Annotated in this window: 41 protein-coding genes and 3 pseudogenes (1 of these 44 running past the window's edge); 24 read left to right on the top strand and 20 right to left on the bottom strand. The window is 71.5% G+C overall.

Going from position 1 to position 47,378, the window contains the following annotated elements:
* Window positions 1–116: pseudogene (locus ACFC96_RS29600) on the top strand (electron transfer flavoprotein subunit alpha/FixB family protein); the annotation flags it as partial.
* A gap of 68 nt (window positions 117–184) precedes the next feature.
* Here the strand turns inward: ACFC96_RS29600 and ACFC96_RS29595 are convergent.
* From ACFC96_RS29595 to ACFC96_RS29580, 4 genes are all read right to left on the bottom strand, one after another.
* Window positions 185–1,720 carry a DEAD/DEAH box helicase gene (locus ACFC96_RS29595; RefSeq protein ID WP_376614994.1) on the bottom strand — a complete coding sequence of 512 codons (1,536 nt, stop codon included), beginning with the start codon at window positions 1,718–1,720 and terminating at the stop codon, window positions 185–187.
* 332 nt (window positions 1,721–2,052) lie between these two features.
* Window positions 2,053–2,256 (bottom strand): cold-shock protein, encoded by a 204-nt coding sequence (locus tag ACFC96_RS29590; RefSeq protein ID WP_100598391.1) that lies wholly within the window; start codon window positions 2,254–2,256, stop codon window positions 2,053–2,055.
* A gap of 288 nt (window positions 2,257–2,544) precedes the next feature.
* Window positions 2,545–3,642 carry an alkene reductase gene (locus ACFC96_RS29585; protein WP_376614992.1) on the bottom strand — a complete coding sequence of 366 codons (1,098 nt, stop codon included), beginning with the start codon at window positions 3,640–3,642 and terminating at the stop codon, window positions 2,545–2,547.
* Window positions 3,643–3,695: 53 nt separating this feature from the next.
* Complete coding sequence (locus tag ACFC96_RS29580; protein ID WP_376614991.1) at window positions 3,696–4,940, bottom strand: MFS transporter; 1,245 nt, start codon at window positions 4,938–4,940, stop codon at window positions 3,696–3,698.
* An 82-nt stretch (window positions 4,941–5,022) separates the two neighbouring features.
* Between ACFC96_RS29580 and ACFC96_RS29575 the strand changes: the two genes are divergently transcribed.
* Window positions 5,023–8,268, top strand: coding sequence for a BTAD domain-containing putative transcriptional regulator (locus ACFC96_RS29575; RefSeq protein ID WP_376614989.1), 3,246 nt, complete (start codon window positions 5,023–5,025; stop codon window positions 8,266–8,268).
* Between the two features lie 53 nt (window positions 8,269–8,321).
* Here ACFC96_RS29575 and ACFC96_RS29570 read toward each other — a convergent pair whose 3' ends face one another.
* Genes ACFC96_RS29570 through ACFC96_RS29555 form a run of 4 tightly spaced genes read right to left on the bottom strand, consistent with a single transcriptional unit; the run spans window position 8,322 to window position 13,132 of the window.
* Window positions 8,322–9,476, bottom strand: a complete 1,155-nt coding sequence (locus tag ACFC96_RS29570; protein WP_376614987.1) for an XdhC family protein — start codon at window positions 9,474–9,476, stop codon at window positions 8,322–8,324.
* Window positions 9,469–11,607, bottom strand: a complete 2,139-nt coding sequence (locus ACFC96_RS29565; protein WP_376614985.1) for a xanthine dehydrogenase family protein molybdopterin-binding subunit — start codon at window positions 11,605–11,607, stop codon at window positions 9,469–9,471. The genes ACFC96_RS29570 and ACFC96_RS29565 overlap by 8 nt, the downstream gene beginning before the upstream one ends.
* Complete coding sequence (locus ACFC96_RS29560; protein ID WP_376614983.1) at window positions 11,604–12,596, bottom strand: FAD binding domain-containing protein; 993 nt, start codon at window positions 12,594–12,596, stop codon at window positions 11,604–11,606. The genes ACFC96_RS29565 and ACFC96_RS29560 overlap by 4 nt, the downstream gene beginning before the upstream one ends.
* Window positions 12,593–13,132 carry a (2Fe-2S)-binding protein gene (locus ACFC96_RS29555; RefSeq protein ID WP_376263147.1) on the bottom strand — a complete coding sequence of 180 codons (540 nt, stop codon included), beginning with the start codon at window positions 13,130–13,132 and terminating at the stop codon, window positions 12,593–12,595. Before ACFC96_RS29555 ends, ACFC96_RS29560 begins: the two co-directional genes overlap by 4 nt.
* A gap of 280 nt (window positions 13,133–13,412) precedes the next feature.
* Here ACFC96_RS29555 and ACFC96_RS29550 point away from each other — a divergent pair, with 280 nt between their 5' ends.
* Complete coding sequence (locus tag ACFC96_RS29550; protein WP_376614981.1) at window positions 13,413–14,000, top strand: TetR/AcrR family transcriptional regulator; 588 nt, start codon at window positions 13,413–13,415, stop codon at window positions 13,998–14,000.
* Between the two features lie 28 nt (window positions 14,001–14,028).
* On the opposite strand, the gene ACFC96_RS29545 is transcribed toward ACFC96_RS29550, so the two are convergent.
* The 4 genes from ACFC96_RS29545 to ACFC96_RS29530 form a co-directional block, all read right to left on the bottom strand.
* Complete coding sequence (locus tag ACFC96_RS29545; protein WP_376263153.1) at window positions 14,029–14,481, bottom strand: STAS domain-containing protein; 453 nt, start codon at window positions 14,479–14,481, stop codon at window positions 14,029–14,031.
* Window positions 14,482–14,945: 464 nt separating this feature from the next.
* A complete protein-coding gene (locus ACFC96_RS29540) occupies window positions 14,946–15,629 on the bottom strand; it encodes a DUF305 domain-containing protein (protein ID WP_376614979.1) in 684 nt (227 codons plus the stop codon).
* An 86-nt stretch (window positions 15,630–15,715) separates the two neighbouring features.
* Entirely contained in the window at window positions 15,716–16,177 is a 462-nt protein-coding gene (locus ACFC96_RS29535) for a DUF6153 family protein (RefSeq protein WP_376614977.1), read from the bottom strand.
* Window positions 16,178–16,352: 175 nt separating this feature from the next.
* Window positions 16,353–16,913, bottom strand: a complete 561-nt coding sequence (locus tag ACFC96_RS29530) for an NAD(P)H-dependent oxidoreductase (protein ID WP_227293382.1) — start codon at window positions 16,911–16,913, stop codon at window positions 16,353–16,355.
* A 125-nt stretch (window positions 16,914–17,038) separates the two neighbouring features.
* Here ACFC96_RS29530 and ACFC96_RS29525 point away from each other — a divergent pair, with 125 nt between their 5' ends.
* The gene (locus tag ACFC96_RS29525; protein ID WP_376263161.1) at window positions 17,039–17,692 is read left to right on the top strand and encodes a TetR/AcrR family transcriptional regulator; all 654 of its coding nucleotides are present in this window, start codon (window positions 17,039–17,041) and stop codon (window positions 17,690–17,692) included.
* An 87-nt stretch (window positions 17,693–17,779) separates the two neighbouring features.
* Here the strand turns inward: ACFC96_RS29525 and ACFC96_RS29520 are convergent, their stop codons facing one another.
* From ACFC96_RS29520 to ACFC96_RS29510, 3 genes are all read right to left on the bottom strand, one after another.
* Entirely contained in the window at window positions 17,780–17,995 is a 216-nt protein-coding gene (locus ACFC96_RS29520) for a hypothetical protein (RefSeq protein ID WP_376614976.1), read from the bottom strand.
* A gap of 103 nt (window positions 17,996–18,098) precedes the next feature.
* Complete coding sequence (locus ACFC96_RS29515) at window positions 18,099–19,037, bottom strand: AraC family transcriptional regulator (RefSeq protein ID WP_376263167.1); 939 nt, start codon at window positions 19,035–19,037, stop codon at window positions 18,099–18,101.
* A gap of 34 nt (window positions 19,038–19,071) precedes the next feature.
* Window positions 19,072–19,995, bottom strand: a complete 924-nt coding sequence (locus ACFC96_RS29510; RefSeq protein WP_376614974.1) for an NADP-dependent oxidoreductase — start codon at window positions 19,993–19,995, stop codon at window positions 19,072–19,074.
* A gap of 367 nt (window positions 19,996–20,362) precedes the next feature.
* Here ACFC96_RS29510 and ACFC96_RS29505 point away from each other — a divergent pair, with 367 nt between their 5' ends.
* Complete coding sequence (locus ACFC96_RS29505; RefSeq protein WP_376614973.1) at window positions 20,363–21,493, top strand: NADH:flavin oxidoreductase; 1,131 nt, start codon at window positions 20,363–20,365, stop codon at window positions 21,491–21,493.
* 213 nt (window positions 21,494–21,706) lie between these two features.
* The gene (locus ACFC96_RS29500) at window positions 21,707–22,324 is read left to right on the top strand and encodes a hypothetical protein (RefSeq protein ID WP_376228055.1); all 618 of its coding nucleotides are present in this window, start codon (window positions 21,707–21,709) and stop codon (window positions 22,322–22,324) included.
* 89 nt (window positions 22,325–22,413) lie between these two features.
* On the opposite strand, the gene ACFC96_RS29495 is transcribed toward ACFC96_RS29500, so the two are convergent.
* Window positions 22,414–23,163 (bottom strand): GntR family transcriptional regulator, encoded by a 750-nt coding sequence (locus tag ACFC96_RS29495; RefSeq protein WP_376614971.1) that lies wholly within the window; start codon window positions 23,161–23,163, stop codon window positions 22,414–22,416.
* 240 nt (window positions 23,164–23,403) lie between these two features.
* Here ACFC96_RS29495 and ACFC96_RS29490 point away from each other — a divergent pair, with 240 nt between their 5' ends.
* From ACFC96_RS29490 to ACFC96_RS29465, 6 genes are all read left to right on the top strand, one after another.
* On the top strand, window positions 23,404–24,759 hold the full coding sequence (locus ACFC96_RS29490; RefSeq protein WP_376263182.1) for an MFS transporter: 1,356 nt from the start codon (window positions 23,404–23,406) through the stop codon (window positions 24,757–24,759).
* Between the two features lie 46 nt (window positions 24,760–24,805).
* Window positions 24,806–25,894, top strand: a complete 1,089-nt coding sequence (locus ACFC96_RS29485) for an alcohol dehydrogenase catalytic domain-containing protein (protein WP_376263185.1) — start codon at window positions 24,806–24,808, stop codon at window positions 25,892–25,894.
* A gap of 2 nt (window positions 25,895–25,896) precedes the next feature.
* Window positions 25,897–27,420 carry a mannitol dehydrogenase family protein gene (locus ACFC96_RS29480; protein WP_376614969.1) on the top strand — a complete coding sequence of 508 codons (1,524 nt, stop codon included), beginning with the start codon at window positions 25,897–25,899 and terminating at the stop codon, window positions 27,418–27,420.
* Between the two features lie 81 nt (window positions 27,421–27,501).
* Window positions 27,502–28,716 (top strand): D-mannonate dehydratase ManD, encoded by a 1,215-nt coding sequence (manD, locus tag ACFC96_RS29475; RefSeq protein ID WP_376263191.1) that lies wholly within the window; start codon window positions 27,502–27,504, stop codon window positions 28,714–28,716.
* Window positions 28,717–29,056: 340 nt separating this feature from the next.
* Window positions 29,057–30,418: a M20 family metallopeptidase gene (locus ACFC96_RS29470; RefSeq protein WP_376614967.1), complete on the top strand. Its 1,362-nt coding sequence runs from the start codon at window positions 29,057–29,059 to the stop codon at window positions 30,416–30,418.
* 379 nt (window positions 30,419–30,797) lie between these two features.
* On the top strand, window positions 30,798–31,391 hold the full coding sequence (locus ACFC96_RS29465) for a TetR/AcrR family transcriptional regulator (RefSeq protein ID WP_376263199.1): 594 nt from the start codon (window positions 30,798–30,800) through the stop codon (window positions 31,389–31,391).
* Between the two features lies 1 nt (window position 31,392).
* On the opposite strand, the gene ACFC96_RS29460 is transcribed toward ACFC96_RS29465, so the two are convergent.
* Window positions 31,393–33,438: a discoidin domain-containing protein gene (locus tag ACFC96_RS29460; RefSeq protein ID WP_376614965.1), complete on the bottom strand. Its 2,046-nt coding sequence runs from the start codon at window positions 33,436–33,438 to the stop codon at window positions 31,393–31,395.
* 201 nt (window positions 33,439–33,639) lie between these two features.
* On the opposite strand from ACFC96_RS29460, the pseudogene ACFC96_RS29455 reads away from it, so the two are divergent.
* Window positions 33,640–33,819, top strand: a pseudogene (locus tag ACFC96_RS29455) (RHS repeat-associated core domain-containing protein); the annotation flags it as partial.
* 185 nt (window positions 33,820–34,004) lie between these two features.
* On the opposite strand, the gene ACFC96_RS29450 reads toward ACFC96_RS29455, so the two are convergent.
* Window positions 34,005–34,985 (bottom strand): AraC family transcriptional regulator, encoded by a 981-nt coding sequence (locus tag ACFC96_RS29450; RefSeq protein ID WP_376614964.1) that lies wholly within the window; start codon window positions 34,983–34,985, stop codon window positions 34,005–34,007.
* Between the two features lie 390 nt (window positions 34,986–35,375).
* Here ACFC96_RS29450 and ACFC96_RS29445 point away from each other — a divergent pair, with 390 nt between their 5' ends.
* The 3 genes and pseudogenes from ACFC96_RS29445 (at window position 35,376) to ACFC96_RS29435 (ending at window position 38,401) form a co-directional block, all read left to right on the top strand.
* Window positions 35,376–36,596, top strand: a complete 1,221-nt coding sequence (locus tag ACFC96_RS29445) for a styrene monooxygenase/indole monooxygenase family protein (protein ID WP_376263208.1) — start codon at window positions 35,376–35,378, stop codon at window positions 36,594–36,596.
* A gap of 80 nt (window positions 36,597–36,676) precedes the next feature.
* Window positions 36,677–37,891, top strand: a pseudogene (locus ACFC96_RS29440) (styrene monooxygenase/indole monooxygenase family protein); the annotation flags it as partial.
* A gap of 42 nt (window positions 37,892–37,933) precedes the next feature.
* Window positions 37,934–38,401, top strand: a complete 468-nt coding sequence (locus tag ACFC96_RS29435) for a flavin reductase family protein (protein ID WP_376226149.1) — start codon at window positions 37,934–37,936, stop codon at window positions 38,399–38,401.
* Window positions 38,402–38,546: 145 nt separating this feature from the next.
* Here ACFC96_RS29435 and ACFC96_RS29430 read toward each other — a convergent pair whose 3' ends face one another.
* A complete protein-coding gene (locus tag ACFC96_RS29430; RefSeq protein WP_376263211.1) occupies window positions 38,547–38,969 on the bottom strand; it encodes a YjbQ family protein in 423 nt (140 codons plus the stop codon).
* A gap of 121 nt (window positions 38,970–39,090) precedes the next feature.
* Here ACFC96_RS29430 and ACFC96_RS29425 point away from each other — a divergent pair, with 121 nt between their 5' ends.
* The 6 genes from ACFC96_RS29425 (at window position 39,091) to ACFC96_RS29400 (ending at window position 44,487) form a co-directional block, all read left to right on the top strand.
* Entirely contained in the window at window positions 39,091–39,174 is an 84-nt protein-coding gene (locus tag ACFC96_RS29425) for a putative leader peptide (protein WP_350495123.1), read from the top strand.
* A gap of 147 nt (window positions 39,175–39,321) precedes the next feature.
* On the top strand, window positions 39,322–40,224 hold the full coding sequence (locus ACFC96_RS29420; protein WP_376263214.1) for an ABC transporter permease: 903 nt from the start codon (window positions 39,322–39,324) through the stop codon (window positions 40,222–40,224).
* Window positions 40,197–40,973 (top strand): ABC transporter ATP-binding protein, encoded by a 777-nt coding sequence (locus ACFC96_RS29415; protein ID WP_376614962.1) that lies wholly within the window; start codon window positions 40,197–40,199, stop codon window positions 40,971–40,973. Before ACFC96_RS29420 ends, ACFC96_RS29415 begins: the two co-directional genes overlap by 28 nt.
* 130 nt (window positions 40,974–41,103) lie before the next feature.
* Window positions 41,104–42,147 carry an ABC transporter substrate-binding protein gene (locus ACFC96_RS29410; protein WP_376614960.1) on the top strand — a complete coding sequence of 348 codons (1,044 nt, stop codon included), beginning with the start codon at window positions 41,104–41,106 and terminating at the stop codon, window positions 42,145–42,147.
* 2 nt (window positions 42,148–42,149) lie between these two features.
* Entirely contained in the window at window positions 42,150–43,331 is a 1,182-nt protein-coding gene (locus ACFC96_RS29405) for an LLM class flavin-dependent oxidoreductase (RefSeq protein WP_376614958.1), read from the top strand.
* A gap of 70 nt (window positions 43,332–43,401) precedes the next feature.
* The gene (locus ACFC96_RS29400; RefSeq protein WP_376263226.1) at window positions 43,402–44,487 is read left to right on the top strand and encodes an NAD(P)-binding domain-containing protein; all 1,086 of its coding nucleotides are present in this window, start codon (window positions 43,402–43,404) and stop codon (window positions 44,485–44,487) included.
* Between the two features lie 153 nt (window positions 44,488–44,640).
* On the opposite strand, the gene ACFC96_RS29395 is transcribed toward ACFC96_RS29400, so the two are convergent.
* Window positions 44,641–46,455, bottom strand: a complete 1,815-nt coding sequence (locus tag ACFC96_RS29395; protein WP_376263229.1) for an ABC transporter ATP-binding protein — start codon at window positions 46,453–46,455, stop codon at window positions 44,641–44,643.
* Window positions 46,456–46,548: 93 nt separating this feature from the next.
* Here ACFC96_RS29395 and ACFC96_RS29390 point away from each other — a divergent pair, with 93 nt between their 5' ends.
* Window positions 46,549–46,992, top strand: a complete 444-nt coding sequence (locus ACFC96_RS29390) for a MarR family winged helix-turn-helix transcriptional regulator (protein ID WP_376263232.1) — start codon at window positions 46,549–46,551, stop codon at window positions 46,990–46,992.
* A gap of 38 nt (window positions 46,993–47,030) precedes the next feature.
* A protein-coding gene (locus tag ACFC96_RS29385; protein ID WP_376614956.1) for an FAD-binding and (Fe-S)-binding domain-containing protein crosses the window boundary here: on the top strand, window positions 47,031–47,378 show its 5' portion. Its footprint extends 2,571 nt past the window's final position; the window shows 348 of its 2,919 coding nt (coding positions 1–348); the start codon lies at window positions 47,031–47,033; its stop codon lies beyond the right edge, outside the window.

Raw genomic sequence — 47,378 nt, 5'->3', positions numbered from 1 at the left:
CGGTCAACAAGGACGCCGAGGCCCCGATCTTCGACCTCGTCGACTACGGCGTCGTCGGCGACCTCTTCGACGTCGTCCCCCAGCTCACCGAGGAAATCAACACCCGCAAGGGCTGACAGCAGCAGAACGGCCGAAGGCCCTGGACCGATGTCGGTCCAGGGCCTGTGGCCTGCGTGCGTATGCCTCAGCCGGCGCGACGGACTCGCGCGGCCTTGCGGGCGTCGGCGAGCTGGCGGGCCTCGGAGGCGCGGCGCGAGTCACCACCGGCGCGGCCGGGGCGCGATCCCATGCCGCGGAACGGGGCACCGCCGCGCTTGGGGCGCTCCGAGGCCGGCGCGGTGCCGGTGATCGGGACGCCTGAGGGCGCCTGAGCACCGGTGATACGGCTCAACTCGGCCTCGCCCGAACGGACTTGGGTGATCTGCGGCCGGATGCCGGCGTCGCGCATCAGCCGGCTCATGTCGCGGCGCTGGTTGGGCAGGACCAGGGTGACGACGCTCCCGGACTCACCGGCACGGGCCGTACGGCCGCCGCGGTGCAGGTAGTCCTTGTGGTCGCTCGGCGGGTCGACGTTGACCACGAGGTCGAGGTTGTCGACGTGGATGCCGCGCGCCGCGACGTTGGTGGCGACGAGCGCCGTGACCGTACCGGCCTTGAACTGGGCCAGGGTGCGGGTGCGCTGCGGCTGGGACTTGCCGCCGTGCAGGGCCGCGGCCCGCACACCGCTGCCGAGCAGGTGCTTGGTGAACTGGTCGACGGCGTGCTTGGTGTCCAGGAACATGATGACCCGCCCGTCGCGGGCGGCGATCTCGGTGGCGGCGGCGAACTTGTCGGCGCCGTGCACATGCAGTTCGTGGTGCTCCATCGTGGTGACGGCGCCCGCCGACGGGTCGACGGAGTGGACGACCGGGTCGTTCAGGTAGCGGCGCACCAGCAGGTCGACGTTGCGGTCCAGGGTCGCCGAGAACAGCATGCGCTGGCCCTCGGGCTGCACGAGGTCGAGCAGCTCGGTGACCTGCGGCATGAAGCCCATGTCGGCCATCTGGTCGGCCTCGTCCAGGACGGTGATCTTCACCCGGTCCAGGCGGCAGTCCTTGCGCTCGATGAGGTCCTTGAGGCGTCCGGGCGTCGCGACGACGACCTCGGCGCCACCGCGCAGGGCACTGGCCTGACGGCCGATGGACATACCGCCGACGACGGTGGCCATCCGCAGCTTCAGCGACCGGGCGTACGGGGTGAGCGCCTCGGTGACCTGCTGGGCGAGCTCACGCGTGGGGACGAGGATCAGGCCGAAGGGCTGCTTGGCGTCGGCGCGCTGTCCCGCGAGGCGTGCGAGGAGCGCGAGCCCGAAGGCGAGGGTCTTGCCGGAGCCGGTGCGGCCGCGGCCGAGGACGTCCCGGCCCGCGAGCGAGTTCGGCAGGGTGGCCGCCTGGATCGGGAACGGCACGGTCACGCCGAGGCCGGTGAGCGTCTTGAGGATCTCGGCCGGCAGGTCGAGCTCACCGAAGGTCTCCACCGCGGGGAGAGCGGGCGTGACGGTGACGGGCAGCGCGAACTCTCCCTGGGGTGCGGAGGGCCTGCGCCCGTAGCCGCCGGAGCTCTTGCCGCCGGGGCGCCCCTGGCCCTGACCCTGGGGTCGAAAACGGGCGCCCCGGTCACCGCCGGCGGAACCCCTGCGGGGGTTGGAGTAACGGTCGTTCGTGCGAGCTGAACGGTTCATGGAGAACCTTCCTCGATATGGCACGTATCGAGGAATTCCCGGCGCATGAGTGCCGGACGAATTGCAAGAACGAGCCGAATAACAGACTGAAAATCAGCCGGCGCGCCGGTACGGAGAATGGCGACGCCTGACATCGGAATACCGGGATTCCGCTGCGACAGGCGCGGCTCTCGGACGGGCCGGTTCAATGGGGTGCGGGGGTCTTGGCGCCCCGCCGGGGTGGTGTACCACCCGGTGGTCGCGCCTACCCGGGCGGGATACCCCGCAAACAGCAACGAGCTGGTGCCCGTACCACCAGGGTACGGGCACCAGCTGCGCTCGACGCTTCAGCGTCAGGCGGGAACGATGTTCTCCGCCTGCGGGCCCTTCTGGCCCTGCGTGACATCGAAGTTCACCTTCTGGCCTTCCTGAAGCTCACGGAAGCCCTGGGTGGCGATGTTCGAGTAGTGGGCGAAGACGTCGGGGCCGCCACCCTCCTGCTCGATGAAGCCGAAGCCCTTTTCCGAGTTGAACCACTTCACGGTGCCAGTAGCCATATGCAAATTCTCCTTCGGGGCAGTGCCCGTGGCCCACACTGTGTGGACCTCGGCGTCGCCGCAATGATTGCCCCGTCCGGAAAAATGCATCCGGAAATAGAAAAGCGCCCGGCAACGTGAAGTCACCTAGGCACTTGAAGTATCTATGGGAACCACAACTGCAACTGAGATCAAGACTAGCACGGACCGGGCTTCGGAGCACGGTGAGCCAGAAATATTTCGCGCGTCGTCGTGAACCTTCACCCCGGATTGAGCAAATCCAGGGGCCCTCGGCGCCTGATATTCACTTCATCGGCGGCTGTCGGACAGGAACGGATAGTCCGTGTACCCCGTCTCGCCTCCCACGTACATCAGGTACCTGTCCCTGACCTGGTTGAGCGGCGCGCCCACGCGCAGCCGCTCGACCAGGTCAGGGTTGGCCAGGAACGGACGGCCGAGCGCCACCAGGTCGGCGCCGGCTTCCAGGAGGCGCTCGCCCGCGCTTCTGCCGCCGTCCGCGGGAATACGCTCCCGCGGCAGCACCGGGTTGGCGATCAGCGTGCCGGTCCAGCGCTTGCGGAGATCCTGGAAGAGCGGATTGTCGGGGTCGGCGAAGACGATGTGCAGATAGGCGAGGTCCAGGTCCGCGAGGGCGTCGACGAGTGCGGGGTAGATGTCGCCGGTGTCTTTCTCGTCCATGCCGTTGACGGTGAGTCCCGGAGAGATCCTCAGGCCCACCCGCTCGGGGCCGATCGCGTCCGCGACGGCGCGTACGACCTCGACCACGAACCGGACGCGGCCCTCCACCGCCCCTCCGTAGGCATCGGTGCGGTGGTTGGTGCCCTGGCCGAGGAACTGGTGGAGGAGGTAGCCGTTGGCCCCGTGCACCTCGACGCCTTCGAAGCCCGCCGCCACGGCCTTGCGGGCGGCCTCGGCGAAGTCGGCCACGGTGGCGCGGATGTCGTCGGGCGTCATCTCCCTCGGTACGACCGCGGGCTGGTGGCCGGTCGGGGTGTGGATGGTGTCGGGGAGCGGCACCGGTGAGGGGGCGATCGGGGTCAGTCCGCCGCTGTTGTCGGGGTGGCCGATCCGGCCGCCGTGCTGGAGCTGGAGGAACATCCGGCCGCCGGCGGCGCGGACCTCGTCGGTCACGTGTCGCCAGCCCTCGACATGGGCCGCGTTGTGGATGGCCGTGATGTTGGCGTACGTCTGCCCGACGGCGTTGGGCGTGGACGCCTCGGCGATGATCAGGCCCGCGGTGGCGCGCTGAGCGTAGTAGGTGGCCATGACGGGCTGCGGGACGCCGTCCGCGGAGGCGCGGTTGCGGGTCATGGGCGCCATGACCAGGCGGTTGGGCAGGGTCAGCGCGCCGAGGCGGGCGGTGTCGAACAGGCGGGACGTCGTCATGGCGGTGCTCCTCGCATCGGGGTGAGTGGTGTGACGGGGTGCGGTGTGGGCGTTCATGAGGTCCGCGCCGTTCGGCGGGCGGGGAATCCGTGGGCGCGGGCGGCGACGACCACGGCGAGTACCGGAACCAGGAGCAGGAGGACGGTCCAGGGCAAGGAGCGGGAGCCGACCAGGTCGAGGAGGATCCCGCCGGCGATTCCGCCGCCGGCCATCGCCACGTTCCAGAGGGTGACGAGCATGGCCTGCGCGGCGTCCGCCGACTCGCCCCCCGCGTCGCCCGCGGCGGTCTGCAGGAGCGTGGGGGCGCCGCCCCAGCCGAGGCCCCACAGCGTCACCGCCGCGTAGACCAGGGCGGAACGGTCGGACAGCAGGGCCAGGACGGCCGCCGCCACGGCGACCAGCAGGGCGGCCGCGACGGTCAGGGCGCGCAGGTGGCGGTTGATCAGTGCGCCCACGATCCAGATGCTCGCCAGTGACGCGGCGCCGAAGACGAGGAGCACGAGATCGGTGGAGTCGCCCATGCCCACTGCGTCGAGGAACGTCGCGACGTACGTATAGAGGACGGTGTGGGCGAGGACGAAGACGAGGGTGACGAAGAGGACCGGCAACACGCCGGGGACACGGAGTGCCCGCAACATCGGCGGCCGGGCTCCCGGCCGCCGTCCTGGCTGGTCGGGGACGGTCGCGGCGATCCAGCCGAGGAGGGCGACGGTGAGGACGGTCATGCTCAGGAACGCGATCTGCCAGTTCACGGCCTCGCCCAGGAACGTGCCCGCCGGGACGCCGAGGGACAGGGCGACCGGGATGCCCGCCATCGCGATCGCGAGGGCCCTGCCCTCAAGGTGGGCGGGTGCCAGGCGCCGGGCGTAACCGGCGAGCAGCGCCCAGGCCAGGCCGGCCGCGACCCCCGCCACGAACCGGGCCGCCATCGTCAGAGGGAAGTTCGTCGAGAGGGCGGTGATCGTGTTGGCGACGCCGAACCCCGCCATCGCCGTCATCAGGAGCCGCTTGCGGCGCCATCCGGCGGTGGCCGCGGTGAGGGGGATGGCGGTGAGGGCGGTGCCGATCGCGTAGACCGTCACGGTCTGCCCGGTGGCCGATTCGCCGACGCCCAGGTCATGGCTCATCGCGGGCAGCAGACCCGCGGGCAGGGTCTCCGTCAGGCTCGTGACGAAGACGGCGGTGGCGAGGGCCAGCAGGGCGGGGAGGGGCAGCGTGCGGTTCTCACGGGCGAAGCCGGTGGCGGAAGCGGGTGGTGTGCGGGTCCGCCCTGTTCTGGTGACGTCTGTTCCGGTCATGCGACGACAGTGCAGGTCCGCGCTTCGGAAACGCTGACGGTCCGCTGACGGCCGGCGGCCACGGCGTGTGTACGGTGCTCGCATGCGGTTCGGGGTGCTTGGTCCACTGACGGTGCGGGACGGCGACGGGGATCCGGTCGCGGTTCCCGAGATGAAGGTCAGGGCACTCCTCGCCGCCCTCCTGGTCCACGAGGGGCGGCCCGTCTCCGCCGACCGTCTCATCGACGGCCTCTGGGGCGACGACCTTCCCGGGAATCCCGCCAACGCCCTCCAGGCGAAGGTCTCTCAGCTGCGCAAGGCGCTCGGACGCGACCGCGTGGTGCGCCAGGCCCCCGGCTACCGGCTCCGTCTCGACGGGGCCGGGGACGAGGTGGACGCCGACCGCTTCCTGTCCCTGGTGGACCGGGCGGGGTCCGCGGCGAGCCCGCGCGATCGGGCCGAAATCCTCACCGAGGCACTGGAGTTGTGGCGGGGCCCGGCCTACGCGGATTTCGCGGACGAGGAGTTCGCGCGTACCGCCGCGCAGCGCCTGACGGAGCAGCGGCTGGCCGTCCGGGAGGAGCGGGCCGAGGCGCTCCTGGAGTCGGGCGATCTCACGCTCCTCACCGGAGAGCTGGCGGACCTCGTCGCGCGCCACCCGCTCCGGGAACGGCTGCGCGCCGTCCAGCTGAGGGCGCTGTATCTGACAGGCCGGCAGAGCGAGGCGCTCGCCTCGTACGCGGAGCTGCGGGGCCGGCTCGCGGACGAGCTCGGCGTCGACCCGAGCCCCGAACTGGCCGCACTCCACGAGGCGATCCTGCGCCAGGACCCGGCGCTCACCCCTCCCCCGGCCTCTCCTGCGGGTGCCGCGCCGCCGCAGTCCGAACGCCCTCGGTCGAACCTTCCCGCCCCGCTCACGGCGCTCGTGGGCCGTGACCGCTCCCTCACCGAGATCGGTCGACTCCTCACCACGGAACGCCTCGTCACGCTCACCGGCCCCGGCGGGGTCGGCAAGACGCGCCTCGCGGTCGAGGCGGCCCGGCGGATCCAGGACGCCCCCGACGGGGTGTGGCTGGTCGAACTCTCCGGTGAGCGCGGGAGCGTGGCCGATCTCGCGCAGGTCGTCTCCGCGGCGCTGGGCTTGCGTGACGACGCGCTTTCGGGTGCGCCGGGACACGGCGCGGCGGCCGCGCCCGAGCAACGGCTCGCCACGGCCCTGCGGGACCGCAGGGCCGTCCTCGTCCTGGACAACTGCGAGCAGGTCGTCGATGCCGTGGCGCGACTCGTCGAGACGCTGCTGGGCCGCGCACCGCAGCTGCGGATCCTGACCACCACCCAGGAGCCGCTGTGCCTCGCCGGGGAGACGGTGCGTGTGGTCGAGCCGCTGGAACCCGCGGACGCGGTACGCCTGTTCACGGCGCGCGCGGCGGCGGCCTCCCCCGGCTTCTCGCCCGACGACGCCACTCCTGAGACCCGTGCGGCGGTTCTGGAGATCTGTCGGCGGCTCGACGGCATCCCGCTCGCCCTCGAACTGGCGGCGACGCGCGTACGGGCCCTGGGCGTAGGGGAGTTGGCTTCCCGGCTCGAGGACCGTTTCCGGGTGCTGACGTCGGGGCGGCGGGGTGCGCCACCACGTCAGCAGACTCTGCGGGCCGTGATCGACTGGAGCTGGGAGCTGCTCGGCGCCCCTGAGCGGACCGTGCTGCGCCGCCTGGCGGTGCAGCGCGACGGCTGCACTCTGGATGCGGCGGAGGAGGTGTGCGCGGGCGACGGGGTGCGCCGCGACGAGGTACTCGACCTCGTGACGCGACTGGTCGACCGGTCGCTGGTCGTCGCGGTGACCGGCCCCGACGGCCCCCGCTACCGGCTCCTCGAGTCCGTCGCCGCGTATGCGAAGGAGCGGCTGCACGAGACGGCGGAACTCGCCGCGGTGCGCCACCGCCATCTGCGGCACTACGCCGAACTGGCCGAGCGCGCCGAACCCGCCCTGCGTGGCGGCGGGCAGCGCGAGTGGCTCGGCCGGCTCGACGCCGAGACCGCCAATCTGCGGGCGGCGCTCGACGAGGCGACGCGGCGGGCGTCGACGAGTGGCGCTGCCGACGACGCCGTGCGCCTGGCCACCGCCCTGTCCTGGTGGTGGCTGCTGCGCGGGCGCCTGAGCGAGGCCCGTCGGGCCCTGTCCGCCGTGCTCGCCGTGGTGCCGTCCGCGGGCGAACTCCGTTTGTTGAGCGATGCGTTCGGGCTGATGATCGGAGAGCGTCCGCCGGCGACGGCTCGCCCCGACGTGGCCATCGCCGATCCTGTCCGGCGGGGGCGCGCCGTGTGGTTCTGCGCGTACGGCCTGTTCAGGTCGGGCGACCTCGCCGCCAGCGAAGAGGCCGTCTCACGGGCGCTGGCTCTCTTCGCCGCCGCGGACGACCGGTGGGGTACGGCCGCGGCTCTCGGACTGCGGTCGATGCACGCGCTGATCCGTGGCGACCTGGACGCCCTGGGGCGCGACGGCCTGCACAGCGCGACGCTCTTTCGCGAACTCGGCGACCGGTGGGGCGAGTTGCAGACGGTGGAGCCACTGGCGGCGCTCGCCGAGATCAAGGGTGAGTACGCGGAGTCCGCCCGGCGCCACGAGGAGGGACTGCGTATGGCGCGCGAACTCGGCCTGGACGCGGAGGTCTCCGCGCGGCTCTCCGGCCTGGGCCGGCTCGCGCTGCTCGACCGCGACTGGGACCGGGCCGCCGAACTGCACGAGCAGGCGCGGCGATCAGCGTCCGAACAGGGCTACAAGTACGGCGAGCTCCACGCGGAGATGGGCCTCGCCCTCGGCGCACGCCGCTGCGGCGACCTCGATGCGGCCCAGGCGTACCTGCTGCGTATCCGCGACCGGTTCGGCGACGTGTCGTCGCAGGCGGGTGACCATCTGCTCCAGGCCGAACTGGGCTTCGTCGCCGAACTGCGCGGGGACGCGGCCGGGGCGGCCGCACACCATCTCCTCGGTCTGGACGTCGCCTGTGCCATCGGCGAGCCGCGCGCCGTGGCCCTCTCCCTGGAGGGTCTGGCAGGCGCGGCCGCACTGGCTGAGGACGGGGGCCGGGCAGCGGCACTCCTCGGCGCCGCGGACGCGGCCCGCCGCGGCGCGGGCGCACCGCTCCCGCCCGCGGAACGCGGCGACGTGGACCGCATCACGGCGAGGGCGACGGCCGTGCTGGGTGAACCGGCCTTCGCGGAGGCGTTCGCGGACGGTACGAACCTGTCGCCGGAGAAGGCGGCCCGTACGGCGCGGCTCCCCTTCCGAGCCGCCGTGTCGGACCAGGACCCCGGGGGCCTCCACGCGCCTCCCCGAACGGGTCGTTGAGGCCGGACGCACCGAATGCGGCCCGCCCTGTCCGGCCACGGTCGTGTCGTGTCTCAGATCCGCCCCGACATCATCCGGCGCGGCTCCCCCGCTTCGCCGTCGTGATGGATCGGTGTGCGCGAGGTGGTCAGGGGCGCGCCCGTGCCGCCCTGTCTCGACGCGATGATCTCCGCCGCGATGGACAGGGCCGTCTCCTCAGGTGTGCGGGCGCCGAGGTCCAGGCCGATCGGTGAGTGCAGGCGGGACAACTCCTCGCTGGTCAGGCCGACTTCACGGAGGCGGCGGTCGCGGTCCTCGTGGGTTCGGCGTGAGCCCATCGCCCCGACGAACGCGACGGGCAGACGGAGCGCGATCTCCAGGAGCGGGATGTCGAACTTCGCGTCATGGGTGAGCACGCACAGGACCGTGCGCTCGTCGGTCGTGGTGCGCCGCAGGTAGCGGTCCGGCCAGTCGACGACGATGTCGTCGGCGTCGGGGAAGCGGGCCCGCGTGGCGAAGACGGGGCGTGCGTCGCACAGTGTCACGTGGTAGCCGAGGAACTTGCCCGTACGGACCAGGGCCGCGGCGAAGTCGACGGCGCCGAAGACGATCATCCGGGGCGGGGGCACGCTCGACTCGACGAACAGGGTCAGGTCGGCGCCGCAGTGGGAGCCGTCGGCCGAGAGGTCGAACGTGCCGGTGCGGCCCGCGGCGAGGAGGGACCGCGCCTCGCCCGCCACGGTGCGCTCGAGACCGGAGCCCCCGGCGAGCCCTCCCTCGTACGATCCGTCGGCCCTCACCAGCAGTGCCCCGCCCCGCAGTTCGGCCGGCCCGCGGGCCGGCCTGGCGAGCGCGGCCGTCTCGCCGCGGGCGGCGGCCGCGAACGCCGCCGCGAAGACGGGCCTGTCCGGAGCGTCGGCGCGCACCGGCGTGACCAGGACGTCGATGACACCGCCGCAGGTGAGCCCCACGGCGAAGGCGTCCTCGTCGCTGTAGCCGAACCGCTCCAGGACGGACACACCGTCCTGGAGCACCTGCACGCACAGCTCGTAGACGGCCGCCTCGACGCAGCCCCCGGAGACCGAGCCGATGACCGTTCCCTCGCTGTCGACGGCGAGGGTGGCGCCGGGCGGGCGGGGTGCGCTGCCGCCCACCGAGACGACGGTGGCGACGGCGAAGTCCCGGCCCTGCCCGGCCCACCGGTTCAGCTCGTCGGCGATGTCAAGCATCGACGTCACCCTCGGCTGCCGCCCCGGCCGACAGGACACGGTCGGGCCGGATCGGCAGGTGGCGGTGGCGGACGCCCGTCGCGTGCCACACCGCGTTGGCGACGGCGGCGGCCGCCCCCACGATGCCGATCTCCCCGATGCCCTTGATCCCGACAGGGTCGTCGGCGTCCGGGTCGTCGACCCAGTCCGCCTCGATCAGCGGTACGTCGGCGTTCGCGGCGAAGTGGTAGCCCGCGAGGTCGGCGCCGACGTGGCCGCCCGTGACCCGGTCCCGGATCGCCTCCTCGTGCAGCGCCATGGACAGTCCCCAGATCATCCCGCCGACGAACTGGCTGCGCGCGGTCAGCGGGTTGACGATCCTGCCTGCCGCGAAGACGCCGAGCATGCGCCGTACGCGCACCTCGCCGGTGGTGACGTCGACGGCGACCTCGGCGAACTGGGCGCCGAAGGAGTGCCGTTCCTTCTGGGGGAGGGAGCCGACGGCGGCGCTGGTGTCGGATCGTACGGTGATGCCCTGCGGCGGAATGTCGCCGCCCAGGGCCAACTGCTCCCGAAGCTCTCGCCCGGCGGCCGTGACGGCCCAGCCCCAGGAGCGGGTGCCCATCGAGCCGCCCGAGATCGCCGCCGGGCCGAAGTCACTGTCGCCGATGCGCACATGGACGCGCTCCCCGGCCACGCCGAGGGCCTCCGCGGCGAGCAGGGTCAACGCGGTCCGCGCCCCCGTCCCGACGTCCGACGCGCCGATCCGTACCGTGAACGTGCCGTCGGCCTCGGCGGTCACGGCCGCCGTGGACGGTGCCACGATCACCGGGAAGGTGGCCGCCGCCGTGCCGGTGCCCAGCAGCCAGCGCCCTTCGCGCCGCACCCCGGGACGTGAGTCCCGGTCCGCCCAGCCGAATCTGCGGGCGCCCTCCTCGAAGCAGGCCAGCAGGTTGCGGGAGCCGAACGGCAGTCCGGAGACCGGGCCCACGTCCGGCTCGTTGCGGGCGCGCAGCGCGATCGGGTCCATGCCGCACCGTTCGGCGAGCTCGTCGAGCGCGGACTCCAGGGCGAACGAGCCCGGAGCCTCACCGGGCGCGCGCATGAAGGTCGGCGTCGGCACGTCCAGGCGCACGACCCGGTTGACGCTGCGGTGAGCGTCGGCGGCGTACATCGGACGCCCGAACCCGGCGCTGTTCTCGACGAATTCGTGGACCGTCGACGTGAGGCTGTGCGCCTGGTGGTCGAGAGCACGCAGCCGCCCGTCGGCGTCGGCGCCGAGCCTGACGCGCTGGGCCGTGGGGCTGCGGTAGCCGACGAGCGAGAACATCTGACGCCGGGTCATGACGACCCTGACCGGCCGGTCGAGCACCGTCGCCGCCATCACGGCGAGGATCTGGTGCACGCGCACACCCTTGGACCCGAAGGCACCGCCGATGTGCTCGGACCGCACCCGCACCGAGGCCGGGTCGAGCGAGAACAGCTTCGCCAGCTCCTGCGCCACCCACATGCTGCCCTGGTTGGAGTCGACGACCTCGAGGCGTCCGCCGTCCCAGCGCGCCATCGCCGCGTGGGGTTCCATCGAGCTGTGGTGCTCTTCCGGGGTGGTGTACTCCGCGTCCACGACGTGGACGGACGCGGCGAGTTCGGCCTCGAGGTCGCCCTTCTCCGCCAGCATGCCGTCGCCGTCCGGTGTGTAGACGCCGGCGTGTCCGGCGGAGAACGCGACGTCGTGCGGCTCCTCGTCGTACCGCACCACCAGCGCCTCGGCGGCCTCCCTGGCCTGCTCGGTGGTCTCGGCGACGACCAGCGCCACCGGCCAGCCCACGAACGGCACCCGGTCGTGCTGGAAGACCTCGACGATCGGGTCGGGCCGCCCCAGCATGCCGACGTAGTTCCCGTCGACGCGCGGCGCGTTGCCGTGGTGCAGCACGTCCAGCACCCCGGGCATCGCGCGGACGGGGTCCGATTCGATCGAGCGGATGCGGCCGCGCGCGACGGTGGACAACACCAGCCAGCCGTGGGCGAGTTCGGCGGCGGGGACGTCGCCCGCGTACCGGGCCGCCCCGGTGACCTTCGCCAGCCCCTCCACCCGGGTGTACGAGGCGCCGACGGTGCCCGTCACCGGGACTGCCGTGGTCGTCGTGGTCATCGGACGGCCTCCTCGGCGAGCTCGGTGAGCACGGCCACGACGAGATTGCGCATCAGTGTCACCTTGTATCCATTGTGGGGCAGCGTCTCGGCGGCCGCGAGTTCGGCGTCCGCGGCGGCGGCGAAGGCCTCAGCGGTCGCGGGGCCGCCGGTCAGGGCGCGTTCGGCCGCGCGTGCGCGCCAGGGTCGTGACGCCACCGCCCCGAAGGCGAGGCGCACTTCGTGGACGGCTGCGTCCCGGACGTCGAGCGCGGCGGCGACGGAGCCGATCGCGAACGCGTAGGACGCGCGTTCGCGGACCTTGCGGTAGCGGGAGAGGGCGGCGACGGGCGCCGGGGGCAGCGTGACGGCGGTGATGAGCGCGCCGGGCGGCAGCGCGGTCTCCACGTGCGGGGTCTCCCCCACGGGCGCATAGAACTCCGCAAGCGCCAACTCACCGGCCCCGTCCACCGTTTCGTACGCGACGACGGCGTCGAGTGCGGCGAGCGCCACTCCCATGTCGGAGGGGTGCACGGCCACGCAGTGTGCGGAGGCACCGAGGATCGCGGCGTTGTGGTGCTCCCCCTCGATGGCGGGGCAGCCGCTGCCCGGCGTGCGCTTGTTGCAGGGTTTGGCCAGGTCGGTGAAGTAGCCGCAGCGGGTGCGCTGGAGCAGATTGCCACCGACGGTGGCCATGTTGCGCAGCTGGCCCGAGGCGCCGGCGAGGACGGCCTGCGCGAGCATCGGGTAGCGGCGCCGCACGTCGGGATGGGCGGCGAGGTCGCTGTTGGTGACCGTCGCGCCGATGCGCAGGCCCCCGTCCGGCGTCGACTCGATCTCTCCGAGCGGCAGTTCTCGTACGTCGACGAGTCGGGCCGGCCTCTCGACGCCCGTCTTCATCAGGTCGACGAGGTTGGTGCCGCCGCCCAGACAGCGCGCGTCGGGGTCGGCGTCGAGCAGGGCGACCGCGGCGGGCACGTCGAACACGCGCTCGTAGCCGAACTCTCTCATGCGACTGCCTCCGTTCCGGCGGCGCGTGCGACGGCCTTGACGATCGACACGTAGGCGCCGCAGCGGCACAGGTTGCCGCTCATCCGCTCCCTGATCTCGTCGGCGGTCAGCGGTGGGACACCCGCCTGGGGCCGCACGTCGGCGGTGACGGCGCTGGGCCAGCCCGCCGCGTGCTCCTCGATGACGGCGAGCGCCGAACAGATCTGGCCGGGGGTGCAGTAACCGCACTGGTACCCGTCGAGGTCGAGGAACGCCTGCTGCACCGGATGCAGTCCGTCGGCGTCGGCCACGCCCTCGATGGTGGTGATCTCCCGCCCCTCGGCGGCGACCGCGAGCTGTAGGCAGGAGACGGCGCGGCGGCCGTCGAGGAGCACGGTGCAGGCGCCGCACTGGCCCTGGTCACAGCCCTTCTTGGTGCCCGGCAGATCGAGTCGCTCGCGCAGGGCGTCGAGCAGGGTGGTGCGGTGGTCGACGGGCAGCGTGTACTTCTCACCATTGATGTTCAGCGTGATGACGCTGGACGTCGATGGGGCCATGATCAGCCTTCTTTCGCTCATGGGGTGCGAGGGCTGTACGTGTACGAGGGATGTGCTTGGTGGGAGAACTTCAGGGTGGCGTGCCTGCCCGCGCGCTCGTCGGCCGAAAGGCCGCTTGCGGTGGGCGGCCGCCGTTAACTCGAACCGGATCTGCCGCTATGGTGGACCTAAGCGGACAAGTGTCCACTACGTCGAACCTAGCGGACAGCTGTCCGCTTATCAAGGGCGTACCGGTTCTTGGCACCGGCCTACGGATTCGTGATTCCCGGAAGGGGGACGGGTGCAGCCGAAGAAGGACGCGCCGCTGCGCTCGGACGCGCAACGCAATCGCGACCGCATCCTGGAGGTGGCGCTGGTCGAGCTGACGCGGTCGGCGGACGCCCCGCTGAGCGCGATCGCGAAGAAGGCGGGCGTCGGCCAGGGCACGTTCTACCGCAACTTCCCCAACCGCGAGTCCCTCGTCCTCGAGGTCTACCGCTACGAGATGCAGCAGGTCGCCGCCACCGCGTCCCAGCTGCTCGCGGACCGCGCTCCCGACGAGGCCCTGCGCGCATGGATGGACCGCCTCGCCCAGTACGCCATGGCGAAGGCCGGCCTGGCGGACGCGCTGCGGCAGGCCACCGCGCGCGGCAGCCTGGCCGCCCTCGGCCACGGCCCGGTGACGTCGGCCATGTCGCTCCTGCTCACGGCGAACGAGGAAGCGGGCACGATCCGCCCCGGGGTGACACCGGAGGACTTCGCACTCGCCATCGCCGGGCTCTGGCAGATGGACCCGCACGGCGACTGGCAGTCGCGCGCCGAGTGGCTGTTCGACCTCGTGATGGACGGGCTGCGCGCGGGTGCGCCGGGTGCCGCACGAGGCGCATGAGTCGCGCGTGTCTCCGGACGGGCGCCCCTCAGGGTGAAGGGGGCCGGGGACGCGGGGGTCTGGGCGGCCTGTCGTCCAGTGTGTCGGGGCTCGTCACCGGCGGCCAGACCGGCCGGTGTGAGGGAGGCAGCGACAACAGGGCCTGGCCGACGGACCGTTGGGCGGGAAGCAGATCGACACTGCCTGTCTGGGTGAGGAGTTCGGTCAGCCGTCGCCCCGCCCCGGCCAGGAGGAGCCGGCCGCCCCGGCGGTCGAGCAGCCACCGCATGGCCAGCAGACAGTACAGACCGCGTGAGTCGCAGAAGGCGAGCGCGGTGACGTCGAGGACGAGGTACGGGTGGCCTGCGTCGACGCAGGCACCGAGCGTGCTCAGGAAGAGTTCCTCACCGCTCTGGTCGAGTTCGCCGCTGACCCGCAGCACCGCGCAGCCTTCACAGCTCGCCAGCTCGGTGATCATCAAACGGTGGCTCTGCGTGGACATCGCACCTCCATCCGGCCGACGTACGAAGGCCTTGGCGTCGAGCCTCGCACACACCGGCGCCGGTTCCCGAACCGGACGCGTGCCCCGGGCCGGCCCGATCAGGCCGTGGCGGGTCACGGTTCACGGTCGGCTCGGGTGCCGGGCGGCCGTTGCGGTGAGGGTCTCCCACCATGCCCCCGATCGCGCGTGTCGTCACGGGTCCGGCGGCAAGCAGCCGTGTGCGCATCCCGCCGGGGTGTGGCCGACAGGGTGCCTGTCGGCCACACCCCTGGGGTGTACGGCACGTCCGTCCAGGGCTTTTCGCCAGAGCTTTCGGATCCGCCAGCCCTTTCGGACCGTTGAACTCTTTCGGACCGTTGAACCCTTTCGGACCGTTGAACCCTTTCGGACCGTTGAACTCTTTCGGATCCGTCAGCCCCTTCGGATCCTCCGGATCCCTCAGCTCCTGCCGAGCGCCTTGCGCATCAGCTCTTGCCGAGCATCTTGTTCATCTGCTCGATCTCGGCCGTCTGCGAGGTCACCACGTCGGCGGCGAGCCGCGTCGCGGGGCCGTACTCGCCGTCGGACTTCTCGGCCCTGCCCATCGTGACGGCGCCCTCGTGGTGCCGGACCATCATCGCGAGGAACTTCTTGTCGAAGTCGCCGCCGGAGGCCTTCTTGAGCTCGGCCATGTCCCCGGCGCTCATCATGCCGGGCATCGACGAGGACATGTCGTGGCCCATGCCGGACATGTCGGCGGGGACTTCCTCACCCCATGCGGTGAGCCAGCCGGACATGTTCTCGATCTCGGGGTCCTGGGCTCCCTCGATCCTGGCGGCGAGGCTCTTGACGTCCTTGGACGCTGCGCGGCCCTCGGCCAGTTCGGCCATCTCGACGGCCTGACGGTGGTGCTGAATCATCTCCTTGGCGAAGGAGACGTCGGCGCTGTTGTGACCGTCGGCGCTGCTGCGGCCTGCTGTCTTGTCGTGGCCGTCGGCCTGGGGCGAGGCGGCCGCGGACGAGCCGGATTCCTTCGCCCCCTTGTCGTGTCCCCCGGCCGGCTTGTCGCTGCCACAGGCGGCGAGCGCCAGGGCGGCCACCCCCGCGGTGGCGGCGAAGGCGGCGCGGCGGACGAACGTGCGGTGTGCGGTCGTGCGGTGTGCGGTCATGCGGAACTCCTGGTGCTGATCCTGGGTGAAGGGCTCGCGCGAGCGCGGCGCCGCCCCTTGGGGCGTGCGGTGCCGCGCGGGCCGTTCTAGATCCGCAGGAGCTGGAGTTCCGACAGTGACGGTGGGGCGCGGCCGCCGTCGGGGCCGCTGCCGGCCGCCGAGGTGCGGGCGTCCGGGCGGGCGGGGCAGGCGATCACGTCGGGCAGCATCGCGGGCGCGAGCGCCGGGGGCACGGCGACAGAGGCGGCGGCGCAGACCGAGTCCGCGTGCGCCATGTGCCCGCCGCAGCCGCCGCCATCGTGGTCGCACAGGCCGGAAGCGGAAGCCTTGACGCCCTGTTGTCCGGGCCCGGCACGGCCACCCGCGTCCGCGGCGCCACCCGCGCCCATGGCGGACCCGGCTGCGGGATGCATCTCGCTGTGCGCGACTGCCGGTACGGGTCCCAGGCCGTGCATACCGAGCAGCCCCAGGAGCACGACGCCGACGAGCAGCCCGAGGAGCCGCAGCGTCAACTGCGGTCGCGCGGGCGGTCCGAGGCGGGTGGTCACCGCTGCATCGTAGGCAGAGAGGACGGGTGTGCGCGCTCGGGGGCCGCCACGGATCAGCCGTTCGTGGCCCGGCCGGGGTTCCTCCGGAACACGTGAGGGCTCGCCTCGAACGGGTGCGGCCACAGGCCCGGGACATCGTCGTCCCGGGCCTGTGGCCGCACGCGCGTCAGGAGCCTCAGGCAGCGGCGGGGGTGGCCTGCTCGCTGAGGCGGCCGACGACCTCGGTCAGCGCGGTCGCGACCTCGGAGTCGTCGGCGGGGTGCGTCTCGGCGAAGCGCGTCACGGAGCCGGGGATGGACAGCTTCACGTCCTCGAGCACCGCGGCACCGGCGATGCCCGCGGCCTTGCGCGCGTCGTCCTGCGCCCACACGCCGCCGTACTGGCCGAACGCGGTGCCGACGACGGCGACCGGCTTGCCGGAGATCGCGCCGGCGCCGTACGGGCGGGACAGCCAGTCGATGGCGTTCTTCAGGACGGCCGGCATGGTGCCGTTGTACTCGGGCGAGAAGAGGAGGAAGGCGTCGGCCTGACCGGCGGCCTCGCGCAGGCGCGCGGCGGCGGCGGGGACACTGCCCTCGACGTCGATGTCCTCGTTGTAGAAGGGCACGTCGGCGAGGCCCTCGAAGAGCTGGATGTCGGCGCCGGCGGGCGCGTGCTTGGCGGCGGCCTCGGCGAGCTGACGGTTGTGCGAACCGGCGCGGAGGCTGCCGACGAGGGCGAGGATGCGAACAGACATGGCATAACTCCAGATAAGGGCGAACGGATCTCATGCACGGTCCAACCGGACCGAAGTCCGTTTAAAGTTGTACCACCTATCCGGACCGCGGTCCACTTGTCCTTTCCCGGCGCTACTCTGAAGCCATGACCGGCCCCATCCCTCCCCTCGTCACGACGTCCGGCACCCAGGGCGGACCGACCGACCTCGCCCTCACACCGACGGGCGAGCGGCCCGCGCTGCGGGCGGACGCGGCACGCAACCGCACGCGCCTGCTGGAGGCCGCATCACGCCTGATGTCCGAGTGCGGGGCGGCGAACCTGACCATGGAAGCGGTGGCGACGGCGGCCGGGGTCGGCAAGGGGACGGTCTTCCGGCGCTTCGGCGACCGGACCGGGCTGCTCATCGCCCTCCTGGACCACCGGGAGCAGCAGCTTCAGGCCGCGTTCCTCTCGGGCCCACCGCCCCTGGGTCCGGACGCGCCCGCCCTGGAGCGCCTGCACGCCTTCGGACCCGCCCTCATGCGCCACGAGCGGGACCACCACGAGCTGATCCTCGCCGCCCGCACCGACGCCCTGCGCAACTACACGGTCCCGGCGAACCGCCTGCGCCACACGCACGTCATGCTGCTGCTGCGCCAGGCGGGCACGCAGGGCGACACCGATCTCCTCGCCCACACGCTGCTGGCCGCCGCGGACCCCGCGCTCGTCCACCATCTGACCGTCGAGCGGGGTATGCCGCCGGACCGCGTGGAGGCAGGCTGGCACGACCTCCTCGACCGGCTCGCGCGAACGCCCTAGCCGAACCGGCTCACGTACCCGAGCATGCCGGTCGGCCGGTTTGCGCGAGGTTCCGACCAGCGCGAGCGACTCCCTGCGCCCGACCGCTCACGACGCCTTGTCCGGTACGTCCGGGCCCCAGGAGTCGGGCCCCGCGTCGTGCCAGTCGATCAGCTCGGGGTCGTCGACGGCCGTGTCCGCCTCGGGAAGGCCCGCGGCGCGCAGGAACTCCAGGACGTCGAGCAGGTTGTAGGCGGTCCCCACGTCCTTGCCGCGAATCGTCACCCGCCGACCGCCGTCGGGCAGAGGCGGGTGCACGGTCACGGGCGCACCTTCGGGCATACCTCAAGAATGGTCCCGCCAACCCGAAAATGCACCCCCGCTCGAACTTGGATTCGAAGACCCGGCAGCGCCCACGCCGCCCCGTCTACGCCGCCCCGGCCTGCCGCCGGTAGCCGCCCGGGGCGAGCCCGTACTCCCGCTTGAACGCCTTGGCGAAGGCGAACTCCGAGCCGTAGCCGGTGCGGGCGGCGACCGTCGTCAGGGGCGCGTCGGACTCCCGTAGCAGCCGGGCCGCCGTCGTCATGCGCCAGCGGGTCAGGTACGCCATGGGCGGCTCCCCCACCAGCGCGGTGAACCGCCTGGCGAACGCGGCGCGGGACAGCCCGGCCCGCTCGGCCAGCGCCTCGACGGTCCACTGGGCCGACGGGTCGCCGTGCATGGCCGCCAGCGCGGGTGCGACGGCCGAGTCGCCGAGCGCCGCGGCCCAGCCCGGCGCGGCGGAGGCGGGCTGCTCGTCCAGCCAGGCGCGCAGGATGTAGAGGAGCAGCGAGTCGATCAGCGTGGGCACGATGCCGTCCGAACCGATCCGCGGATTCTCCAGTTCGGAGCCGAGGAGCTGGACCGCGGCGCTCAGCTCCGGGTGGCGCCCGTGCCGCGTCGGCAGGTGGACCACCTCGGGCAGCTGGCGCACCAAGGGATGCGGGCGCCCCTGATCCAGGTGGTAATTGCCGCACAGCAGGCGGGTCTCGGGGCCGTCCCCGCCGAGCGTCACCGAGCCGATCGGCGACCCCTCCCGGAAGTGCTCGGCCCTGGGCTCCTCGGCCGCGCTGGACGGGTGGTCGGCGAGGATGTGGCCCCGCCCGTCGCGCAGGAAGACGACATCGCCGGGGCTCAGCGGGATCGGCTCCAGATGCGGGGCCGAGTCCTCCAGCGGGACCAGCCAGCAGGTCCCGTACAGCACCACGTGGAATCCCGCGCCGGCGACCGGGGGCAGGCGCAGGCCCCAGGGGGCGCGGCCGTTGGTGCGGACGGACGCCGGGCGTCCCGTGCGCATCGAGGCCAGCGCCTCGGTGAGGATGTCCATCCGGCCTCGCCCTCCCTGGTGCGGCCCGTCCCGGTCAGACCGTCAGGACAATCTTGCCCTGCACATGTCCCGAGGCGACCAGCTCGTGCGCCTTGCCCGCCTCCGCCAGAGCGAACGTCTCCTCGACGTGGGGACGGATCGCTCCCGCGTCGACGAGTTCGGCGATCGCCTCGAGCGCGGCGTGGTCCGGCTCGACCGAGATGCCGGCGAAGCGCCGCCCGGCCGCCTCCACGCGCGCGGCGAGCTCCGGGTCACGGTGCTCCAGGATGCTGATGAGCACACCGCCGGGACGCAGCGCCCCGAGCGAGCGGTCCCCCTGGGCGAGCGAGTCGAGGACGATGTCGGCGTCCTTGACCACGTCGGTGAAATCGGTGGTCCGGTAGTCGATGACCTCGTCCGCGCCGAGGCCGCGGAGGAAGTCGTGCCGGGCCGCACTGCCCATGGCGGTCACATGGGCACCCCGCGCCTTGGCGATCTGAACGGCGAAGTGGCCGACACCGCCCGCCGCCCGCTGGACGAGGACCCGGTCGCCCGCCTTCACGCCCGCGGCCCGCACGAGTCCCTGCCAGGCGGTGAGTGCGGCGAGGGGAACGGCGGCGGCGTGCACGTGATCGACGGACGCGGGCTTACGGGCCAGGTGGCGGGACGGGGCCGCGACATACTCGGCGTAACCGGTGGCGGCGCGGGGGAAGAACGGCATCCCGTAGACCTCGTCGCCCACGGCGAACCGGCTGCCGGGGGCGGCCTCCTCGACAACCCCCGAGATGTCCCAGCCGACGCCGAACGGGGGCTGGCCTAGTAGCGGGAAGGCGCCGGACCTGACCGCCACGTCCACCGGGTTGACCGCGCTCGCGTGCACCTTGACGAGCACCTCACCGGCGAGCGGCTTCGGCCGCTCCCTCTCGACGACCTCGAGAACCTCGGGACCGCCGAAGGACTTCTGAATCACTGCGCGCACGGTAACTCTCCCTTTTCCAGGCGGGGTTGGGGGCGCCGGCCCGGGATCCGGCCCGGCGCCCCGCTCGATGCCCCCAACCATAGGGAGATCGAACGAGCCGCTGAATAGCCTTCCGTCTCGGCCACATGTCCCAGCGTCTCGATGACCGGGACCCCTGGGCATGCTCCCCGGAGGGACGCTCGCGCCGCCGACCGACGTGCCGCGGTGTCGTCCAGGGCTCCGCCGGCCACCGCCAGACCTCCCAGGCCGTGGCCCGGATCACATGAGGGCGATGCTGACCTGCGGAATGCCATGGGGGCCGGAACGGTTGGCACACGCAGATTGCATGCTTGTGCACATACCGACTGGTACCCAAGAGGAGCACTCTGTGACTGACGCCGCGTCGCCCGTTTCCCGCGCTGCCGAGATCCTGTCCCGCCCTGTCGCCCTGAACGGTCTGAAGGTCCCGAACCGCATCGCGATGGCGCCCATGACGCGCATGTTCTCGCCGAACGGCGTCCCGGGTGAGGACGTTCGGTCCTACTACTCCCGCCGCGCCGCCGCGGGCGTGGGCCTGATCGTCACCGAGGGGACCTACGTCGGCCACGAGTCGGCCGGAGAGAGCGACCGGGTGCCGCGCTTCCACGGCGAGGAGCAGCTGGCCGGCTGGGCGAAGGTCGCCGAGGACGTGCACGCGGCGGGCGGCACGATCGTGCCGCAGCTGTGGCACATCGGCATGGTGCGCCGGCAGGGCAAGCCGCCCTTCGCCGAGGCCCCGGCCGTCGGCCCGTCGGGCCTTCGCGTCGACGGCACCGAGGGCACGGGCAAGGCGATGACCCAGAGCGATCTGGACGACGTCATCGGCGCGTTCGCGCAGGCCGCCAAGGACGCCGAGCGCATCGGCTTCGACGGCGTCGAGGTGCACGGCGCCCACGGCTACCTGCTCGACCAGTTCCTCTGGGCCGGGACCAACCGCCGTACCGACGGCTACGGCGGCGACCCCGTGGCCCGCACGCGGTTCGCCGCCGAGATCGTCGCCGCGATCCGCGAGAACGTCTCCCCCGCGTTCCCGGTCGTCTTCCGCTACTCGCAGTGGAAGCAGGAGGCCTACGACGCGCGGCTCGCCGAGACCCCGGACGAGCTCGAGGCGATCCTCAACCCGCTCGCCGCGGCCGGCGTCGACGCCTTCCACGCCTCCACCCGCCGCTACTGGAGCCCGGAGTTCGACGGCTCGGAGCTGAACCTGGCGGGCTGGACCAAGAAGCTCACCGGCAAGCCCACCATCACGGTCGGCTCCGTCGGCCTCGACGGCGACTTCATCCGCGCCTTCATGGGCGAGGGTTCCGCGGTCAAGGGCATCGACGACCTCCTCGACCGCCTGGAGCGCGACGAGTTCGACATGGTCGCCATCGGCCGCGCCCTGCTCCAGGACCCGGAGTGGGCGGCGAAGGTCCTGGAGGGCCGCTTCGACGAGCTGAAGCCGTACGACGCGGCAGCAGCGCTCAAGACCCTCAGCTAGGTCCCGCTTCCAGTCCTGGGTTCGCCCTCCATGGCGCCCTCCACGACGCCTCACACGAGCAAGGACAAACCGGCCAGCGCCCCGGTTTGTCCTTGCTCGGGTCGGCGGGCCCCGCGGGGACGACCCGTCACCCCGCCGACCCGGCGTCACATGCTCGGACCGCGGCACGGCTCTCAGCGCAACTGACGGCGCGTTCGAAGAGTCGTACCCGCCGTGACCGAAGAACGTGCGCAGCACAGCGTGAGCCCGTCGCCCACCGCCTCCACCGCGGTGGGCATCGGCAGCCTGGTTCTCGCCGCCGTGGCGAGCTGGAGCAGCCTCCTGCTGGTCGTGCAGGGGCGGGTGATCCCCGGCTGGGGCGTGAGCGCGGCTCTCTTGGTCATGTCGTTCGTTCTCCGACGGGACCTCACCCGGGTGGACGACCCGGCGGACGCTTTGCGCCTCCCCCACAAGCGCGCCCGATGGGCCCGGCTGGGGAACGGCCTGCTGATCGTCACCGCCGTGCTGGGCACTGGCTGGGGAGCGGTGGACGACCTGATCTCGGACGCGGAGTACCACGTGCTGCGCCCCGCCGGGCCGGGAGGCTGCACGGTCGTGGTGCGGGAGACGTCGTTCCTCGTGATCGGCAGGGGAGAGGCGTACGCCGTCGGGCGCGCCGGCCTGGCGCTGGGCACGTCGGGGTCCTGGACGGTCGACGACGGTTTCCGACCCGTCGACGCAGGCGCGTACGACGTGAGGTGGGGGCCGGACGGCGGTGCGCTGCTGATCAGGGGTACGGCCAGCGATCCGGTCCTCGACGGAGGATCGACCGACATCGACTGCGGATGGTGAGGCCACTCACCGGTACCGGGGAACCGGGCGCAATGCCGCTCACCCCTCGACCGGCGGACGAGCCCCCCCCCCCCCCGGAGTGAGTGACGTCAGGCGCGCAGCCCGGGATGGACCCGTGGGCGGGCCGGGGCGCCGCCCGGCTGCTCGTGCGGATCCGCGAACAGCTCCGGATGGCTCGCCCTGATCGTTCCGATGTCGTCGAAGACGCCCTGAAGGTGCCCGCGCAGCGCGTCCTCCGCGCGCGCCGCGTCGCGCTGTTCCAGGGCGTCGACCACCGCGGCGTGCTCGTCGACCAGCGTCTCGATCCGGTGCGGCAGCGGCAGACTCAGCCGGCGAGCCCGGTCGAGGTGCGCCTTGGCGGTCGCCACCGTGCGCCACAGCGTGCGGTGCCCGCTCGCCTCCATCAGGCGACGGTGGAAGGCCTCGTCCTGCTCGAAGAACAGACCCGCGTCCCCCGCCTTCAGCGCGGCCCGCTGTGCGTCGAGGATGGCGCGCAGCGCCGTGATGTCCTGCGCGCCGGACTTCGTCACCGCCTCGCGCAGCGCCGCCAGTTCGAGCGCCTCCCGCATGAACTGGGCTTCCAGTACGGCGTCGACGCTGATCCGCGAGACGAACGTACCGAGCTTGGGAAAGACGTCGACCAGCGACTCCTCGCCCAGCAGGATCAGCGCCTCGCGCACCGGGGTGCGGCTGACGTCCAGCTCCGCGGCCAGCTCGTTCTCCGACAGGGGCGCGCCCGGCAGGAGTTCGAGGGAGGTGATGCGCGCCCGCAGCAGGGCGTGCACCCGAGTCCGGACGGACTCGCGCGGACGCGGCGCCTCCGCTTCGACCCGTCGCATCTTTCTCGGTTCCTGCCGCTGAGCTGCCATGACGCTCACTTTCTCACCTCAGCTGCAAGGTTACTTACATACAAGGCTTGTATGTAAGCCTGGGCGAGGGTAGAAAATGACGCGGGGGTCGACGGACCCCTGGCGACGCCCGTGTCCCTGTCCCCGCTGCGGACACTCCTGCGCCCCGGTCTCGCGAACCGCTTCCGTCACGTCCGCACGTCCGCACGTCCCCTCGACCGGAGGTCAACGATGACCACCCGCTCCGTCACCGAGAGTGAGGCGCCGGCCGCCCCGCCCGGCACCTCACTCCCCGCCCGCCCGCGCGGCCGGGGCAAGAACGTCCGCTGGGGCATAGCCGTCCTGTGCTTCGGCGGCCTCGCGGTCAACTACCTGGACCGCTCCACGCTCAGCGTCGCGTTGCCGTCCATGTCGGACGACCTGCACATCGGTCCCGAGACGCAGGGCTTCATCCTCAGCGCCTTCTTCTTCACGTACGCGCTGTGCCAACTGCCCGCCGGGGCACTCCTGGACAAGTACGGCGTGAAGCGGGTCTTCGCGATCGGCGCCATCTGGTGGTCGGTGGCCACCGTCGGGATGGGCCTGGTCCGCGGCGTCGGCTCGCTCGTCGGCGCCCGGATGCTGCTCGGCGCCGGTGAGGCCGCCGGATATCCCGCCCCCGCGAAGGCCGTCTCCCGCTGGTTCCCCCGTCACGAACGAACCCTCGCCAACAGCGTCTGGGACAACGGCGCGCGCGTCGGCACCGCCATCGCCCTTCCGCTGGTGACGATGCTGGTCTCCGCGTTCCACTGGCGGGTCGCGTTCATCGCCTGCGGCCTGCTCGGCTTTCTGTGGATCGTCGGCTGGTGGCGGCTCTACCACGAGCCCGCCGACCACCCGAAGCTGACCGCGGAGGAGCGCGCCTACATCGAGGCGGGCGGCGCCCACACCGACGGGACGGCCGCTCAGGAGGCGGACGCGCCCGAGGTCCGCTGGCGGGACCTGTTCCGCTACCGGACGGTCTGGGGCATGATGCTCGGCTTCTTCTGCCTCAACTACGTCATCTACTTCTTCATCACCTGGTTCCCCAGCTACCTCGTCGACGAGCGCGGCTTCGACCTCCTCAAGCTCGGCTTCTTCGGAACGGTCCCGGGTCTGGTCGCCATCTTCGGGTCGCTGCTCGGCGGCTTCACCGCCGACCGGCTGCTCCGCAAGGGCTGGTCCACCACAAGGGTCCGCAAGACCTGCCTGGTCTCCGGCACGCTGTGCTCGTCCGTGATCGCGCTCACCGTCGTCGTGCCGACCGCGTCCGGCGCCCTCGCGTTGCTCTCCCTCAGCTACGCCTCGCTGACCTTCTCGACCGCGTCCGTGGCGTCGCTGCCCGCCGACGTGGCGCCGACCGCAGGGCATGTCGCCTCGCTCGCCGGCATCCAGAACTTCGCCTCGAACGTGGCGGGGATCCTCGGCCCGATCGTCACCGGATTCCTGCTGGCGTCCTCCGGAGGCTCCTACCTGTTGCCGCTCCTGGTGTCCGGCGCCCTGTCCGTCGTCGGCGCCCTCACCTACGCGTTCGTCATCAAGCGCGTCGAACCGCTGCCGGTGCGCTAGCGCTCTTCGGCCCGCTCCATCCCCGTACGAAAGAGAGGGACGCCCCGTGGCCCAGTCGGTCGAGTCGGCCCAGTCGGTCGAGCCCGTCGAGTCCATGCATCGCGCCGCCGTGCTGCACGGTCCCAAGGACGTGCGCGTCGAGGAACGCCCGGTGCCGGAGCCCGGGCCGGGCCAGGTCCTGGTCGCCGTCCGTGCCGTCGGACTGTGCGGGTCCGACCTGCACTACTACGCCCACGGCGAGAACGGCCCCAACGTCCTGCGGCAGCCGACCGTCCTCGGCCACGAGCCGGCCGGCGTGGTCGTGGGCCACGGCGCCGGCGCCGACGGCCTGCCCCACGGCACGGCCGTGGCCGTCGAACCGGCGCACCCGTGCGGGACATGCGCGCTGTGCCGGGCCGGGCGCTACAACCTCTGCCCGAAGGGCACCTGTTTCGGATCGCCGCCGACCGACGGCGCGCTCGCCGAGTACGTGTGCGTGCCGCGGGACTTCGTCCATCCGCTGCCTGAGTCGACGGACGTCCGGCTCGGCGCGCTGATCGAGCCGCTCGCCGTCGCCGTGCACGCGGTGCGCCGCGCCGCGCTCGCCCCCGGTCAGCGTGTGCTGGTCACGGGGGCGGGGCCGATCGGGGTGCTGGTCGCCCAGGTCGCTGCGGCCGTCGGCGCCGCGTCCGTGACGGTGTCCGATGTGGCGGTCGAGCGGCGGGAGTTCGCGCAGCGGCTCGGCCTGCACACGGTGGACGCGGCCGGCCTCGCGCCCGATCCGGAACGGGCCCACGCGCTCGCCCCTCCGGACGGCTACGACACCGTGTTCGACTGCTCCGGTGTGGGGCCCGCCCTGGTGTCGGGGATCCGCGCGCTGCGACCCGGCGGCACCGCCGTGGTCGTCGGCAATCCGAGCCGGCCGCTGACCGAACTGCCGCTGGCGTGGATGCAGCGTCAGGAACTGTCCCTCGTGACGTCGTTCCGGTACGGGGCGGGGGACTTCGCGGCGGCGGCCGCGCTGGCGGACCGTGTCCGACTGGCCGAACTGGTCACCTCCGCCTTCCCGCTGGAGCGGGCGGCCGAGGCGCTCGAGGTCGCGCTGACCGACCCGTCGCAGATGAAGGTCCTGGTCGAGCCGGCGCGGGAGGCCTGACCATGACCGCGCGCACCCTGCCCCGCCTGTCGCCCAGCGCCCTGCCCCGCCTGTCCCGTACCGCCCTGCCCGTGGCCGGTCTGAAGCTGCCCCCGCCCCTCCCCGAACCCGGCATCGTCCATCTGGGCCTGGGCAACTTCCACCGCGCCCACCAGGCCGTCCACACGGCCGACGCACTGCGTCACAGCCCCGGCCCCTGGGGCATCACGGGTGTCTCGACGAGCCCGGCACGAGGTCCGCGCCCGGTGCTGACCGGCATGGCGGAGCAGGGCCAGCTCTATACCGTCCTCACCCTGCGCCGCGACGCGGGCGTCGCGGCGAGCGTGCCCGGGGTGCATCATCCGGGCCTCGCCGCCGACGGGCAGGGCGCCGAGGTCGTCGCCGCGATCGGCAGCGCCGCCACGCGCATCGTCTCCGTCACGGTGACCGAGAAGGGGTACACCTTCGGCGCCGACGGCCGCCTCGATCTCGACTCCCCTGCGGTCCGCGCCGACCTGTCGGGAGGCACGCCCCGCACCGCTCTCGGCCTGATCGTGCGCGGGCTCCAGCACCGGGCCCGCACGGACGGGTCGCCGGTCACCGTGCTCAGCTGCGACAACCTCATGGACAACGGGCACCGACTGCGCACTCTCATCGACGAGTTCGTCGACGCGCTGCCCGCCGCGGAACGCCCCGAGCTGCAGGCCTACGTCGCGACCTCGCTGACCACGCCGAACACCATGGTCGACCGGATCGCGCCCGCCACCACCGACGAGCACCGCGATCTGGTCGCCCGCGCCTTCGGCGTCCGCGACTCGGTGCCGGTGCCCGCCGAGCCGTACCGGCTGTGGGTCATGCAGGACGACTTCCGCGCCGGCCGCCCGGCCTGGGAGCACGCGGGCGCGCTGTTCACGGACGACGTCGCCCCGTACGAGCTGATGAAGCTGCGGCTCCTCAACGGCGCCCACTCGCTCCTCGCCTACCTCGGCCTGCTGCGCGGACACCGCTGCATCGACGAGGCGGTGACGGACGAACTCCTGGGCGGCGCAGTGGAGTTCGCGATGCGCGAGGAGATCCTGCCCACGGTCCCGGAGCCCGAGGGAATGCCGGGCAAGACGTACGTCACCGAACTCCTCGACCGGTTCGCCAATCCGGCGCTCGGCCACCGCACCGCGCAGGTCGGCTCCGACGGTTCCCTGAAGATCCCGGTCCGCTGGGCCGGGGTGCTCGCCGAGTCGCTGACCGCGGGGCGCGTCCCGCGCGTCCTCGCTCTCGGCCTCGCCGCGTACGTACGCGTCATCACGGCCGACGACGCGTACGACGTGCGTGCGCTCGGCACGCTCCATGACGGTGCCCGGCAACGCCTGACCGAGCTCGCGGCCCGAGCGAGCGGTCCCGCCGACACAGCCCGTCTTCTGCTCTCCGAAGGCGGCCTCCTGCCGCCGGACGTCGCCCAGCACCCCGAACTCGGTTACACGGTCGGTGAGTTCGCGCACACGCTCGCCGTGCACGGCGTCGAGGCCGCGCTGCGCTCAGCGCTCACCTGATCCAAGTCCCGGCCGCCGAACCCATGCGCCGGCCGGCACCTCCCCCTGCCCCGCGCTCCCCCATCGAGAAGAACGGCACCCATGGCCACCATCACCTCGGCCGAGGTCTTCGTCACCTGCCCCGGCCGCAACTACGTCACCCTGAAGATCACCACTTCGGACGGTGTCACCGGCATCGGCGACGCCACCCTCAACGGCCGCGAGCTGTCCGTCGCCTCCTACCTGCGCGACCACGTCTGCCCCACCCTGATCGGCAAGGACCCGGCCCGCATCGAGCAGGTGTGGCAGTACCTGTACAAGGGTGCCTACTGGCGGCGCGGCCCCGTCACGATGACGGCCGTCGCCGCCGTCGACGTCGCCCTGTGGGACATCAAGGGCAAGGTCGCGGGCCTGCCCGTGTACCAGCTGCTCGGCGGCGCGGCCCGCGACGGCGTCACCGTCTACGGTCACGCCAGCGGCAACACGGTCCCGGAACTCCTCGACGACGTACAGCGCTTCCTCGACAAGGGCTTCCGCGCGGTGCGCGCGCAGGCGGCGGTGCCCGGTCTGGAGCGGGTGTACGGCATGCGCAAGGGCGACGGAGACACCTACGAGCCGGCCGACGGGGCGCTGCCCAGCGAGGAAATGTGGGACACCGGCGCCTACTTGGACTTCGTGCCGACCTACATGTCGGCCGTCCGTGAGCGGTTCGGCTACGACTTCCACCTGCTGCACGACGTGCACCACCGGCTCAGCCCCATCGAGGCGGGCCGCCTGGGCAAGTCCCTGGAGCCCTACCGCCTGTTCTGGATCGAGGACCCCACGCCGGCCGAGGACCAGGAGGCCTTCCGCCTCATCCGGCAGCACACCACGACGCCGCTCGCGGTCGGCGAGATCTTCAACTCGATCTGGGACTGCCAGCACCTGATCACGAACCGCCTCATCGACTACATCCGTACGTCCGTCTCGCACGCGGGCGGCATCACGCACCTGCGCAAGATCTTCTCGCTCGCCGAGCTGTACGGGGTCCGCTCCGGCTCGCACGGCGCGGGCGACCTCTCCCCCGCGTCGCTCGCGGCCGCACTCCATGTCGACCTGTCGATCCCGAACTTCGGCATGCAGGAGTACATGGCCCATCTTCCGGGCTACGAGGCGGTGTTCGAAACGTCCTGGACGTTCGAGGACGGCCTGATGCACCCCGGCGACCGCCCCGGCATCGGCGTCGAGTTCGACGAGAAGGCCGCAGAGCGCTTCCCGTACGAGCGCAAGTACCTGCCCGTGAACAGGCTGCGGGACGGATCCGTGCACGACTGGTGAGGCGAGTTGCCACGGCGACTGCCCGCCGTGGCGCCGGTCCGCCGGGGACCGATCCAGACCGGGACCGCCGCCCCGGCGCCGGTGAGGGGCGGGGTGGAGGGTGGAGCAGGAATTAAATGGGTCTCAATGAACCCTATTGACAGCTCCGTTGACGTGCCCATACCGTCGCGATCCATGGGTCCGGCTGGATCCATTTCCGAGGGCTGGATGCTCCATCCGGCGGTCCACCGTCGGCCACATGCTCTCCCACCGTCTCCACTGCACGACACATCCAGCTCAGATCGATGCGCCGCGACGGCGGCGCCGACTCCCTCTTGTCCACTCCCTCGATGGTGGAGGCATGATGCACCGCACCCCCGACCAGACCCTGACGGCCAGCCGAGCGGGTCTGGCCCACTTGGAGCGCAACGCCCACTCGGCGGCCCGAGCAGCAGCCACCGCTCCCGCACCGGCGTCACCGCACAAGGGGGCCTCGGAGGAACTCGGCGCGCGGATCGACGCGGCCGTCGAAGAGGACGGTCCTGAACTCCTCGCCCTCAGCCACGCCCTCCACGAGGACCCCGAACCCGGCTTCGAGGAGCACCGGGCAGTCTCCCGGATCGTGGCTCTGCTCGGCGCGCGCGGCATCGAGGCGGAGGTCGGCGTCCACGGGCTGCCCACCGCGCTGCGGGCGCAGGTCGGAGACGGCACGGGCCCGACCGTCGCGGTACTGGCCGAGTACGACGCCCTGCCCGGGATAGGACACGGTTGCGGCCACAACATCATCTGCGCGGCCGGCGTCGGCGCGTTCCTGGCGCTGTGCCGTGTGGCCGACGACATCGGGGCGACCGTACTGCTCCTCGGTACCCCCGCCGAGGAGAACGGCACCGGCAAGGAACTCATGGCGCGTGCGGGGGCGTTCGAGGGGGTCGACGCGGCGGTGATGGTGCACCCTCATGCCGGTCCTGATCTCAGCGACGCGCCGTTCCTCGGGCTGCGCGAGGTCGTGGTCGAGTACACCGGGCTCGCGGCCCATGCTTCCGCGTCCCCGTTCATGGGGGTCAACGCGCTCGACGCGGTGGTCGCCGCGTATCAGGGAGTCTCCGCACTGCGACAGCACATCCCGCCCACCGACCGGGTGCACGGAGTGATCACGCAGGGCGGTACCCGGCCCAATGTGGTGCCCGAGCACGCCGCCGCGCACTTCTACCTGCGCGCCGCGACGGTCGAGGCGCTCGGTGAGCTGTCGCAGCGCGTCCAGCGCATCTTCGAGGGCGCGGCCGCGATGACGGGCACGCGCGTCGCGGTCCGCTGGGACGACTGCCCGCCTTGTCTGCCCGTTCGCTCCAACGACGCGCTCGCGTCCCGCTTCGCGCAGCACCTCCGACGCCGTGGCCGGACCGCGCTCCCGGGCAGCGCGTCGCCCGACGCCGGGCAGGGCTCCACCGATCTCGGCAACGTCAGTGTCCGCGTTCCCGCCATCCATCCCATGCTGGCCATCGGCCCCGGCGGTGTGGCCCTGCACACGGTCGACTTCGCCGCTCTCGTCGCCGGCGAGGCGGCCGACCGCACCGTTCTCGACGCGGCCGCGACACTCGCGCGCACGGTTGCGGACTTCGCCGCGGACGCGGAATTGCGTGCCGCGGTGGCCGACGAGTTCGCGGCGGCCGGTGGCGCGCTCGACGTGGAGAAGCTCCTCTCCACGCCGTCGACGTCTTCCTGACCCTCTGCCGGCCGCCACCTCATCACCCCGGAACGGAGCGGTCGACCGCGCCTGACGCTCCGGTCCCACCTTCCGACGATCCCGCCCTGGCCACTTCGGTCGCCCTCGGCCGCCTACGAACCGGGACAGACGCTCGGCGGGAGTCACGTCGGACGGGGCAGGCCAGAGTGGTCCTCGAGCGTCAACTCGGTCGGGGTGAGCGCGCCGTAGACCCATACCTGCCCGGTCGAACAGGCGTCTCCGCAGATGTACAGGTTGGCGTCGCGGACCGGGCGGCGCATGCGCGGCGTGATTCCCCAAGAACCTGGAGCCGTCACAGCGAAGCCCGGTGCGCCGCACCCCGCGGCGTATGCTTGCGCAGGTCAGGGGAGGAGGCACCATGGGGCGAATGCCGTCGGCGCAGCGGCGCAGGCAACTGGTCGAGGCTGCCATCCGGGTCATGGCCCGCGACGGCGTCGCGAAGACCACCACGCGGTCCGTCGTGGCGGAGGCGGGCGTCTCGCTGAGCGTCTTCCACTACTGCTTCGACTCCAAGCAGGAGTTGCTCGAAGCGGTGATGGACACCATCTCCGAGCACTCCGAGTCGGACGTCCTCACCACGCTCACCCGCAGGGCCACCCTGCGCGAGACGATCCGCGCCGGGCTCCAGGCGTACTGGGACCACGTACTGGCCCATCCCGGCGAGCACATGCTGACGTACGAACTCACCCAGTACGCCCTGCGGGAGCCCGGCTACGAGCATCTCGCCCGGCGGCAGTACGAGCGCTATCTCGCGGCCCACACCAAGGTGCTCCGTCAACTCCCCTCGGCCCTGGGCGTGGACCTGACCGTGCCCGAGCCCGCGGCCGCCAGGTATCTGGCCGCGCTGACCGACGGGCTCACCCTCAACTTCCTCGTGCTGGGCGACGAGGAGAAGGCGGGCGACGTCCTCGACGTCGTCGCGGACCAGATCCTGACGTTGGTGCGGGAGTAGCTCAGCGGCCGTACACCGCTGCCTCGTTGATCGAGTAGCCGTACTTGGTGGCGCGTGTCACGCCGTGGACGCGGACGTACCGCGCCTGGACCGGGCTGAACACCGCGTTGTCCAGACCCCCGTCGCCGCTGTCCGTGGACCACACGGTCCGCCAGGTGCTGCCGTCGTCGGAGACCTCGATCCGGTAGGCCCGCGCGTAGGCCTTCTCCCAGTCGAGGGAGACCTTGCCGACCGTACGGGAGCTGCCGAGGTCCAGCCGCAGCCACTGGTCGTCCGACCAGCCGCTCGCCCATCTCGTGCCGGTGTCACCGTCCACGGCCCGCCCCGCGGCGTAGCTGGTGAACGGGTTCCACTCCGTCGAGCTGGCGCTCGCCGGGGCGCCGGCGGCGAGGTCGGGCGCGGGCTCGTGGAGTTCGGTCGCCTTCCAGGTGCGGAGGTAGGACTCCGCGCCGCCGAGCAGGTCCTGCACGGTGTCCTTGCCGCCGCTGAGCCGTATCTGCTCGATCCAGTCGGGCACCATGCCGACGTGGGCCGCACCGTCAGTGTTGAAGTCCCAGGTGCGTTCGCCGGTTCGCTGACGGTCGACGACGGAACCGCCGTCGGCGGTGCGGAAGGGGTACTTGACCGCGTTGGGGGCGTCGGGTCCGACCGGTCCCGGCCAGCCGCCGACGCCGTTCATGTCGGTGCCGTAGCCGAGTCCGACGCCGTACTTCTGGCGCAGCGCCCTGGTCCCGGCGGACTCCTTGGCGAAGCTGTCGGCGCTGGACATGTACGAGGCCTTGAAGCCGCCGAGGCGGTAGACGCGCTCCAGCCAGCCGTCGTCCATCCAGCTGTGGCTGGAGAGCACACCGGGGTAGTCCGCCGACTCCAGCAGGTCGAGGGTGCGGCCGGCCGCCTTGACGCTCATGTGGTCGACCTCGACCATCATGTTGCGCTTCATCAGCCCCTTGACCGCGTACTCACCGAGGCGGGTCAGACCACGGCTGTTGCACTGCGCGTCGCTGTCGTACGTGGGCACCTTGGTGCCTGCGGGGAGCAGCTTGGTCACCTCGGCCGGGGCGGCCGCGTTGCCGGTGGGGTTGTCGTGCTGCGGACCGCTGCACTTCTCCGTGTTCCAGAAGGTGCCGGTGGAGAGGAACTGGCCGATGTCCACGGCCGTTCCGATGGTGCCGGAGTCCATCCGCACGCCGCACAGCGCGTTGTCGAACTTGTGGCACAGGAACATGCTGCGCACACCCAGCTTGTACAGCTCGTCCAGACCGCTGTCGATGTCGGCCTGGCTGCACTGCGGGACGTCGAGGATCTGCTTGCAGCCGAAGGGCTCCGAGGTCTCGACGCCGAGCACCACGGCGAGCTTGCCCTCCGCGACGACCTGGCGGGCCTGGGCGGAGTCGGTGACGATGCGGAAGAAGCCTTTGCCCTTTCCGCCGTAGATCTTGTCGACGTAGTCCTGCATCTCGTAGGACTTGCGGGCCTCCAGGCGGATGGCGTCCATCTCGTTGCAGCCGCGGTCCCTGACGTAGATCGAGCACAACAGGCCGTTGGTGACCAGGTCGTTGACCAGCACCCGCTGGCCGCCGCGCCAGGCGCGCTCCAGCCACGCGTAGTAGTTCTGCTGGTGGCTGAGGGAGTTGTGGGCCGGCCAGTCCTTGAACGTCGGCCAGCCCACCGGGTCGTGGTGGCCGTCCGCACCGCCGGTGACGTTCTCGAAGAGGGCGAGCGAGCCGTCGGGATAGTGCTCGGGGCAGTCCTTGAGGGCGTCGGCGACGCCCGCTTCGGAGAACGGCTTGCCGCAGATGATGCGACCGCCGAAGCCCTCGTTGGACATCAGGTGATTGTGCGCGTCGACGAAGCCGCGGACCCGGCCCTGACTGTCCGTGCCGTGGAAGGGTTCGCCGGTGACGTCGATCTGGGAGTCGGCGGCGGGCCGGGCCGTGGGCTCCCACCAGGGGGTGTCGGCGCCGACGGCCGGAGGGGAGCCCACGCCGAGAGCCAGCAGGAGGGTGACGACGACGGCAAACAGGCTGCGTCTGCGGAGGAGGGTCATCCGGGCTACCTTCGCTGTCCGGGACGGGCGCGCGCCAACTTACTCGCGCGTAGGTCCCGTCGAGGATGACGCGGGCCTGACAACGAGTCAATAGTCCGGGACAGATGACCTATTTGATGGTCCGTCAACTCTCTTGGCCGAAAACGGCCCCTGACCTGGCCGGACGGAGCGCCTCCCCAAGGGACGGTTCCGGAGGGGGTCTCCACCCTGTGGGGCACGACCACGTGGAACACGAGCGCGACCACGTAGACACCGCTGCGCCTTCCCGGCCAGTACTTCGACCCCGAAACAGGTCTGCACTACAACCACTTCCGGCACTACGACCCGGAAACCGCCAGATATCTCTCGCCTGACCCCTTGGGCCTCGCCCCCGCGCCGAACGCATCGGCAGCCCCACGCCATCGCGTCTCGAGCACAGGGCAGACGCCGCCCTGCCGGGCCGGAGGATCGGATCCCAGCGCTGCTTCGCGCTCGACGGCCCCGACCCGGCCGTGCCAGCCACAAGGAACGACGCATTCTCGACTGCCCCGTCCGTCCGTCCGCCCCCTGCCACGACCGAACCTCTCCTACGACCGCAACGTCTGCGAAGGAGACTCCCCGAACTGTTGGCGGTACGCGAGCGAGAAGCGGCCTGGGTGCAAGAAGCCCCAGCGGGACGCGACGGCGGTCACGGTCGTGGCACCCGGGTCGGAGGTCAGGAGTTCCTTGCGTACGCGGTCCAGGCGGACCTCGCGCAGGTACGCGAGCGGCGTCGTGTCGATGTGCCGGCGGAAGCCTTCCTGAAGGGCCCGCACACCGACGCCGACGCATTCCGCGATCTCAGCGACCGTGAGCGGCTCGGCGGCGTGCCCCTCGATGATCTCCATGGCGCGGCGGACCGCGAGCGGGGCGACGCGCGGCTGCTTGCCGAGCAGCGCCGGCGTGTAGTTGTGGGGCTGGGCCATCAACAGCTGGGTCATGAGGAGTGATTCGAGCTGCTCTGTCACGATGCGCCGGTTTGTCATGCCGTCAGGCCCCTCCGCCTCCCGGCGCATGAGATCGACGATGTTGAGCCAGGAGCGGGAGCCCGGCGCGGTGAGGTCCATACCGAGCGAGAAGTGGATCGGGCGGCGCAGGGTGCGGCCGAGCAGGCTGCCCAGGTGCGATTCCAGGGACGACCGGTCGAACCACACAATCAGCTGCGGATTGCCACTCCCCCAGCGCATGTCCAACTTTCCGGTCGGAGAGGGGACAGAGGCGAGTTCGGGGGAGGAAATGATCTCCTCGCGGCCGCAGGTGATTTCGGCGTAACCGGCGAGCGGGATCTGGACCAGGAAGAAGCTCTCCAGGTCTCCCGGCGTGATCTGGACCTCCGTTCCGTAATCGAGGTAATACAGACCCGTCCGGTCAAAGGGTGCGCCGTGCAGCCGGGCGTCGAGCGTCGCCGAGCGCTGCGTGATGCGCAGCTCATGCGGACAGAAGGCGCGGCCGACCTCGGCGCGGGCCTCCCAGATGTCCGCTGTGTGAAACCTCTGATGATTTGCGAGAGGGGGCTCTTCAGCGGGCATGTGAACCTCCACCGCCGAGATGCGCGATCAGGACAGCAACCCGCGTGATCCGGATAGCGAAGATGATCTTTCCATACCAAGGTTGATCCCCGGCCGCCTCGAGAAGAAACCAGGGAATCGACGATGCAGGGAGTGCGGGGCCGGACTGCGCTCGTCGCGGTGCCCTCGCCCCTGCCGCCCCGGCTCGCCGGATCGGCAGGGCGCCCCGCGACCCCTCCCCCGGGCCTACGGGTGTCCCGCCTTCCCGGCACCGCTCGACGGCCCTCTCCGGCAGGCAGCCGTATGTCACGCATGCGAACCCCCACTCGCTGACGTCGGCACGTCGCCGGAGCTCTGCACCAGTGCACGGCACCGCTCACAACCGCACACACCGACCCCGGAGGTCCCCCCATGCGCAAGATCACCATCGTCGGAGCCGGCCAGGCCGGTCTCCAGCTCGGTATCGGTCTGCTCAGCCACGGTTACGACGTCACCGTCGTCTCCAACCGCACCGGAGACCAGATCCGCGAGGGCCGGGTCATGTCCAGCCAGGCCATGTTCGGCACCGCGCTGGCTCACGAGCGCAACATCGGCCTCGACTTCTGGGGCGACGCCTGCCCGTCGATCGCCGGTATCGGCGTGAACATCGCCGACGGCCAGGGCGGCCGGGCGCTCGCCTTCGACGCCCGCCTCGACGCCACCGCCCGCTCCATCGACCAGCGCGTCAAAATGCCGATCTGGATGGGCGAGTTCGCGCGCCGCGGCGGCCGACTGGTCATTCGCGAGGCCGGCATCGAGGACCTGGAGCGCTACGCCGCCGAGTCCGACCTGGTGATCGTCGCGGCCGGCAAGGGTGAGATCGCCGGACTGTTCCAGCGGGACGCCCAGCGTTCCCCCTACGACGCTCCGCAGCGCGCGCTGGCCCTGGCGTACGTCACCGGCATGGCGCCGCTGCCCCACCGCCCCGGCGTCAGCTTCAACGTCGTCCCCGGTGTGGGCGAGTACTTCACCATGCCCAGCCTCACCACCAGCGGCGCCTGCGACATCATGTTCTTCGAGGGCATCCCCGGCGGCCCGCTCGACTGCTTCGACGGACTCACCCCCGACCAGCAGCTGGCGAAGTTCCAGGAGTTGCTGCGGACCTACGTCCCGTGGGAGGCCGAGCGCTGCACCGATGTCGCGCTCACCGACCAGAACGGCACCCTCGCGGGCCGCTTCGCGCCGACCGTCCGCCGTCCCGTCGCCACGCTGCCCTCCGGCGCGCAGGTGCTCGGCCTCGCCGACGTCGTCGTCCTCAACGACCCGATCACCGGTCAGGGGTCCAACAACGCCTCGAAGTGCGCGGCCTCCTACCTCGCCACCATCCTGGACCACGGTGAGCGCCCCTACGACGCGGCGTTCATGGAGCTGGCCTTCGGCCGCTTCTGGGACACCGCGCAGTCCGCCACGACCTGGACCAACGCGATGCTCGGCGCCCCTCCGCAGCACGTCCTCGAGCTCTTCGGCGCCGCGAGCGCCGACTCCCGTGTCGCTGCCCGCTTCGTCAACGGCTTCGACGACCCGCGTGACTTCTTCCACTGGTTCATGGACCCGGTCGCGGCGAAGAACTACCTGACCGAGGTCAGTGCCTGAGCGGCCACCAGGAGCAGACACGCCGCGCCCTGACGGCGCGCGTCGGCGATACGTACGTGACGAGAGCAGGACAGCAGGACATGAGAAGGATCGCGGTGATCGGCGCCGGGCAGGCGGGTGCTCAACTCGCTCTGGGACTCCAGGCGCACGGCTATGACGTCACCCTGGTCAGCGACCGCGGCCCCGACGAGATTCGTCGCGGCCCGGTCATGTCCAGCCAGTGCATGTTCGACACCGCGCTGCAGAGCGAGCGCGGACTCGGCCTGCACCACTGGGAGGACCAGGCCCCGGACATCTCCGGCATCGCGTTCTCTCTCATCGGTCCGCACGGCACTCCGGACGTATCCTGGCGCGCGCCGCTGGAAGGCCCCGCCCACTCCGTCGACCAGCGGGTCAAGTGTGCGGCCTGGATGGAGCAGTTCGCGGCCGGCGGCCACGGCGAGATCGTGCTGCACGAGGCGGGCGTCAGCGACCTCGAGTGGTACGCCCGTACGCACGATCTCGTCGTGGTCTCCACGGGCAAGGGCGAGCTGAGCCGACTCTTCCCGCGCAATGCCGAACTCTCCCCGTACGACCGGCCGCGCCGTGCGCTGGCTCTGACGTACGTCACGGGAACGGCGCCGCGGGAGGGGGAGGCCGCCGTCCACTACCGCATGGTCCCGGGCGTAGGCGAGTACTTCTCCTTCCCCGCCTTCACCACCACCGGACCCTGCGACATCATGGTCTTCGAGGGCGTCCCCGGCGGCCCGATGGACTGCTGGGACGACATCCACACCCCCGAAGCCCACCTCACCCGCTCGCTGGAAATCCTTCACCGGTTCTTCCCCGACGCGTACGAGCGCTACCGGCACGCCCAACTCACCGACAGCGGTGGCGTATTGCGCGGCCGGGTCACCCCGACCGTCCGGCACCCCGTCGCCCGCCTCGCCTCCGGCCGGCACGTCCTCGGCATGGCCGACGCCGTCGTCCTCAACGACCCCATCACCGGCCAGGGTTCGAACAACGCGGCCCAGGCCGCGAGCCACTACCTCGAAAGCATCCTCCGCCACGGCACCGCCGAGTTCACCCCACGGTGGATGCAGCACACCTTCGACAACTTCTGGCGCGGCTGGGCTCAATGGGCCGTCGGCTGGACCAACTCCCTGCTGACCGAGCCGAGTCCGCACCATCGCGAACTCCTCACCGCGGCAGCCGACATCCCCTCGGTCGCAAGCGCGCTGGCCACCGGCTTCGACGACCCGCGCACCCTGTACCGCTGGTGGTTCGAAGAGGCCGAAGCACACCGCTTCCTCGCCGAGAAGCGCGCCCAGCACGCCGCCCGCTTCGACGGACGGGAACTGCGACGCGCACTGGGCCAGTACGCCACCGGCGTGACCGTGGTGACGGCCCGCGCCCCCGACGGCCGCAACGTCGGCATGACCGCGAACTCCTTCACCTCCGTATCCCTGGACCCGCCCCTCGTCCTGTGGTGCCCCGGCAAGAACGCCCCGAGCCTGCCCGACTTCACCGACGCCTCGCACTTCGCCGTCCACGTACTGGCCGCCGACCAGCAGCACCTCTCCCGCCAGTTCGCCACCCCGGCCGACGACAAATTCCGCGGCATCTCCACCACCCCCGGCATCGCCGGCACCCCCCTCCTGGACGGCGCGGTCGCCCGCTTCCAATGCCGCACCGTCCAACGCCTGGACGCCGGCGACCACATCATCTTCCTCGGCGAGGTCGAACAGTACGAGGCCGAAGGCGGCACCCCTCTGGTGTTCCACTCGGGGTACTACCACGTGGCGACGAAGCATCCAGATCTGTGAACGAGCACCCAGCCGCGCAGAGTCCGGGGCTGCCACTCGGAAATGGGCACACGAGGACTCGGCCTCGATGCCGGCACCTCTCATCGTTCCACTGGTCGTTCGGCGTGGCCGGACCTCGTCGATACGGTCTCACCGAAGTAGGTCCCTAGCCGAGGAAGCTCAAGCGCACCCGACGGTCCGCGTTGTCCTTGTTCGTGTCCACCAGGCACACCGACTGCCACGTACCCATTTCCAGGGCGCCGGCGATCACCGGGAGGGTGGCGTGGGGCGGGACCAGGGCCGGGAGGACATGGTCGCGGCCGTGACCCGGGGAGCCGTGGCGGTGCTGCCAGCGGTCGTCCGCGGGAAGCAGGGAGTGGAGGGCGGCGAGGAGATCGTCGTCGCTGCCGGCGCCCGTCTCGATGACGGCCACCCCGGCCGTCGCGTGGGGCACGAAGATGTTGAGCAGGCCGTCGCGGCCCGCGGCGACCTCGCTCAGGAAGGCCTCGCAGTCGTGGGTCAGGTCGACGACCCGCTCCGCGGAGCCGGTGGACACGTTCAGGATGCGGGTGGTGAAGGCGTCGGACATGCGTCCATCCTCACCCATCGGGCGCCGTCCGCGCCCGATCCGAGCCCGTCACCTGATACGGCGCGTCCATCCATCGAGACGGCATTGACCTTGCGTCGACAGGGTGGCTACTTTCTGCGGCATGTTGCGTTCAGTTCTGCTCACCACGCGCGGTCACATCGACCTGCTGCGGGTGGCCTCCGCCGCGTGTCGCCGCGGCTGCTGACGCCCTTTCCCCGCATCTCCGGCTACGTCGCGTAGCCCCGTACGCCCCTGCCTCGACCCCGCGTGAACCCACGCGGGGGCGCTGACGCATACGCGTACCCCTTTCGCCTTCTCCGCTGCCCTCCCCTGCCTTCTGCGTGGAGCACCCATGAGCATCAGCCATGCCCCGCCGGATCCGGACGTCGTCGCCAAGTCGCCGGCGCCGGAAGCCGCCCCGGCCCATTGCGACACCGACTCCGTCGGCCGTCCCGAGCTCGTCCGCCTCGTCCCCTCCTCCACCCGACGCACTCGGGTCCCGCGGTGGCTGCGCCGCACCTCCGGTCCCGTCCTGCTGCTCATTTTGTGGCAACTGCTCAGCAGCACCGGCGTGTTGACCCGCGACGTCCTCGCCTCGCCCGGCACCATCGCCCGGGTCGCCGGCGACCTCGTCTCCGACGGGTCGCTGCCCGACGCCATGGGGGTCTCGCTCCAGCGCGTCGCGCTCGGCCTGCTGTTCGGCGTCGTCGTCGGTACCGGACTCGCCCTCGTCTCAGGCCTGTTCCGGGTCGGCGAGGACCTCGTCGACGCCAGCGTGCAGATGCTGCGGACCGTGCCGTTCGTAGGGCTGATCCCGCTGTTCATCATCTGGTTCGGGATCGGTGAGGCGCCGAAGATCGCCATCATCACGCTGGGCGTCTCGTTCCCGCTGTATCTGAACGTGTACGCCGGAATCCGGGGCGTGGACGCGCAGTTGATCGAGGCCGGGGAATCACTCGGACTCTCCCGCCGGGGTCTCGTACGCCATGTGGTCCTGCCGGGCGCGCTGCCCGGCGCCATGACCGGACTGCGGTACTCGCTCGGCATCTCCTGGCTGGCCCTCGTCTTCGCCGAGCAGATCAACGCGGACGCCGGCATCGGCTTCCTGATGGTGCAGGCCCGCGACTTCCTGCGGACCGACGTCATCGTCGTCTGCCTGATCGTCTACGCGTTCCTCGGCCTGCTCGCCGACTTCGTCGTCCGTACCCTCGAAAGGCTGCTGCTGCAATGGCGACCGACGTTCACCGGCCGGTGACCACCATCAAGTCCCCGTCCACGCAGACCCGTTCGGCCGTACGCGTGGAGGGACTCACCCGCTCCTTCGACGGGCGTGCCGTCATCGACCGCCTCGATCTCGACGTCAAGCCGGGCGAGTTCGTGGCACTGCTCGGCCGCAGCGGCTGCGGCAAGTCGACCCTGCTGCGCATCCTCGCCGGACTCGACCGCGACATCGAGGGCACCGTGCTCGTACCGCGCCGCAAGGCCGTCGCCTTCCAGGCGCCGCGCCTCATGCCGTGGAAGCGGGTGTGGCGCAATGTGCTGCTCGGGTTGCCGGGCAAGCCCGAACGGGTGCGTGCCGAGAGGGCGTTGGAAGAGGTCGGTCTCGACCATCGCACGAACGCGTGGCCCAAGACCCTGTCCGGCGGTGAGGCCCAGCGCGCATCGCTGGCCCGCGCCCTGGTGCGCGAGCCCGATCTGCTGCTGCTCGACGAGCCGTTCGGCGCACTCGACGCGCTCACCCGCATCAAGGCGCAGCGCCTCGTCGACGAGCTGTGGCAGCGACGCGGCTGCGCCGTCCTCCTGGTCACCCACGACGTGGAGGAGGCCGTCCTGCTCGCCGACCGTGTGCTCGTGATGGACGAAGGCGTCATCGCGTACGAGACCGAGATCGATCTGGAGCGTCCCCGCGGGATATCCGACCCGCGCTTCGCCGAACTGCGCGCCGAGCTGCTCCACCGACTGGGGGTCGACGCTCCGGAGACCTCTACCCCTGCCGCCGCCTGACGTTTCATCAGGCATCCCTCCTGCACACCCCCCCCGTAGCGGCGCACCGCCCTACGGCCGTTCCGGCCTGCGCCGACAGACCGGCGCCGACCACGACCGGCCGGACATGAAACCACGAAACGGACTACCCATGCGACGACGCCTCGCCCCCGCCCTGCTCCTCCCCCTGGCCCTGCTGCTCGCCGCCTGCTCCGGTACCTCCGCCGCCGATACGTCCACCGGTGGCTCGGGCGGCGGCCGGACCGACGGCAAGGGAGACCTCACGCTCGACGTCGGCGACCAGAAGGGCGGTTCGGAAGCCGTGCTGCGGGCCGCCGGAGAGCTCGACCACCTCGACTACAAGATCCACTGGTCGACCTTCACTTCCGGGCCGCCACTCCTCGAGGCCGTCAACGCCAAGGCGGTCGACATCGGAGGGGTCGGCAACACCCCGCCCGTGTTCGCGGCCGGCGCCAACTCGAAGATCACCATCGTGGCGGCCAGCCACGGGACCGCGAAGGGCGACACGATCCTCGTCCCGACCGACTCCAAGCTGAAGACGCCCGAGGACCTCAAGGGCAGGTCCATCGCCGTGGCCCAGGGCTCGTCCGCGCACTACCAGCTGGTCGCGTCCTTGAAGAAGGCCGGACTTTCCCTGAAGGACGTACAGGTCAAGTACCTCCAGCCGGCCGATGCGCTCGCCGCGTTCACCGGCGGCAAGGTGGACGCCTGGGCCGTCTGGGACCCGTACACCTCCCAGGTCCTGCGGGGGAAGCAGGGGCGGGTCCTGACCGACGGGGACGGGCTCACCAATGGGCTCGCGTTCCAGGTCGCGTCGCCCTCCGCTCTCAAGGACAGCAAGAAGGCCGCCGCGATCGGCGACTACCTCAAGCGGCTCAAGCGCGCCCAGGACTGGGTCTTCAAGCACCCCGAGGCATGGGCGAAGGTCTGGGCGAAGGACACCGGGCTGCCCTACGACGTCGCCCTGGACGCGGTGAAGCGCACCAACGGCACCCGGGTCACCGTCGCCGTCGACAAGCCCGCCATCGCCTCGGAGCAGCAGATCGCCGACACCTTCGCGACACTGAAGCTGATCCCCCGGAAGGTCGACTTCGCATCGTTCGTGGACACCCGGTTCAACGCCGGTCTGCCCGCGTCGACGACCGCACCCCGCACCTTCGGCAAGGAGTCCTGACGATGAGCGTCCACCTTCACTGGTTTCTGCCGACCGGCGGCGACGGCCGCACGCTCGTGGACCGGCACGCCTACACCGACGGGGGTGTCAAGCGCTCGCGGATCGCTCCGGTCAGCGGCGTGCGCGCGCCCGACATCGACTATCTGACCCAAATAGCCAAGGCCGCCGAGCAGTTGGGTTTCGAGGCGGTCCTGACGCCGACGGGCACGTGGTGCGAGGACGCGTGGCTGACGACGGTGGCCCTCGCCCAGCACACGGAGCGGCTGAAGTTCCTGGTGGCGTTCCGGCCCGGGGTGATCTCGCCGGTGCTCGCCGCCCAGATGGCGGCGACGTATCAGCGGATCACACGCGGACGGCTGCTCCTGAACGTGGTGACGGGTGGTGACTCGACCGAGCAGCGGCGCTTCGGCGACCACCTGGACCACGACCGGCGCTATGCGCGGACCGACGAGTTCCTGTCGGTCGTGCGGGGTGTGTGGAGCGGACGGCCGTTCGACTTCGACGGTGAGCACTACCAGGTGGAGGGCGGCCTCACCGCGCTGCCGCCGGACCCGCTCCCGGAGATCTTCTTCGGCGGTTCGTCGGCCGCGGCCGGTCCGGTCGCCGCGCGCCACACCGATGTCTATCTGACCTGGGGCGAGCCGCCCGAGCAGGTGAAGCAGAAGATCGACTGGATCCGGGGGCTCGCCGAGAATGAGGGGCGCACGGTCCGCTTCGGGATCCGGCTGCACACCATCTCGCGCGACTCGTCGGCGGAGGCGTGGGCGACGGCGAACCGGCTGCTCGACGACCTGTCTCCGGAGACGGTGGCCGCCGCCCAGGAGGCGCTCGGCCGCAGCGAGTCGGTCGGGCAGCAGCGGATGCTGGCGCTCCACGGGGGTTCGCGCGACGACCTGGAGATCTCCCCGAACCTGTGGGCGGGCGTCGGTCTGGTGCGCGGTGGCGCGGGCACGGCGCTCGTCGGCAGCCATGCCGACGTCGCGGACCGGATCGAGGAGTACCACGCGCTGGGCGTCGAGCACTTCGTCCTGTCGGGCTACCCCCATCTGGAGGAGGCGTACTGGTTCGGAGAGGGGGTGATCCCGGATCTGGCGGCGCGCGGTCTGCTGCCGCGGATACCGGCGTCGCCGCTCACCGGTCCCGCTCTCGGGGGCGCGCCGCTTCTGGTCGCCGGGGGCCGCTGAACCGTCGCGCGCTGACCGCGGGAAGATCCACGCTCCCCGCGCAGTTAGTGGAAGCGTGAACGATATCGGGGTGCGGGACACAGCGGACGTACGCGAGGTCGACGTGGTCGTCATAGGCGCTGGACAGGCGGGCCTGTCCAGCGCCTATCACCTGCGCCGGGCCGGCTTCGAGCCGGAGCGGGACTTCGTCGTGCTCGACCACTCCCCGCGCCCCGGCGGCGCCTGGCAGTTCCGCTGGCCCTCGCTGACGTACGGCAAGGTGCACGGCATGCACGCGCTGCCGGGCATGGAACTGACCGGCGCGGACCCGGCCCGGCCGTCGTCGGAGGTGATCGCGGCCTACTTCGCCTCGTACGAGGAGACGTTCGACCTGCGGGTGCGGCGTCCCGTGGATGTGCGTGCCGTGCGGGAAGGGGACGGCGGGAGGCTGCTCGTCGAGACGTCCGACGGAACGTGGTCGACACGGGCGCTGATCAATGCGACGGGGACCTGGGACCGGCCGTTCTGGCCGCGCTACCCGGGACAGGAAACGTTCCGCGGGCGTCAGCTCCACACCGCGATCTACCCGGGCCCGGAGGCGTTCCGCGGACAGCGGGTGATCGTCGTCGGCGGCGGCGCCTCCGGGACTCAGCACCTGATGGAGATCGCGCCCTACGCTGCCGCGACGACCTGGGTGACGCGCCGGCCGCCCGTCTACAACGAGGGCCCCTTCGACGAGAATCTCGGCCGCGCGGCCGTCGCCCTGGTGGACGAGCGGGTCCGGGCGGGGCTGCCCCCGCAGAGCGTGGTGTCGGTGACGGGGCTGCCGCTGAACGATGCGATCCGGCAGGCCCGCGCCGACGGTGTGCTCGACCGGCTGCCGATGTTCGACAGGATCACGCCGTCCGGCGTGGAGTGGGACGACGGCCGGCGGGTCGACGCGGACGTCATCCTGTGGGCCACGGGCTTCCGGCCCGCGATCGAGCATCTGGCACCGCTGAAGCTGCGCGGGCCCGGCGGCGGCATCCAGGCCGAGGACACGCGGGTGGTCGCTGATCCGCGGATCCACTTGGTGGGCTACGGGCCGTCGGCCAGCACGATCGGCGCCAACCGCGCGGGACGCGCGGCTGTACGGGACATCAAGCGCCTGCTGGCAGAGGCGCCGGTCGCCGTGTGACACCTCGGAACGGAACGCCCCCGGCGCGGCCCGGTCGGGCACACTCCCTCACGCACACTCCCTGGGACCCGAACCCTCAGAGGCATCGACCCGGGCATACCGTACTGCCGTCGGTTCCTCCCGGGTGTCCTCCGCAGGCGGCCCGACCACGGCCTAGCGTGCGGGCTCCAGTTGGGAGTCTCTGCGGACCAGGGCGGCATAGCGGCCGTCCCGCTCCAGCAGCTCCTCATGGGTGCCGCGCTCGGCCACCTGCCCGCCGTCGAGAACGACGATCTGGTCGGCGCTCCGGATCGTGGAGAGCCGATGGGCAATGGTCACGGTCGTGCGGTTGGCCGACAGCGCGTCGATGGCCTCCTGCACGGCGAACTCGGTGCGGGTGTCCAGTGCGCTCGTCGCCTCGTCGAGGATGAGGATCGGCGGGTCGCGCAGGATCGTGCGGGCGATGGCGAGGCGCTGCTTCTCGCCGCCGGAGAACCGGTGGCCGCGCTCACCGACGACGGTGTCGTACCCGTCGGGCAAAGAAGCGATGTGTTCATGGATCTGGGCCGCCCTGGCGGCCGCGTGCAGCTCCTCCTCCGTGGCGTCGGGCTTGGCGAAGCGGAGGTTCTCCGCGACGGAGGCGTGAAAGAGGTACGTCTCCTGGGAGACGACGCCGACGGCCCTCGCGAGGGTGTCGAAGTCCAGGTCGCGCACGTCCACTCCGTCGAGCGTGACGCGGCCGCCCGTGACGTCGTACAGACGCGGGACCAGGTAGCTGAGCGTGGACTTGCCGGAACCGGTGGGACCGACGACGGCCAGGCTGCCGCCCGCGGGGACGATGACGTCGATCCCGTCGAGAATCGCCGCGCTCTTGCCGTCGGCGGCGTCGTAACGGAACTCGACGTCCTCGAAGCGGACTTCGCCCTTGATCGTGTCGAGGTGGACGGGCTTCTCGGGCTCGGTGATGTCGATCGGCAGGTCGAGGTACTCGAAGATGCGCTGGAAGAGCGCCAGCGAGGTCTGGATCTGGACGCCGGTGGCGAGCAGGCTCACGGTCGGCCGGAACAGGCCCTGCTGGAGCGAGACGAAGGCGACCAGGGTGCCGATCGACACCGACGGACCGCCGAACTGGAGCGCGACGCCCGCGACCCAGTAGATGACGGCGGGCATGGCGGCCATGACGATCGTGATGACGGCCATGCGCCAGCGCCCCGCCATGTTCGACCGGACCTCGAGCCCGACGAGCTGCTCGGACTCGTCGGCGAACGACCGGGTGAGCGAGTCGGCGCGGCCCATGGTGCGGCCGAGGAGGATGCCGCTCACGGAGAGGGACTCGGTGACCGTGGCGGCCATCGCGGCCATCTGCCTCTGGCGTTCCGTGGTGATCTTCTTGCGCTCGCGACCGACACGGCGGCTGATCCACACGAAGACGGGCAGCAGGAGCAGCGAGACGGCCGTGAGCCGCCAGTCGAGCGCGACCATCGCCACGACGGTCGCGACCACACTGGTGAGGTTCGAGACCAGGGACGTGGCGGTGGAGGTGACCGTCGCCTGCATGCCGCCGATGTCGTTGGCGATGCGGGACTGGACCTCGCCCGTGCGGGTCCTGGTGAAGAAGGCGAGCGACATGCGCTGGAGCCGGCCGTACACGGCGGTGCGCAGGTCATGCATGACGCGCTGGCCGACCGTCGTGGAGATGAGGGTCTGCAGGACGCCGAAGATGCTGGTCATGACGGCACTGAGGATCATGCCCAGGGCGAGCAGGCTCAGCAGGCCCGTGCGGCCCTGCGGGATCGCGGTGTCGAGGATCTCCTTGAGCAGGAAGGGCGTGGCGACCGAGACCAGCGAGGCGGCGCCGACGAGCAGGCCGACCAGCGCGAGGCGGGCGCGGTAGGGGCGGAAGAGGGCCAGGATGCGGCGCATCTGCCGCGGCTCCGGCGACGTGGCGTCGGAGGGCGACGGCGTCCAGCCGGGTTCGTCGTGATGCATGAGCCTCCTACGAGTGGCGATTCAAGTTCTCAGGGAGCATAGCTCATTGTTACCTATACTCACAATGCACAAGGTCCTGATATTGTTCCGTACATGAGTACCCCGGACGCCGACGGCCTTCTCGCGGAACAGCTGCTCCGGCTGACGCGGCGGCTGCAGCGGATCCAGAAGCGCCATCTGGAGCCGGTCGGGATCACGCCCGCCCAGTCCCGGCTCCTGCGCACCCTCGTGCACTACGACACACCGCCGCGCATGGCCGACCTCGCCGAGCGCCTCGAAGTCGTGCCCCGCGCCGTGACGACCCTGGTCGACGGCCTGGAGACGGCCGACCTGGTGCGCCGGGTGCCCGATCCCACCAATCGCAGGGTGATCCGCATCGAGCTCACCGAACAGGGCCGCAAGGCGCTGCGTGAGCTGCGCAGCGCGCGCAGGACCGCCGCAGAGGACATCCTGGCTCCATTGAGCCCCGACCAGCGCGCCCAGCTGGGCATCCTGCTGAACGCGCTGTTCGAGACGCCGTACGACCACCGCTGTTAGCCGCGGGCCGACAGCAGCCGAGGAGAGGTTGAAGAAGCATGCCCCTGCTGGAGCCGAAGCCGGAAGCGCTGCGCCCGGGACCGCACACGGGAGATCCGGCGCCCGACCGGGTGCCGGACGCGCAGGCCGGCGGGACCCCGGAGCCTCTGCGCTCCGAGCTGTCCGGGCTCCTGGGGGCGGACAAGGTCCTCACGCACATCTCGGACCTCGTCCGGTACGCGTCCGACGCGAGTCCCTACCGTTTCGTGCCGCAGGTCGTGGTGGTCGCCGAGGACATCGACGACGTGTCGGCCGTCCTGTCGTACGCGCACGGCAAGGGCCGCGAGGTGGTCTTCCGCGCGGCGGGCACGTCGCTGAACGGGCAGGCGCAGGGCGAGGACATCCTC

This window comes from Streptomyces sp. NPDC055955 (genome assembly GCF_042270245.1).
Taxonomy (GTDB): Bacteria; Actinomycetota; Actinomycetes; order Streptomycetales; family Streptomycetaceae; genus Streptomyces.
Note: the sequence above shows the minus strand (reverse complement) of the source record. Positions and strands in the feature narration are given on the sequence as shown.

What these genes read in the sequence shown, in the direction of transcription:
- ACFC96_RS29555 (WP_376263147.1), bottom strand. Translation starts at nt 13,132, where the DNA reads ATGGCCCCATCGACGTCCAGCGTCATCACGCTGAACATCAATGGTGAG.
- ACFC96_RS29480 (WP_376614969.1), top strand. Translation starts at nt 25,897, where the DNA reads ATGACCGCGCGCACCCTGCCCCGCCTGTCGCCCAGCGCCCTGCCCCGC.
- ACFC96_RS29590 (WP_100598391.1), bottom strand. Translation starts at nt 2,256, where the DNA reads ATGGCTACTGGCACCGTGAAGTGGTTCAACTCGGAAAAGGGCTTCGGC.
- ACFC96_RS29445 (WP_376263208.1), top strand. Translation starts at nt 35,376, where the DNA reads ATGCGCAAGATCACCATCGTCGGAGCCGGCCAGGCCGGTCTCCAGCTC.
- ACFC96_RS29565 (WP_376614985.1), bottom strand. Translation starts at nt 11,607, where the DNA reads ATGACCACGACGACCACGGCAGTCCCGGTGACGGGCACCGTCGGCGCC.
- ACFC96_RS29570 (WP_376614987.1), bottom strand. Translation starts at nt 9,476, where the DNA reads ATGCTTGACATCGCCGACGAGCTGAACCGGTGGGCCGGGCAGGGCCGG.
- ACFC96_RS29595 (WP_376614994.1), bottom strand. Translation starts at nt 1,720, where the DNA reads ATGAACCGTTCAGCTCGCACGAACGACCGTTACTCCAACCCCCGCAGG.
- ACFC96_RS29410 (WP_376614960.1), top strand. Translation starts at nt 41,104, where the DNA reads ATGCGACGACGCCTCGCCCCCGCCCTGCTCCTCCCCCTGGCCCTGCTG.
- ACFC96_RS29470 (WP_376614967.1), top strand. Translation starts at nt 29,057, where the DNA reads ATGATGCACCGCACCCCCGACCAGACCCTGACGGCCAGCCGAGCGGGT.
- ACFC96_RS29420 (WP_376263214.1), top strand. Translation starts at nt 39,322, where the DNA reads ATGAGCATCAGCCATGCCCCGCCGGATCCGGACGTCGTCGCCAAGTCG.
- ACFC96_RS29515 (WP_376263167.1), bottom strand. Translation starts at nt 19,037, where the DNA reads ATGGACATCCTCACCGAGGCGCTGGCCTCGATGCGCACGGGACGCCCG.
- ACFC96_RS29585 (WP_376614992.1), bottom strand. Translation starts at nt 3,642, where the DNA reads ATGACGACGTCCCGCCTGTTCGACACCGCCCGCCTCGGCGCGCTGACC.
- ACFC96_RS29395 (WP_376263229.1), bottom strand. Translation starts at nt 46,455, where the DNA reads ATGCATCACGACGAACCCGGCTGGACGCCGTCGCCCTCCGACGCCACG.
- ACFC96_RS29530 (WP_227293382.1), bottom strand. Translation starts at nt 16,913, where the DNA reads ATGTCTGTTCGCATCCTCGCCCTCGTCGGCAGCCTCCGCGCCGGTTCG.
- manD (WP_376263191.1), top strand. Translation starts at nt 27,502, where the DNA reads ATGGCCACCATCACCTCGGCCGAGGTCTTCGTCACCTGCCCCGGCCGC.
- ACFC96_RS29525 (WP_376263161.1), top strand. Translation starts at nt 17,039, where the DNA reads ATGACCGGCCCCATCCCTCCCCTCGTCACGACGTCCGGCACCCAGGGC.
- ACFC96_RS29560 (WP_376614983.1), bottom strand. Translation starts at nt 12,596, where the DNA reads ATGAGAGAGTTCGGCTACGAGCGCGTGTTCGACGTGCCCGCCGCGGTC.
- ACFC96_RS29580 (WP_376614991.1), bottom strand. Translation starts at nt 4,940, where the DNA reads ATGACCGGAACAGACGTCACCAGAACAGGGCGGACCCGCACACCACCC.
- ACFC96_RS29490 (WP_376263182.1), top strand. Translation starts at nt 23,404, where the DNA reads ATGACCACCCGCTCCGTCACCGAGAGTGAGGCGCCGGCCGCCCCGCCC.
- ACFC96_RS29540 (WP_376614979.1), bottom strand. Translation starts at nt 15,629, where the DNA reads ATGACCGCACACCGCACGACCGCACACCGCACGTTCGTCCGCCGCGCC.
- ACFC96_RS29450 (WP_376614964.1), bottom strand. Translation starts at nt 34,985, where the DNA reads ATGCCCGCTGAAGAGCCCCCTCTCGCAAATCATCAGAGGTTTCACACA.
- ACFC96_RS29545 (WP_376263153.1), bottom strand. Translation starts at nt 14,481, where the DNA reads ATGTCCACGCAGAGCCACCGTTTGATGATCACCGAGCTGGCGAGCTGT.
- ACFC96_RS29425 (WP_350495123.1), top strand. Translation starts at nt 39,091, where the DNA reads ATGTTGCGTTCAGTTCTGCTCACCACGCGCGGTCACATCGACCTGCTG.
- ACFC96_RS29465 (WP_376263199.1), top strand. Translation starts at nt 30,798, where the DNA reads ATGGGGCGAATGCCGTCGGCGCAGCGGCGCAGGCAACTGGTCGAGGCT.
- ACFC96_RS29390 (WP_376263232.1), top strand. Translation starts at nt 46,549, where the DNA reads ATGAGTACCCCGGACGCCGACGGCCTTCTCGCGGAACAGCTGCTCCGG.
- ACFC96_RS29415 (WP_376614962.1), top strand. Translation starts at nt 40,197, where the DNA reads ATGGCGACCGACGTTCACCGGCCGGTGACCACCATCAAGTCCCCGTCC.
- ACFC96_RS29405 (WP_376614958.1), top strand. Translation starts at nt 42,150, where the DNA reads ATGAGCGTCCACCTTCACTGGTTTCTGCCGACCGGCGGCGACGGCCGC.
- ACFC96_RS29575 (WP_376614989.1), top strand. Translation starts at nt 5,023, where the DNA reads ATGCGGTTCGGGGTGCTTGGTCCACTGACGGTGCGGGACGGCGACGGG.
- ACFC96_RS29430 (WP_376263211.1), bottom strand. Translation starts at nt 38,969, where the DNA reads ATGTCCGACGCCTTCACCACCCGCATCCTGAACGTGTCCACCGGCTCC.
- ACFC96_RS29460 (WP_376614965.1), bottom strand. Translation starts at nt 33,438, where the DNA reads ATGACCCTCCTCCGCAGACGCAGCCTGTTTGCCGTCGTCGTCACCCTC.
- ACFC96_RS29495 (WP_376614971.1), bottom strand. Translation starts at nt 23,163, where the DNA reads ATGCGACGGGTCGAAGCGGAGGCGCCGCGTCCGCGCGAGTCCGTCCGG.